Source organism: Streptomyces sp. NPDC006733, assembly GCF_040636125.1.
In the GTDB taxonomy this organism is placed as follows: domain Bacteria; phylum Actinomycetota; class Actinomycetes; order Streptomycetales; family Streptomycetaceae; genus Actinacidiphila.
The window spans coordinates 1-57,671 of record NZ_JBEYJD010000043.1; the positions used below are offsets into that span (position 1 = coordinate 1).

At 68.5% G+C, this 57,671-nt stretch carries 44 protein-coding genes, 1 tRNA gene and 8 pseudogenes (1 of these 53 running past the window's edge); 21 read left to right on the plus strand and 32 right to left on the minus strand.

The genetic code is table 11. The features are described 5' to 3' along the window. Positions 1-277: 277 nt before the first annotated feature. Positions 278-1,231 (minus strand): annotated as a pseudogene (locus tag ABZ721_RS31265) (chitinase); the annotation flags it as partial. Positions 1,232-1,414: 183 nt separating this feature from the next. Beyond that, positions 1,415-2,059: pseudogene (locus tag ABZ721_RS31270) on the minus strand (carbohydrate binding domain-containing protein); the annotation flags it as partial. Positions 2,060-2,573: 514 nt separating this feature from the next. Here ABZ721_RS31270 and ABZ721_RS31275 point away from each other — a divergent pair. Together ABZ721_RS31275 and ABZ721_RS31280 are read left to right on the plus strand one after the other, a co-directional pair. Then, entirely contained in the window at positions 2,574-3,356 is a 783-nt protein-coding gene (locus tag ABZ721_RS31275) for a hypothetical protein (protein ID WP_358792133.1), read from the plus strand. A gap of 12 nt (positions 3,357-3,368) precedes the next feature. Beyond that, a tRNA-Ala gene (locus ABZ721_RS31280) sits at positions 3,369-3,442 on the plus strand. A gap of 394 nt (positions 3,443-3,836) precedes the next feature. Here ABZ721_RS31280 and ABZ721_RS31285 read toward each other — a convergent pair. The 3 genes from ABZ721_RS31285 to ABZ721_RS31295 form a co-directional block, all read right to left on the minus strand. Then, positions 3,837-4,145, minus strand: a complete 309-nt coding sequence (locus ABZ721_RS31285) for a hypothetical protein (protein ID WP_358792134.1) — start codon at positions 4,143-4,145, stop codon at positions 3,837-3,839. 209 nt (positions 4,146-4,354) lie between these two features. Continuing rightward, entirely contained in the window at positions 4,355-4,813 is a 459-nt protein-coding gene (locus ABZ721_RS31290) for a hypothetical protein (protein WP_358792135.1), read from the minus strand. 335 nt (positions 4,814-5,148) lie between these two features. Next, the gene (locus ABZ721_RS31295) at positions 5,149-5,601 is read right to left on the minus strand and encodes a helix-turn-helix domain-containing protein (protein ID WP_358792136.1); all 453 of its coding nucleotides are present in this window, start codon (positions 5,599-5,601) and stop codon (positions 5,149-5,151) included. A gap of 179 nt (positions 5,602-5,780) precedes the next feature. Between ABZ721_RS31295 and ABZ721_RS31300 the strand changes: the two genes are divergently transcribed. Both ABZ721_RS31300 and ABZ721_RS31305 read left to right on the plus strand, forming a co-directional pair. Further along, on the plus strand, positions 5,781-6,950 hold the full coding sequence (locus ABZ721_RS31300) for an MFS transporter (protein ID WP_358792189.1): 1,170 nt from the start codon (positions 5,781-5,783) through the stop codon (positions 6,948-6,950). Positions 6,951-7,265: 315 nt separating this feature from the next. Next, complete coding sequence (locus ABZ721_RS31305; protein ID WP_358792137.1) at positions 7,266-7,976, plus strand: SDR family oxidoreductase; 711 nt, start codon at positions 7,266-7,268, stop codon at positions 7,974-7,976. 378 nt (positions 7,977-8,354) lie between these two features. Here the strand turns inward: ABZ721_RS31305 and ABZ721_RS31310 are convergent, their stop codons facing one another. Further along, the gene (locus tag ABZ721_RS31310; protein ID WP_358792138.1) at positions 8,355-8,555 is read right to left on the minus strand and encodes a hypothetical protein; all 201 of its coding nucleotides are present in this window, start codon (positions 8,553-8,555) and stop codon (positions 8,355-8,357) included. Positions 8,556-9,179: 624 nt separating this feature from the next. Here ABZ721_RS31310 and ABZ721_RS31315 point away from each other — a divergent pair. Beyond that, entirely contained in the window at positions 9,180-10,952 is a 1,773-nt protein-coding gene (locus ABZ721_RS31315; protein WP_358792190.1) for a S8 family serine peptidase, read from the plus strand. A 979-nt stretch (positions 10,953-11,931) separates the two neighbouring features. Here the strand turns inward: ABZ721_RS31315 and ABZ721_RS31320 are convergent. Both ABZ721_RS31320 and ABZ721_RS31325 read right to left on the minus strand, forming a co-directional pair. Next, the gene (locus ABZ721_RS31320) at positions 11,932-12,366 is read right to left on the minus strand and encodes a hypothetical protein (RefSeq protein ID WP_358792139.1); all 435 of its coding nucleotides are present in this window, start codon (positions 12,364-12,366) and stop codon (positions 11,932-11,934) included. A 763-nt stretch (positions 12,367-13,129) separates the two neighbouring features. Next, positions 13,130-13,546 carry a YdeI/OmpD-associated family protein gene (locus ABZ721_RS31325; protein WP_358792140.1) on the minus strand — a complete coding sequence of 139 codons (417 nt, stop codon included), beginning with the start codon at positions 13,544-13,546 and terminating at the stop codon, positions 13,130-13,132. A gap of 1,042 nt (positions 13,547-14,588) precedes the next feature. Here ABZ721_RS31325 and ABZ721_RS31330 point away from each other — a divergent pair. Further along, positions 14,589-15,032, plus strand: a complete 444-nt coding sequence (locus ABZ721_RS31330) for a hypothetical protein (RefSeq protein WP_358792141.1) — start codon at positions 14,589-14,591, stop codon at positions 15,030-15,032. A 264-nt stretch (positions 15,033-15,296) separates the two neighbouring features. Then, positions 15,297-15,566, plus strand: coding sequence for a hypothetical protein (locus ABZ721_RS31335; RefSeq protein WP_358792142.1), 270 nt, complete (start codon positions 15,297-15,299; stop codon positions 15,564-15,566). A 507-nt stretch (positions 15,567-16,073) separates the two neighbouring features. Here the strand turns inward: ABZ721_RS31335 and ABZ721_RS31340 are convergent. Further along, positions 16,074-17,045 (minus strand): alpha/beta hydrolase, encoded by a 972-nt coding sequence (locus ABZ721_RS31340; RefSeq protein ID WP_358792143.1) that lies wholly within the window; start codon positions 17,043-17,045, stop codon positions 16,074-16,076. Between the two features lie 63 nt (positions 17,046-17,108). Between ABZ721_RS31340 and ABZ721_RS31345 the strand changes: the two genes are divergently transcribed. From ABZ721_RS31345 to ABZ721_RS31355, 3 genes are all read left to right on the plus strand, one after another. Continuing rightward, the gene (locus tag ABZ721_RS31345) at positions 17,109-18,056 is read left to right on the plus strand and encodes a WYL domain-containing protein (RefSeq protein WP_358792144.1); all 948 of its coding nucleotides are present in this window, start codon (positions 17,109-17,111) and stop codon (positions 18,054-18,056) included. Positions 18,057-18,250: 194 nt separating this feature from the next. Continuing rightward, positions 18,251-18,745, plus strand: coding sequence for a GNAT family N-acetyltransferase (locus ABZ721_RS31350; protein WP_358792145.1), 495 nt, complete (start codon positions 18,251-18,253; stop codon positions 18,743-18,745). A 692-nt stretch (positions 18,746-19,437) separates the two neighbouring features. After that, on the plus strand, positions 19,438-19,830 hold the full coding sequence (locus ABZ721_RS31355; protein WP_358792146.1) for a nuclear transport factor 2 family protein: 393 nt from the start codon (positions 19,438-19,440) through the stop codon (positions 19,828-19,830). Positions 19,831-19,989: 159 nt separating this feature from the next. Here ABZ721_RS31355 and ABZ721_RS31360 read toward each other — a convergent pair. From ABZ721_RS31360 to ABZ721_RS31370, 3 genes and pseudogenes are all read right to left on the minus strand, one after another. Next, positions 19,990-20,358: pseudogene (locus tag ABZ721_RS31360) on the minus strand (glycosyltransferase); the annotation flags it as partial. Between the two features lie 119 nt (positions 20,359-20,477). Then, positions 20,478-20,612 (minus strand): annotated as a pseudogene (locus ABZ721_RS31365) (hypothetical protein); the annotation flags it as partial. Positions 20,613-20,803: 191 nt separating this feature from the next. Next, a complete protein-coding gene (locus ABZ721_RS31370) occupies positions 20,804-20,977 on the minus strand; it encodes a hypothetical protein (protein WP_358792147.1) in 174 nt (57 codons plus the stop codon). A 545-nt stretch (positions 20,978-21,522) separates the two neighbouring features. Here ABZ721_RS31370 and ABZ721_RS31375 point away from each other — a divergent pair. The 3 genes from ABZ721_RS31375 to ABZ721_RS31385 all read left to right on the plus strand — a co-directional run bounded on the left by ABZ721_RS31375 (position 21,523) and on the right by ABZ721_RS31385 (position 24,645). Further along, positions 21,523-21,768 carry a helicase associated domain-containing protein gene (locus tag ABZ721_RS31375; protein ID WP_358792191.1) on the plus strand — a complete coding sequence of 82 codons (246 nt, stop codon included), beginning with the start codon at positions 21,523-21,525 and terminating at the stop codon, positions 21,766-21,768. Between the two features lie 79 nt (positions 21,769-21,847). Then, positions 21,848-22,981: a hypothetical protein gene (locus tag ABZ721_RS31380; protein WP_358792148.1), complete on the plus strand. Its 1,134-nt coding sequence runs from the start codon at positions 21,848-21,850 to the stop codon at positions 22,979-22,981. 530 nt (positions 22,982-23,511) lie between these two features. After that, on the plus strand, positions 23,512-24,645 hold the full coding sequence (locus ABZ721_RS31385; RefSeq protein ID WP_358792149.1) for a transcriptional regulator: 1,134 nt from the start codon (positions 23,512-23,514) through the stop codon (positions 24,643-24,645). 521 nt (positions 24,646-25,166) lie between these two features. Here the strand turns inward: ABZ721_RS31385 and ABZ721_RS31390 are convergent. The 6 genes and pseudogenes from ABZ721_RS31390 to ABZ721_RS31415 form a co-directional block, all read right to left on the minus strand. Then, positions 25,167-25,562, minus strand: a complete 396-nt coding sequence (locus ABZ721_RS31390; RefSeq protein WP_358792150.1) for a hypothetical protein — start codon at positions 25,560-25,562, stop codon at positions 25,167-25,169. Then, positions 25,486-26,133 (minus strand): ISAs1 family transposase, encoded by a 648-nt coding sequence (locus tag ABZ721_RS31395; protein ID WP_358792151.1) that lies wholly within the window; start codon positions 26,131-26,133, stop codon positions 25,486-25,488. Before ABZ721_RS31395 ends, ABZ721_RS31390 begins: the two co-directional genes overlap by 77 nt. Further along, positions 26,076-26,330: pseudogene (locus tag ABZ721_RS31400) on the minus strand (transposase family protein); the annotation flags it as partial. The gene ABZ721_RS31395 and the pseudogene ABZ721_RS31400, both read right to left, overlap by 58 nt. 390 nt (positions 26,331-26,720) lie before the next feature. Then, positions 26,721-27,161 (minus strand): hypothetical protein, encoded by a 441-nt coding sequence (locus ABZ721_RS31405; RefSeq protein ID WP_358792152.1) that lies wholly within the window; start codon positions 27,159-27,161, stop codon positions 26,721-26,723. Positions 27,162-27,177: 16 nt separating this feature from the next. Further along, positions 27,178-34,140, minus strand: coding sequence for a polymorphic toxin-type HINT domain-containing protein (locus ABZ721_RS31410; protein ID WP_358792153.1), 6,963 nt, complete (start codon positions 34,138-34,140; stop codon positions 27,178-27,180). A 215-nt stretch (positions 34,141-34,355) separates the two neighbouring features. Then, entirely contained in the window at positions 34,356-38,843 is a 4,488-nt protein-coding gene (locus tag ABZ721_RS31415; protein ID WP_358792154.1) for a LamG domain-containing protein, read from the minus strand. Between the two features lie 347 nt (positions 38,844-39,190). On the opposite strand from ABZ721_RS31415, the gene ABZ721_RS31420 reads away from it, so the two are divergent. Continuing rightward, positions 39,191-40,273 carry an acyltransferase family protein gene (locus ABZ721_RS31420; protein ID WP_358792155.1) on the plus strand — a complete coding sequence of 361 codons (1,083 nt, stop codon included), beginning with the start codon at positions 39,191-39,193 and terminating at the stop codon, positions 40,271-40,273. 1,220 nt (positions 40,274-41,493) lie between these two features. On the opposite strand, the gene ABZ721_RS31425 is transcribed toward ABZ721_RS31420, so the two are convergent. From ABZ721_RS31425 to ABZ721_RS31435, 3 genes and pseudogenes are all read right to left on the minus strand, one after another. After that, positions 41,494-41,778 carry a hypothetical protein gene (locus ABZ721_RS31425; protein WP_358792156.1) on the minus strand — a complete coding sequence of 95 codons (285 nt, stop codon included), beginning with the start codon at positions 41,776-41,778 and terminating at the stop codon, positions 41,494-41,496. 161 nt (positions 41,779-41,939) lie between these two features. Next, entirely contained in the window at positions 41,940-42,284 is a 345-nt protein-coding gene (locus tag ABZ721_RS31430) for a DUF6183 family protein (protein ID WP_358792157.1), read from the minus strand. Continuing rightward, positions 42,208-43,209: pseudogene (locus ABZ721_RS31435) on the minus strand (DUF6183 family protein); the annotation flags it as partial. The pseudogene ABZ721_RS31435 and the gene ABZ721_RS31430, both read right to left, overlap by 77 nt. Before the next feature lie 159 nt (positions 43,210-43,368). Between ABZ721_RS31435 and ABZ721_RS31440 the strand changes: the two are divergent. The 3 genes from ABZ721_RS31440 (at position 43,369) to ABZ721_RS31450 (ending at position 45,731) form a co-directional block, all read left to right on the plus strand. Then, positions 43,369-44,376 (plus strand): hypothetical protein, encoded by a 1,008-nt coding sequence (locus ABZ721_RS31440; RefSeq protein WP_358792158.1) that lies wholly within the window; start codon positions 43,369-43,371, stop codon positions 44,374-44,376. A 663-nt stretch (positions 44,377-45,039) separates the two neighbouring features. After that, the gene (locus ABZ721_RS31445) at positions 45,040-45,339 is read left to right on the plus strand and encodes a DUF1778 domain-containing protein (protein ID WP_358792159.1); all 300 of its coding nucleotides are present in this window, start codon (positions 45,040-45,042) and stop codon (positions 45,337-45,339) included. Further along, positions 45,336-45,731 (plus strand): fic family toxin-antitoxin system, toxin component, encoded by a 396-nt coding sequence (locus tag ABZ721_RS31450; protein WP_358792160.1) that lies wholly within the window; start codon positions 45,336-45,338, stop codon positions 45,729-45,731. Before ABZ721_RS31445 ends, ABZ721_RS31450 begins: the two co-directional genes overlap by 4 nt. Before the next feature lie 321 nt (positions 45,732-46,052). Here ABZ721_RS31450 and ABZ721_RS31455 read toward each other — a convergent pair whose 3' ends face one another. From ABZ721_RS31455 to ABZ721_RS31465, 3 genes are all read right to left on the minus strand, one after another. After that, positions 46,053-46,337, minus strand: a complete 285-nt coding sequence (locus ABZ721_RS31455; protein WP_358792161.1) for a hypothetical protein — start codon at positions 46,335-46,337, stop codon at positions 46,053-46,055. Positions 46,338-46,917: 580 nt separating this feature from the next. Next, the gene (locus tag ABZ721_RS31460) at positions 46,918-47,235 is read right to left on the minus strand and encodes a hypothetical protein (RefSeq protein ID WP_358792162.1); all 318 of its coding nucleotides are present in this window, start codon (positions 47,233-47,235) and stop codon (positions 46,918-46,920) included. A 129-nt stretch (positions 47,236-47,364) separates the two neighbouring features. Beyond that, positions 47,365-47,592 (minus strand): hypothetical protein, encoded by a 228-nt coding sequence (locus ABZ721_RS31465; protein ID WP_358792163.1) that lies wholly within the window; start codon positions 47,590-47,592, stop codon positions 47,365-47,367. 667 nt (positions 47,593-48,259) lie between these two features. On the opposite strand from ABZ721_RS31465, the gene ABZ721_RS31470 reads away from it, so the two are divergent. Beyond that, positions 48,260-48,691: a hypothetical protein gene (locus ABZ721_RS31470; protein WP_358792164.1), complete on the plus strand. Its 432-nt coding sequence runs from the start codon at positions 48,260-48,262 to the stop codon at positions 48,689-48,691. A 324-nt stretch (positions 48,692-49,015) separates the two neighbouring features. Here the strand turns inward: ABZ721_RS31470 and ABZ721_RS31475 are convergent, their stop codons facing one another. Next, on the minus strand, positions 49,016-49,531 hold the full coding sequence (locus ABZ721_RS31475) for a hypothetical protein (protein ID WP_358792165.1): 516 nt from the start codon (positions 49,529-49,531) through the stop codon (positions 49,016-49,018). A gap of 804 nt (positions 49,532-50,335) precedes the next feature. On the opposite strand from ABZ721_RS31475, the gene ABZ721_RS31480 reads away from it, so the two are divergent. Then, positions 50,336-51,052 (plus strand): hypothetical protein, encoded by a 717-nt coding sequence (locus ABZ721_RS31480; protein ID WP_358792166.1) that lies wholly within the window; start codon positions 50,336-50,338, stop codon positions 51,050-51,052. A gap of 1,012 nt (positions 51,053-52,064) precedes the next feature. Further along, a complete protein-coding gene (locus ABZ721_RS31485) occupies positions 52,065-52,280 on the plus strand; it encodes a hypothetical protein (protein ID WP_358792167.1) in 216 nt (71 codons plus the stop codon). Positions 52,281-52,708: 428 nt separating this feature from the next. On the opposite strand, the gene ABZ721_RS31490 is transcribed toward ABZ721_RS31485, so the two are convergent. The 5 genes and pseudogenes from ABZ721_RS31490 to ABZ721_RS31510 all read right to left on the minus strand — a co-directional run bounded on the left by ABZ721_RS31490 (position 52,709) and on the right by ABZ721_RS31510 (position 55,551). After that, positions 52,709-53,311 carry a DUF4190 domain-containing protein gene (locus tag ABZ721_RS31490; RefSeq protein WP_358792168.1) on the minus strand — a complete coding sequence of 201 codons (603 nt, stop codon included), beginning with the start codon at positions 53,309-53,311 and terminating at the stop codon, positions 52,709-52,711. Between the two features lie 143 nt (positions 53,312-53,454). Then, positions 53,455-53,991 carry a YcxB family protein gene (locus tag ABZ721_RS31495; RefSeq protein ID WP_358792169.1) on the minus strand — a complete coding sequence of 179 codons (537 nt, stop codon included), beginning with the start codon at positions 53,989-53,991 and terminating at the stop codon, positions 53,455-53,457. A 204-nt stretch (positions 53,992-54,195) separates the two neighbouring features. Continuing rightward, positions 54,196-54,615, minus strand: a pseudogene (locus ABZ721_RS31500) (DUF6461 domain-containing protein); the annotation flags it as partial. 57 nt (positions 54,616-54,672) lie between these two features. Then, positions 54,673-55,077 (minus strand): hypothetical protein, encoded by a 405-nt coding sequence (locus ABZ721_RS31505; protein WP_358792170.1) that lies wholly within the window; start codon positions 55,075-55,077, stop codon positions 54,673-54,675. Positions 55,078-55,122: 45 nt separating this feature from the next. Continuing rightward, positions 55,123-55,551 (minus strand): annotated as a pseudogene (locus ABZ721_RS31510) (DUF4259 domain-containing protein). Positions 55,552-55,868: 317 nt separating this feature from the next. Here ABZ721_RS31510 and ABZ721_RS31515 point away from each other — a divergent pair. Next, entirely contained in the window at positions 55,869-56,390 is a 522-nt protein-coding gene (locus ABZ721_RS31515; protein ID WP_358792171.1) for a hypothetical protein, read from the plus strand. Between the two features lie 383 nt (positions 56,391-56,773). Here ABZ721_RS31515 and ABZ721_RS31520 read toward each other — a convergent pair whose 3' ends face one another. Both ABZ721_RS31520 and ABZ721_RS31525 read right to left on the minus strand, forming a co-directional pair. Continuing rightward, on the minus strand, positions 56,774-57,316 hold the full coding sequence (locus tag ABZ721_RS31520; protein ID WP_358792172.1) for a nucleoside monophosphate kinase: 543 nt from the start codon (positions 57,314-57,316) through the stop codon (positions 56,774-56,776). A gap of 4 nt (positions 57,317-57,320) precedes the next feature. After that, positions 57,321-57,671: the 3' portion of a fic family toxin-antitoxin system, toxin component gene (locus tag ABZ721_RS31525; RefSeq protein WP_358792173.1), read on the minus strand. The gene runs 12 nt beyond the window's last position; 351 of the gene's 363 nt are visible here — the last part of the coding sequence; the start codon falls outside the window, past its right edge; its stop codon occupies positions 57,321-57,323.

Here is a 57,671-nt window from a genome sequence, read left to right on the forward strand (position 1 = left end):
CAGGCCGAGCCCGCAATAATGTCGGCACCATCCACCCCCAGCGCACTCCTCAACCCGCCATTTATACCCATAAGTTGAGGAATGCAGCACTAGGGTCATGCTCACGACACTGTGTGTGAGGTTCGCTCGTACCGTCGCACCGTTGGCCAATCGGCGCAAGGGTCTGGACCAATATGGTCTGGACCTTTTCCTTGACACGATTCGCGCCACGAGTTCGCCTCACCGCCCGGGAGCCCCGGCCCGCCACGTGACGCGCGGCGGGCCGGGACGCGGGGTGTCAACGCCCCTGGAGGGACCTGACGTTGTCACCGAAGGTCCAGCCCCTGGAGCCGTCCCAGTTGACCGACCACGTCATGAGCCCCTTCAGCGATCCGCCGAAGGCGTTCCAGGCCTGACTGACTTGATTGGTTGACATGTAGCCGCCACCCGCACCCGGTTGGGCCGGCAGGCCGGGCACCTGCTTGTCGTACGGCACCTTGATCGTGGTGCCCTGGATGACCAGCCCGTTGTTCAGGCACGTGGTCTGCGCGGTGAACCCCGCCACGGTACCGGCCTCGTACGAGTCGCCCGAGCAGCCGTACATGCTGCCGTTGTAGTACTGCATGTTCAGCCACCACAGGCGGCCGTTGTCGGCGTACTTCTTCACGATCGGGAGGTACGCGCCCCAGATCGACCCGTAGACGACGCTGCCGCCGGTGACATACGCGGTCTCGGGAGCCATCGTCAGGCCGAAGCCCGGGGGCATCTGCGCCAGAACGCCGTCGATGATGCGCTCCAGGTTGGCCTGGGAGGCGGACAGGGTGTTGATGTTGCCGCTTCCGGCCAGGCCGGTCTCGATGTCGATGTCGATGCCGTCGAAGTTGTACTTCTTGAGGATCGGCACGACTGTGGCCACGAAGCGGTCGGCGACAGCGCTGGAGCTGAGGTCGATGCCCGCGGCCGCGCCGCCGATGGACATCAGGATCGTGGCCCCGGCTGCCTTGGCCTGGCACATCTCGGCCGGGGTGGAGACCTTCACCCCCGCGTCCATGCCGTCCTGCCACTGGACGGTGCCGTCCGAGAGGATCACAGGGAAGGCGGCGTTGATGACGTTGTAACCGTGCTGGGCGATCCGGCTGTCAGTGATGGGAACCCAGCCGAGACCGGGGTGTACGCCGTTCGCGGCGCCGTCCCAGTTCTCCCAGTAGCCCTGCAGGACCTTGCCCGCCGGCTTGGGCTTGGTGGCACAGGTGCTGCCCGGCGGGGTCGTGGGGGGCGTCGTCGGTGGGGTGGTGGGCGGCGTGGTGGGAGGGGTCGTCGGAGGGGTGGTGGGGGGCGTGGTGGGAGGGGTCGTGGTGGGCGGCGTCGTGCCGCCGGGGCCGGTGAGCGACACGTCGTCCGCGTAGTACGCGGGCTGCCCATACCAGCCATGCAGGTAGACGGTCACCGAGGTGGTGTTCGCGCCGGTGGTGAAGTTGAGGCTGAGCTGGGTGTATGACGAGGCGCTCGGGGTCCATGTCGACGGGTCGCTAGCGGCCCCGGTGCCGGTGGCGCCCAGGTAGGCGTAGCTTCCCTGAACGTAGGCGCTGAGGGTGTACTGGGAGTTGGGCTGCACGCTGACGGTCTGCGTGCACTGGGCGTTGTTCTGGCCGGTCGGCGTGACCTTGAGCGCGGAGGTACCGGAGCGCACCGGGCTGCTGACGGCCGTGCCGGAACCGCCGGAGCAGGCCCAGCTGGAGAGTCCGTTCTCAAAACCGGAGTTGGCCACCAGGTTGGCGGCGGCGGCACCGGCGGCACCGGAACTGACCAGGGTGACGCCGGCGCCGATGACGGCGGCCGCGCTCATCCCTGCGAGCATACGCATCAGAACGGTTGATCTGTGCTGGGCACGGCTCGTGTGTCTCACGTGCGATGCACCTTCCACGGCTGCCTCCTGGGGGCAAGGAGCTCGAAGTGGCGTGCTCCCGTATGGTCGCCGCCGCAGCGGCCGGGATCTGGACGAGGGCGGGCAGAGCCGAACGGGCGGAGAGCACGCGGTCTTCGATGAAGCCTGCGATGCTCCCCGCTCGCCGAGTGTCATGGGCACGAACGAGTGCCATGGGGGCGACGCCCGGCTGTGGGTGAAGTGGAGATAGGCGCGCTGTGATCGACCGGATCGTATGAGGGGCGGCACGGCGCGTCAATAGGTCTGGACCAAAGATGGGTGAGCGATGTCGGGGCATCCGGGCAGACGAGGTGACCGGTGCCCGCGCGGCCTTCTTCCACCGGATCGTCGGAGAAAAGTACCCTGCACCGGCAGGTTCGTCCCTCGTCAGGCTGCCATCATCTGCGTAGAATTCCCGCAGATCAACGGGCACGGATGACGTGGCCGGCGCAGGAGACGTCGGGATGTCACGGCCCCGGGGGCTGGATCTGACGATCGTCTGTCACGACGGTGACGCACCGATCCGCCACACCGTCGGGCCGTACGCCACGCACCCCTAGGGCGTGGCGGAAGGCGACCAGTTGCGCAACGATCACCCGACGGTCTTCCCCAGCCGCTCCAGACCAGACAGCGGATCCGCGACCCCGGGCAGTGTCCCGCCGCGGTACGGGTGCCGTGGCCGGCGCTTGAGAGCGTCACCCCGCATGATCCCGATGTCCGCTACGGCCAGAAGGTCACCTCTGCCGACCAGCGCGAAGGGATCGGATATCGCGATCACCAGACCGAGAGGTGTGCCGGGACGAACCCCGACGCCTTCGTTCAGGTGATCATCCGCTCGGCGCCGCAGGAGGACATCGATGCCCTCGACGACATCCACCAACCGCTGACCCGTCAGGGTGTCCGGCCCGTCGAACCCGTCCCCGACAGTGGTTGTGCCAGCCTGCACAGCATCCACCACGAAGCCTTCACGCGGGAGATCCCGTTACTCGGTCCGGGCCACGCCGACCCACACGCCGCCAAGCGGCCGGACTTCACGACCGTGGACTTCCGCATCGAACGGGGAGCCCGCACTCGCACCGGTCCGAACGGCATCACCAGTCCACCCTGGGCGACGGACACCTGCAGCTGTCCGTCCTCTGCAGCCGGCGGTGCGTGTCTCGTCCACCGCGGGGACCGGGTGCGGTATTTCGTGGTGCCGGTGCTGGTGTGGGATGGGGCGGGGCCGGGAGCGTTCACGGTCACCTCCGCTTCGGCGGGAGTGAGCGGCCCGGTCACCGTGAAGGTTCCGACGTCCGCTTTCCACAGCCCGCTTGTGGCCGGCACGCTGGTGGTGGCGGTGGGTGAGTTCCTGGCGGCGTATCTGGTCGGGTCGGTGAGGTCGCGGGAAGGGCCCTGCGGAGAGATCACCGCCTGGGGAAGACCCGAGGCGCCACCGGGCGGACAGCTCCTATGATCGGGACGGGATGGGGCTCGTAGCGCAGTGGCTGTCGCGCCTTCACCGCATGTGGGAGGACGCCGGTTCGAATCCGGCCGGCCCCATCCCACCTCCCGGGTGAGCGCCCACCCCGCGTTCGGGCGGCTCCTGCGCGGCCGGCACCCCCAGCTCTCACCAAGCGTCGCCGCCCCACAGAAGGTGGACCAGAGCCCACGACGAGCCAGCACTCCGCCACCGGCTCGCGAGACGGTCAGCGGCCGTGGGAGCGGCCGGACGCTCACGCGGTCCGACAACACCCGAGACCTGCTGGCGGAGCCCGGCGACCACACCACCACGCGGAACACAGCACCGCACATGCCGCGATCACAGCCGGCCGGCGATGCCGGCTGCCTGCTCGTTCACCGACAACGCCGTGCGGAACGGTTCGGCATTCCCCCCAGACCCCAGACACCCCCGGTGACCACACCACCGTGCGGAACCCAGCACCGGGCGCGCCGGTCACGGTCGGTCGGCGGGGCCGGCTGCCGGCCCGTTCACCCCGGGCCCCTGCGGCACAAGTTCGTTGCCATCGTCCGGGGCAGAATCGACCGGGCGGTAGCCGCCCATGCTCCAGCGGATCACCACAGCCCCCACCGGCACCGTTCCGTAGAGCAAGGGAAAGTCCTTGCCGAATCGGGTGATGACCAACGCCAGCCCCACCAGGGTAAGGATCAACACCGGACGCCGGATCACATGACCGCACATGATCCCCAACCGGCGCCGCAGACCACGCGTTTGACTCAGGCGGGACCAATCCGACGGTGCCATCACACCAGCCTAGCCCCCACCATGCCCGGACCAGGCGCCCGCTCCCCACCCCGGCACACGCCGTCAGCATCCCGCCCCCTGCCGGCGGTCCCACCCAGCCGACCGCACAACCACCGACCACCCCGCACACGAACCACCCCCCACGGGGGACGACGCCGTGGCCGGCTCCTCACCGACCCCGGCCGTGCGCCAGGGGCGGCACCGGGTTGCTACCCGCAGTTGTCCGGCCGCAGCGAGTGGACCTTCGCCTGCGTGAGCGTGGTACGCCGGAGCACCTGGGCCCGGATGAGCCGGACCGTGGGCGGGATCGACACCGTGACGGGGGTACGGCTCCACCGGAGCCACAACGCCAAGTGGCCCAGCTCGGCGGCCTGGACGAGCTTGTCCAGGGACCACTGCTTCGTCCCCCGATCCACCTCGACACTGATCAGCCGACCCCTGCCCGACCGGTGCCGCAGTTGCAGGTCCAAACGCCCGGTCCGGTGCTGCCGCGCGATGGTGGGCAACGAGACCTCCCGCTGCACCTCATAGCCTTGGTCGGACGCCCAGTCGGCCACCGCGTCGGTGAAAAATGCGGTCACCTCCGCAGTGGACAAGTCACTGAACTGCTGAAGGTTGAGCCAGGCCCGCAGGGAGCGGGCCGCGGCATCGAGCCCGGCCTGTGTCATGCACAACAGTCTGCCCCGCAGGCCCGACAACCCACACCTGCCGCCATTCCCCGCCCAGGCCGTCGCGCGGCCCGGTACACCAGGCGCCTGTCAATCTCGCGAACACCCACCACAGCCCGGACGGTGCGCCTGCCACGACGGTGACCATCTACGGCCCGAACGCATGCACCACAGGCCCGTGACCTCGGACGCCTTTGTGCGGACGACGGTGCCACCCTGCGCGGCGTTGCTCCCGCCGGATGGCGGGAGTCGGCGCAGCGGGGCTGCCGCGTTCCCTCACCCGGTCTCGGCATGGTCGGCGAAGCGGTGGCCCGGCAGCGTGGCTCCGGCTCGGATCACTGGGGGGAGATCTTGTGGACGGTGGTGTCGTCGGGGTTCAGCAGGCGCCCGTCCGCGGACCGGACTTCCAGGGGGCGCAAGGGGCGTCCGTGCCGGGTGTCGACCAGCTGCGAGTGCGGTTCGCCGGGGGCGAAGGCGTTCTGCTCGCCCCACTGCCGCAGCGCCACGATGACGGGGAAGAGGGCTGTGCCCTTGGGGGTCAGGACGTATTCGCTGTAGGCGCTGCCGTCGGAGGCGGGGACGGATGCGAGGACGCCGCCGGCGACCAGGGCGCGCAGGCGCGCGGTGAGGATGTTCTTCGCCACGCCGAGGCTGCGCTGGAACTCCCCGAACCGGCGGCTTCCGTCGAAGGCATCTCGCACGATCAACAGAGACCACCAGTCGCCGATCGTGTCCACTGACCGTGCGACGGGACAGTCGCTGTCGTCGAACCGCGTCCTGCTCACCATGGCGTCCTCCACCCTCATGCTAGTTGCAAGATGATACCAAAAAACGCTACGCTCCCCACCGGTAGCAAGATGAAACCATGTGGGTGGAGGGGTGCTGGATGCGCAGCAACGGTGAGGCGACGACACCACGGGCCGCAGCCCGAACCGTTGCAGGTTCCGCCGTCGTCCTGTCGCGCGGCATGGTCCTGCTGTTCGCCGTCGCCGGTGGGACCGCGGTGGCGAACGTCTACTTCGCCCAACCGCTCCTGGCCACGATCGGCCACGACCTCAAGATCAACCCGGCCCTGGTCGGCAGCGTCGTCACCTTCACGCAGGTCGGCTACGGGGTGGGACTGTTCTTCCTCGTGCCGCTAGGCGACGTGACCGACCGCAGAAGGCTCATCGTGGCCCAACTGCTCCTGCTGGTGGCGGCGCTGACAGCGGTCGCCACCGCCCCCACCGCAGCGATCCTGCTCGCAGGCATGGCCGCGGTGGGGCTCCTCGCGGTCGTCACGCAGACGCTGGTGGCCTTCGCCGCGTCCCTGGCGCCTGCTGCCCGGCGCGGGCGCGTCGTCGGCCAGGTGACCAGCGGCGTGGTCCTCGGGATCCTGCTCGCCCGCACCGCATCCGGCCTCCTGACCGACCTCGCCGGCTGGCGCTCGGTCTACCTCGCCTCCGCCGCGCTCACCGTCCTGCTCGCCCTGGCCCTGCACCGCGTGCTGCCGCGCCACCCCGACCTCCCGCCGACCCCCCTGCGCTACGGACAGCTCCTGCGCTCCACGATCACCTTGTTCGCCCGCGAACCCCTGCTGCGGCTGCGGGCCCTGCTCGGCCTGCTGATCTTCGCCGCCTTCAGCACCCTGTGGAGCAGCATCGCGCTGCCGCTCAGCGAACCCCCGCGGTCCCTGTCCCCCACCGCGATCGGGGCCTTGGGGCTGGTCGGAGCCGTAGGCGCCCTGGCGGCGAGCCTGGCAGGCCGCCTGAACGACCGCGGACTGTCCCGGCGGACCACCGGCACCGCCCTGGCGCTACTCGCCGCCTCGTGGCTGCCCCTGGCCTTCACCCGCAGCTCGCTGTGGGCCCTGCTCGTCGGCGTGATCCTCCTCGACCTCGCCGTGCAGGCGGTCCATGTCACCAACCAGACCCTGATCCATGCCCTGCACCCGGACGCGGGCAGCCGGTTGATCGGCGGATACATGGTCTTCTACTCGATCGGCAGCGCCACCGGCGCCCTCGCGGCGACCTGGCTCTACACCGCGGCCGGGTGGGGCGCGGTCTGTGCACTCGGCGCCGCCATCAGCTGCCTCGCCCTCGCGCTGTGGGCGCTCACCCGCCACACCATCGCCGACCCCACCCAGGCCACCGACTGAGGCTGGTGCGTCGTGGTTGAGGCACCGACCGATCGATGAGCACGATGGGTACGTGGCGGTGCGCAGCCGGGTCGACGCCGGAGCGTGCCCGCGCAACGGTGTCAGCAAGCCCAATACGCTCCGGTGGACCGCCGTGGCGCCTGGCGTCGGCGCACCGAACGTGCTCGGGTGGTGGGACGGGCCTGCGCAGCGAGCAGTCGCACCGATCCCTGTGGTCGGGCAGACGGTCGTCGCATCCACCGGCGGCGGGGGTGCGGAACTGACGGTGAACGGGCCCCCACGCCGACCCCTGCCCCTTGCGATCGGGAGTACGACATGAACCTCAACGGCGCGCGCGTGCTGGTGGCCGGGGCCACTGGCGTCCTCGGCGGGGCCCTCACCGCTGAGCTGACCGCCCGTGGAGCGCTCCCCGCGCTCGCCGGCCGCGACCCGGACCGTCTCGCCCGGGCCGCGCGGGCGCACCCCGGCGCCCCGACCGTGCTGTTCGACGCCTACGACCCCGCCTCCTGTGCCCGCGCCGTGCACAGCGCGGCAGCCGGCCTGGGCGGGCTGGACGGCGTCGTAGTCGCCTTCGGGGCGGTTGCCTTCGGCCCCGCGGCAGCCACCGGTGACGAGGTCGCGGAGTACCTGATGGCCGTCAACGCCCTGGCGCCCGCCGCGTTCTTCCGCGCCGCGCTTAACGTGCTGGGCCCCGGCGGGATCATCGCGGCCCTCACCGGCGTCGTCGCGGAACATCCGCAGGCCGGCATGGCCGACTACAGCGCCAGCAAAGCCGCCCTGAGCGCCTGGCTCACCGCCGCACGCCGAGAAGCCCGACCCGCCGGCATCACCGTCCTGGACCTGCGGCCCGGTCACCTGGACACCGGTTTCGCCGACCGTGCGGTTGGGGGAACAGCCCCGCCGCTGCCCGCGGGCGGCGACCCGCGCCGGTTCGCCGCCGCGGCCGCCGACGCCCTGGAGAGCGATGCCCAGGTGTTGCGTACCCGCCCGGACGGTACCCCCGTCGCCGAGCAGCAGGCACGGTGAGCTGGTGTTCGGGCGCTGACGACCCACCGGGCGCCGCAGTCGCGGCCGGGCGGTCACAGCGCAGCCCGCCGTCCGGCGTGCCGCCCAGCCGCCGGCCTCCTCCGATGCACACCCCGGCAGCCTCGGCCGCGTCCAGTCCGACCAGGGCGGGCCCCGGCCTCCGCGACAACCCCCCGGCTCACCGCCGCCCGGAGGGGCCAGGGGTGGGCGGGATCGTTGAGGGCGTCGGCGTGGAGAGCGCGGCCGTCGCAGCGCACCGCTTCGGCACCGTGCGGGACCCGGCGCCGGCGTTCCGGGTCCGCGGCCCGGGCCGCTGCGTGGGTCGGGATCGGTCCGTGTCGTCGTCGGACGCGTCGGTCGCCGCGCCCGGGCCGCTTGTCATGGGCGGGCTGCGCGGCCCGCACCTGCCGGGGCTCCCTCGGGCCTGCCCGTCCGCGTCCGCTCGCCCGGGGTGGATGCGGCAATGCGGGCGGGAAGGTCGATGCACGCTGCGATGACGGCGTCGGAGCCCACCGCGACGCGCAGGACGACGTCGTGGCCCAGCACGCTCAAGGGCAGGACGGCGGGGTGGATCGCCATGCAAGCGCCTCCGGGCAGCGGGACCCGGCCGACCGCAGCGGACACCATCGGGATCGTGCCCTGGGCGGTCATCGCGGTGACCGGCAGGTCCTGGACTGCTGCATCGTTGCCCGCCGGTGCGCTCCCAGCCCACGTACCGGCGTCGCCCGGTGGGCGGCTCGGCTCGTGGGCGCCCGCTCCGTCGGCACGCTGCACAGGGCCGGGTCGGTGAGCGTGCTGGTCAGCCGTGCGAGGACGACGGCGCGTGGCACCCCGTACGCCGCGGGCAATCCCGTCCGGATCCGTCCGGCCCCCAGCAGGGCGACGCGGTCCACCAACGCGCCGTCAGCGCGCACCCGGGCCGACCCGCCGCCGGGGCGGCCCGCTCCCCCCACCGGCAGTGATCACCCGGCCCCTCGGCGCGGTGGCGGCCCCTTCGTCCTGCGCCGGCACCCCGGTAGGGCTTTTCAGCCATGCCCCGACAACATCGGCGCACAAAAAGGTACTTCCGCACCGGAGAACCCTCTGACATCGTGCATCCACCACTCGTTTCGTACGGCCCGGCCGGAGCTCACCGCACCGGTCGGGCCGTCTGCGGAGGACGCCTTGATACCCCACCTCTCCAGCCGCCCCCGACGCACCCTGATATGGGCCGCCACGCTCGGCGCGGCCCTCGCGTTCGGCGCCCCGGGCACCCTCGCCGACGCCGCCTCCACCGCGCCGGGCACCCCCACCCACGCCTCCACCGCATCGGCCACCCACGCCCGCGCCGCCGTGTCCGCCTCCCCCAGGGCGACCTGGGTAGCCGGCACCCGCGCCTACCTCGTGCTCACCACCCCCGGTGACAGCACGGCGGTCCGCTCCGCGATCGCGGCAAGCGGCGGCACCGTCTTCTCGACCTTCGACCCCATCGGCGTGATCGTCGCCCACTCGGCATCCAGCACCTTCGCCACCACCGTGCGCGGCGTCGCCGGCGTGCAACAGGTCGGCGCCACCCGCACCTCCGACGTCCCGGCCGACGCCTACAACCCGGCGCTCCCCGCCACTCCCGCGCAGGCCACGACGCCGGCGGGCGAGCCGGTGCGGGCCGACATGAGCCAGATCAAGGCCGACCAGGCCTGGGCGGTGAACCCGGGCTCCGCGACCGTCAAGGTCGGCATCCTGGACACCGGTGTGGACGGACAGCACCAGGACCTGGCGCCGAATTTCGACGCGGCCGACTCGGTCTCCTGCGCCTACGGCAAGCCCGACTCCCGTGCGGGCGCCTGGCGGGACGTCGACACGCACGGCACCCACGTAGCGGGCACCATCGCCGCCGCCAAGAACGGCAAGGGCGTCATCGGCGTCGCCCCCGCGGTGAGGATCGCCGCGGTCCGGGTCGCGGAGCCGGGCAACTCCTTCTTCTTCGCCGAGAACACCATCTGCGGCTTCGTCTGGGCCGGTGACCACGGCTTCCAGGTCACCAACAACAGCTACTACACCGACCCGTGGCAGTTCAACTGCCCGGACAACATCGACCAGGCCGCCATCATCGAGGGCGTCAAGCGCGCCCAGCAGTACGCCGAGACCAAGGGCTCCCTGCAGATCGCCGCCGCGGGCAACGAAAATTACGACCTCGCCCACAAGACCACCGACTCCGCGAGCCCGAACGACTCCACGCCCATCACCCGCACCATCACCAACGCCTGCCTCGACATCCCGACCGAGCTGCCCGGCGTGGTCACCGTCGCGGCCAACGGCACCGGCGTCACCAAGGCCTCGTTCTCCAACTACGGGCAGAACGTCATCGACGTCGCGGCACCGGGCAGCAGCGTGTACTCCACCGTCCCCGGCGGCGGCTACGGCACCAAGAGCGGCACCTCCATGGCCACCCCGCACGTCGTCGGCGTCGCAGCCCTGATCGCCAGCGCCAACCCGGGCATCACCCCGGCACAGATCCGCGCCCAGCTGGCTGCCCAGGCCAACGACATCGCCTGCCCCTCGGACGCTCGCTGCACGGGTACGACGGCCAACAACGCGTTCTTCGGCGAAGGGCAGGTCGACGCCCTCAAGGCCGTCGGGACCACCCCGCCGGCCGGCAAATACTTCGAGAACCTCACGGACTACGCCATCAACGACAACGCGACCGTGGACAGCCCCATCACCGTCACCGGCGTAAGCGGCAACGCCCCCGCCACCCTCAAGGTAGGGGTCGACATCAAGCACACCTACATCGGTGACCTGAAGGTCGACCTGGTGGCGCCGGACGGCACCGTCTACCCGCTGCACAACCACACCGGCGGCAGTGCCGACAACCTCGCCCAGACCTACACCGTCAACGCCTCCTCGGAAGTTGCGAACGGCACCTGGAAACTGCGCGTCAACGACAACGCCGCCTCCGACACCGGCACCATCAACGCCTGGAACCTCACCTTCTAACACCGGACCCGCCACCACCCGCGCACACCACCCACCGCACCCGCCGCAGCTCCCCGGCCGCCGACACCACGCGCTACGCCTGGTTCGGCCCCAGCCCCAGACACCGCCGGCTGCGCTCTGTTCAGCCCCGACTGCGAACCACCGCACAGCAGAAATCATCGGGCAAGGAGCCCCGGCAGCGGTCCACACCACCGCCGGGGCCACCATCCAGCCCCAGCCGCGAACCGCGGGGCGGCGCAGGACGCTGGGGGCCCGACGGCGGTTCACACCGCCGTCGGAGCCACCATCCCGGAAGCATTGAGGAAACCCGCGCACGGCTCCGGGCCGGCATCCAACCCACCGTCCCCCTGCCTGCCTGCAAGGCTGCCGGGCCGAAGTCCGCGCCAACCGTACGGACACCGCCCCGCACGCCACGACCACGCCCGTCGTACCCGCGCCCTTCACCACCCCGGCGAGACCCACAGCGCCGCACCGTCCCGCCGTACGCGACAGCCCCGCCCCCCCCCCCCGCCGCGAGGATGGCAGGCAACACCACACGGCAGGACGGCCCACAGCAGCCACCGATGCCAACGGGACGGCGGACCGGCGGCGCCCCACGGCGCCGGCCACCGGGCGTCCGGCACGCGAGCGGACCGGGCGGGGCGTGCGGCGGCAGCGACGAGTCAGCGCGACCGACAAGCCAGCAGGCCCAGGCCAAGCCGGAGCGCGGATGGCACAACACGGCATCGGCGGCCTCTTCGTAGCGGCCGAGATGGGCGCACGCCTCGGCGAGCGCGGCGGACGGCGCGTCAGGACCGGACGCCAACGGCGCGCGGCACCTCAGCCGCAAGCCGCCGAGCGCTCCCCCGGGCCCGCTACCGACCCGGTCTCAGCGGGTCCGCCGGCACGTTTCGCCCATGGCTACGCCACACGCCGTGATGGCACGGGTGGTGGCTTGTGCCGCCTGCGCGCCAGGGACTGCGGCGTCGGACGTGTGTCATCAAGCCGGGGGCTCCAGCAGCGCTGGATCGACCGGCACGCTGTAGTGACGCACGATCAGGACAAGTTCATGGCGGGTCACGGGGCCGGCCCACACCAGCGCCCGCTCGACGTACAGCATTTTCTTACAGAGCGCGTCGACGACCCAGGTCACGGTGTTGCGTTGAATGTGGGCCGAGGAGCTGGTTACCAGTTCCTCGATAAAGTCGAAACACGCCCGCAGCGCCGTCGGGTCCACGACCGGGGCCTCCAGTCGCGGCTCGACCACCGGGGCGTTGAACGCGAGGACCAAAAACATGCCAAGCTCGGTGTCCAGTTCGAGGTCGTCCCAGGTCGGTGTCATCACCGATGGATTTCCTGACCTCCTGGCGACCTCCTCTGCTGCCTCCGGGAACTCCTCCAGCAGCCGCTTGAGCAGATTACCCTCGTCGAGCATGGCGCTCGCCTTTCTCATCCTGGTGAACCACCGGCGGCCCCGCCCGGCCCAGAGCGACCAGACCGGGCCATCGGTCGACTGCGTGCTCTCACGTCATCACGATCATGCCGTGCAGTCACACCATTGGGCACACCCCGCCAGGGCAATTGGAGCCCGTCGTGCAGTCGTAGGAGTCGACGATCCCGGACAGGGTGGACTTGACGCCCCCCAGAGCCCCTCCCGGTCGATGGTGATCCCCAAGGACGCGACAGAGACTGCGACTCCGAGCGGGGCGTCAGGGACGGTGGAGCTGGTCTCCCGGCGGCTGGGGCGTGAGGGCGTGGCGCAGCCGGCCGAGGACGGCCCGCCAGGGATCGCCCTCCGGCCCGGCCCACCGTTCCAGGAGTTCAGACGGCGCGGTCGTGACGCGCTCGAATGCCTCGAGGACCAGGGCGCGCAGCGGGGTGAGACGGGGAAGGGACTCCTCCGGTCCGTGCCCCGATGGGCTCCTCGCAGCGTCGCGCGGGGCGGCACCTGCACGATATCGGTCCAGTGCCGGTGGGGCGTCAGCGTCCCGGCAGCCTGTCAGGACCAGCCCGGTCAGGGCGCTCGCCGGCCATCGCCGACCGTTGCGGCAGGTGGCTGCCCGGGGGTGGGCGGCGGCGTGACGAAAACCGTGACCAGCCCCCGCCCCTGCCCGCGGGCGGGCGGTGAGGAATCCGGTGCGGCGGCGGGGATCGTGCCCGACCCATCGTGCTCGGCCTGCTGGTGTTGCAGCAGGCCCTCAGGTTCCGGGCCGCCGGAACGGTGTGAGCCGCACCTCCTGCAGGCTGTCGGCGATCAGCTGGTCCAACCTGCGCTCGCGCGTCGCGGCCCGCTGGGCGCTGTTGACCTGGTGGACGGCCAGCTTGCGGTAGGACGGCGCCTGCCCGCTGAACCATGGCCACGCCTGTGGTGCGGCCTGGAAGCGGGCCAGCTGCGCCGTCTCGAACTGCGCGTCCGCGCTCTCCTCGCGGTCCCGGTCACGGGCCTGGAACACCGCGATACCGGCCGGCCGCATCAGCCCCTGCGCGGTCAGCTCCTCGACCTTGCGGAGGTTGACCAGGCTCCAGTTGCTGCGCGGGCGGCGCGCGGTGAACCGGATCGCCCAGGAGAAGTCGTCGATCGGGTCCTGCCGGCCGTCGATCCTGCCGAAGCACAACGCCTGATCGACCGCCTGCGACCAGCTCCGTGTGGGCTGGCCCGTCGCTTTCCTCCACCAGCCCACCCGGCACTGCGCGGCGGTGGCGTGGTGCACCTCCAGCTAGGTGCGGAACTCCTCAGCTTGTCCTTTGACAGCTGACCCGTGTGGTCGCGGTGACGGGGGACGTTCTTGTGCTTGCTCGTCGGTGGCTTCGGCTCGTGTGAGTGCCCAGCGCATGGATTGTGCATGCTCGCGAGTCATCTCGCGGAGTGCTGGTGAGGAGTCGGCGGTTCGCTGGGCTGCGGCTTCGGCTGCCTCACTCCACCTCCGCTGCGCTGCCAGGTGCCGGGGGCGATCGTACGGGCGCGGCCGAGGTCCATCGACGTGCATGATCACGGAATTGGCATCGGCGGCCTTCGCCCGATGGCGGGTTTTTCCAATACTCCGAGCCCGTACTGATGCGATTGTCGGTCCCGACCCAATGATCGTTTGGCCGCCTCCCACACACCCGTTGCAGTCTTATCGAAGCAGCTCAAGCGAAAGGTCTCCACCATGCGGGACAACGTTGCCGCCGCGGTACTGGTGATTGCTTTCACCAGTGCCGCTCACGCTGCGGGCGGGAACTACGCAGGGGACACCACCAGCGCACCAGCTAAGTCGACGGTAGCCACGCGCACGGACACCCACGCTCGAACCGGCCCACTCCTGTGAAGCCGACCAGTGCACCGATCTGGGCAACGGGGTCGCGATCAAGATTAGGTGGCAGATGACCGTCGGCTCCGCCGACGCCAACGTGCTCGCCCAGACGCCCGTCACCTGACCAAGCACACTCATCCTCAAGGCCACCCTCGCTCGACGCCTTCAGTGCCGCTCGATCGGACCGCGGGGTTGCAGCGCGGCGGAATCTCCACTGGTACGGGAATGCAGCACTCGGCGTCGGCGCCGCGGTGGGAAAGCGGCTGCCATCACAGGCCCGCATCACTGGAACGAATCCCTGTTCGGGTGCCCGGCGCACTGCTTTCCTGTTCCACCACCCCCCGTTCGGAAGGAAACGCATCTCGTGCGTATCTCCAAAAGATCAATGGCTCTGTTCGGCCTACCCATCGTGGCGGCCGCCGCGATGGTGACGGGTTCGGCGAACCCCGCAACCGCGGACGTGCAGGTAGGCAAGGACTATGTGGCCTTCTGCTTCCCTGACTTCTGCCCGCCCAACTACCCCTATTCCTGCAATGGGTGGATGGAAAAGCGCGCCGACGGCTACGTGCGCGGCGTCTGGCAGTCTGCCGATGACTACGCGATCTCGTGCCGCGGCTGGCTGGAGCGCAAGGCCTACAACCCTGACGGCACCGTGAAGTACAACTGGACCAAGGTCACCGACTACTACTACGTCAATAGCGTCCAGGAGCGTTCGGGGTACCACTGGAACGGCACCAACGTTGGCACCCGCCTGTGCCTGGAGAACCTGGGCACAGGGGAGAAGGAATGCTCGACGGGCGTCTGGTAGACGACCCCGGAGCTGCTCCGGCGGCGATCGCACCACACGGCAGCTACCCGACCCACCACCGAGCATCTTCCTGAAAGGACACGTGCAATGCACAACATGAACAAGAGGATGGCCCGAGCACTTGCGATGGTCCCGGTGACCTTGGCCTGCGTACTGGCCACCACGGCGACCCCCGCATCCGCCGACATCGGCAAAGGCGATGACTACGTCGACCTTTGGACTAGCTATGACAGCGCCTTCCAGGATCTCCTGTGCGGGGGAACGATGGACAAGCGAGCCTCGGACGGCTACGTCAGGGGTGGATTCAGGTCCTACGCCCCCTACTCCATCTCCTGTACTGGCTGGCTGGAACGCAAGGCCTACAACCCTGACGGCACCGTGAAGTACAACTGGACCAAGGTCACCGACTACTACTTCGTCAACAACAGCATCGACTATTCGGGTTACCACTGGAACGGCGCCAACGTCGGCACCCGCATCTGTATGCAGATCATTGCCACCGGAGAGAAGGCCTGCTCCTACGGCGTCTGGTAGGCCTCAGGAGGCGGCGAGCTCGGCGAGGACGGTCTGGAAGCGGCGGATCGCATCCTCGGCTTCTGCGTCCTGCTCGGGGCCGGCCTCGACGGTGCCGAAGTGCCTGTTTCTGAACCTCGTGAGCTCAGGTCAAGGGCCGCGAGTCCGCATTGCGAGGTCTACGCAAACGTTCGGGGAACGGTCGCGGTGACCGTTCCCCGAACGGGGTCTCTGCGGCTGGTGTGGCGTGAGGGGAGGGGGCGGCGAATGTCGTGCGTTGGTCGCGGCCACCGCCATCCGAAGCGCTCCGAAGGGTCCGGCAGCTTGATCAATCTGGCGCTGACGGTCAGCAGGTTCACCCTCGGTCCACCGGATATCAGGCTACGCGTCGGATCTCGCCGGGGGCTCAGAAACAGGCACTTGCGGTGCTCCCCTCTGCCCTCTGGCCGGCTCCCTCGAACGGCCGGTGGTCTCAATATCGTGGCCGGCACCACCGCCACAGACCACCCCGCGGTCCCCGGGGGCCGGTTACCGCCCCGGTCTCCGCTGGTCCGCCGGCACGGCCTGGTCCTGCTGTTGCAGCCATGTCGTGATCGCCCGGTTGGTGTCCTCGGGCTTCTCCTGCTGGATCCAGTGGCCGCAGTCCAGGCTGACCACATCCGCATGGGGCACGAAATCGGTCAGGCTCGCGGATCGGGCGATCGAGTCCCGCTCGCCGTAGATCATGAGGGTGGGCTGGTGGATGATCGGGTCCGCGTCCGCCAGCAGGTGCCAGTTCCGGTCGAGGTTGCGGTACCAGTTGATGCCGCCGGTGAATCCCGATGCGGTGAAAGCGGAGACGAAGACGGCCAGTTCGCTGTCGCTCATGACAGCGTCGCCGCGGGGTGTGGGCGCCGTGGCCAGATCGATCAGCGCCATGCCCGGCTGCGGCTGCATGGGGGGCTGGTTCTTGCGGTACAGGTTGCGGAGGAACGAGAGGGTGTTCGCGTCGAAGACGGCGTCGGCGACGCCCGGCTGCCGGTTGAAGTGGACGAAGTAGAAGTCGCCGCCGAGCGCCTCTTCCATCACCTCGATCCACGGCCGCGTCCCGCGCTCCGGGTACGGCAGGCTCAGGTTGATCACCTTGTTGACGCGGTCGGGGTGCAGCAGGGCCAGCCCCCACACCACGAAGGCACCCCAGTCATGGCCGACGAAGGTGGCGTCGGGGTATCCGTAGTGGTCCAGCAGGGCGACCAGGTCGCCCGTCAGGTGGGCGATGTCGTAGGCCGTCACGTCGGCCGGGCGGGAGGAGTTGCCGTAGCCCCGCTGGTTCGGGGCGATGACGTGGTAGCCCGCCGCGGCCAGGGCAGGCAACTGGTGGCGCCAGGAGAACGCGTGCTCCGGCCAGCCGTGGCAGAGCACGATCGGCCTTCCCGCGTTCTCCCGGCCCGCTTCGAACACTTCGAGCTCCACACCGTTCAGGGCAATGCGAGTGGGCTCGGGGAAACCGGTTGAGGTCATGCCGCCACCCTGTCACCCGAAACCGGTCACCTCATGACCGGTTTGCTGTGAGAGTTTTACGGTGTGCGTACCGACCGGCTGGTGGCCGTCCTCCTGATGCTGCAGCGGCGCGAGCAGGTGACGGCGGCGGAGGTCGCCCGGGAGCTGGAAATCTCCGAACGCACCGCCCGCCGCGACCTCGATGCCCTGGCCATGGCCGGGGTGCCCGTGTACGCCACGCAGGGCCGCGGCGGCGGCTGGCGGCTGGTCGGCGGCGCCCGCACCGACCTGTCGGGGCTCACCGCGAGCGAGGCCCGCGCCCTGTTCCTACTCGCCGGCCCGGCCTCGGCCGGAACACCGGCCGTGAAAGCGGCCCTGCGCAAGCTCGTCCACGCTCTGCCCGAGCCCTTCCGGGCGCAGGCAGAGGCAGCGGCGGCATCCCGGGTCACGGACCCGCGACCCTGGGGGGCGAGCCGGGTCGCGCCCTCACCGCCCCGCTTCCTCGACCCGCTCCAGGACGCGGTGATCCGCGGCGTCCAGGTGCAGCTGGGCTACGCCGACCGCCACGGCGCAGCAACGAGACGAACCGTCCACCCGCTGGGTATCGTCGCCAAAGGCCCGTCCTGGTACCTCGTCGCCCACACCCAGGCCGGCCGACGGACCTTCCGGATCGACCGGGTCTCGTCCGCCGACCCGACCGACGACCCGGTCGACCGGCCCGAGGACTTCGACCTCGCCACCAGCTGGCGCGAGATCGCCGACGAGATCGACCGCACCCGCACCCCCCTGCAGGCGCAGGCGCTCTGCACCCTCCCCGGCATCAACATCCTGCGGATCGGACTGGGCGACCGGCTCGACGTCGGCGGCGCCACGACCGACGGCCGCATCCAAGTCGTGATCCGCGGCCGCGACGCCTACACCCTCGCCGGCGAACTCGCCGGGCTTGTCGCATGGCTCGACGTGACCGGCCCTGCGCCCGTGCGAGCCCACCTGGCCTCCATCGGCCAGGCGCTCATCGAACGCTACCGCTGACGCTGCCGTCCTGCCGTCCTGCCGTCCTGGAATCTCACGTCCGTCCCGCTGCGCGGCGAACGCAGCGTCATAGACCGGGTGAGCGCGGGGCCGGGCCTTTGTCACCGCGGTTGCTTTGCCGGTGAAGAGGTGTCCAGTCGGGGGTACGGTACCCCGATCCTGGTGATGTCCGGTCACCGGCGACACTGGATCCCATGACCTCCTCCCGGAAATCCGTCGTGCTGGTCGCGGTGTCCCCCCGGTCCGTAGAGGCGCGCGACCTGATGAGGGCCTACTTCGACGACATTCTCTGCCGGGCGTACGGGCGGCCGGCGACCGACGAGGAGATCGACAGCGCGGTGGGGAACGCCCCCAGCGACGATCTGGCTCCACCGCACGGCCTGTTCCTTGTGGCCCGTCAGGACGACGCCGCCGTCGCCTGCGCGGCTCTGCTCCTGCTGCCACCCGCCACCGCCGAGGTCCGCCGTGTCTTCACCGCGCCGGCCGCGCGTGGGCAGGGCATCGCCGCCCTCCTCCTGCGCGAGCTGGAGACGCGGGCCCGCGACCTGGGGGTGACGCGAATGCGGCTCGACACCCGCGATGACCTCGTCGAGGCGCGCCGGATGTACTCCCGGCTCGGCTACGTGGACGTCCCCGCGTTCAACGACGACCCCTACGTCGACCACTGGCTCGCCAAGACCCTGCCCTGAGCCCGTGCGGGACCGCGGGTCGTGCCGGATCCCGGCCGAGCCGGTACGCCTCCAGCCGTTCGGTCAGGTCTTCCGGGCGGGCGAGGCTCGGTAGGTGACCACCGTCCAGCTCGTCCGGGGTGAACCCCAGCCGTTCGCGCACGACACGGCGCTGGAGCGCGGCCGGGAGGATTCCGGCAGAGCAGGAACCGGGCCGACACCTGCGGTCGGCCCCGCAGCGACCAGAGCTTGAGCGGCGGGAAAGCCACCAGATCCCACCGGTGGCGAGCGGGCGACGGCTGCCCGACGCGGCGGCGAATGACCGCCTGGCAGGGGTGTAGTTCGGGTGGGATCTGCCCCTTCGCGGGCGCCCGAAGAGCGTACCGGTCACTGCTGCACCCCAACTCAGGGCGGTGACGCATCCCGGCGTAGCCCGTCCCGCGAGGCGGACAGCGTGCCGGGGGCCACCCCTGACGCGTTCGCCTCCCATCTCCGCCACAGGACTGACCGGTCACGGCGCGAGTCCGGCCACGATCAGGCCCAGGCAGGTCTCGGGCTGGGCGGCTGTTGTGGGCTGCGGTGGGTCAGCGGTGGGCGAGGGACATTTCAGCGCTCTCCGCCCCCGCCGGTGCGCTGCCCTCGGGATCCGGCCCGGCGTGTACCGTCGCCGTCGTCCGAAGATTTCGCAGACCGGCTCAGCAAGGAGGATCAGGATGGAGAGGGACCAGGTGGCCTTTGAAGCCGCTCTCCACGATGCCGAGCAGAGGCTGCAGGCCGCTGTTCGGTCGGGTGATGCGCAGGCATTGGACCTGCTCCTGGACGACCGTGTCGTCTACACAGGACCTGACGGCAGCACCATGACCAAGGAGCAGGACCTGGCAGCGCACAGGTCCCGGACCCTGGCCGTCGAGGTCTTCGACCAGCAGGACCTGCACGTTGCTGTGGTGGACTCGACCGGGATCACCCGCGTACTGGCCAGACTTGAGGGCACCGCTGGAGGACAACCTTTCACCGCGCGTCTTCGGTACACCCGCACCTGGATCCACGCTGACGGCACCTGGCGCGTCCTGGCCGCCCACGCCAGCGCCGTTGCCGATCTCGGGTAAGGACGGACGGATCAGCCGGGCACGCGGGCGCAGCGCGCTCGGCGATGCGGGCGCGGCTGCCCGGAGCCGGTGCTTCCTCGGTGTTGGCCAGGAAGGCGGTCCGCGGAGGAGCGCGTACAGGGTCAGCATCGAGTCGTCGGAGAACATGACCTGTCGGCCGAGGAACATCTCGTTGAGGTAGCTGGTCAGGTTGTCGCGGATAACCGCGGCCCGGTAGGCGGCCAGCGGCCCGGAGTTGACGAGGACGGATCCCATCGCGGACAGGGCGGAGCGGTCGACGAGCTGCCCGGTCACGAACCACAGGTCGGTGATGCGGCCCAGGAGCGACGCCCGGTGGTTTGTGGCGATGACGATTCCGGCGACGGACTGCACGCTGGGGCGGGCGAAGGGGATGAGAACTTCATCGATGGCGTTGGGTGCCAGGCAGCTGTCGCTGTCGACGGTGATATAGATGTCCGCCTGGGGGCTCTGCCGTACTCCATGGGCCTGAGCGTGGCGTTTCCCGCCGTTTTGGGGACGCGCAACCATGTTGGGGTGATCCCGGCGCTGCGTGCGGCGTCCATCCACCAGGTGCGGACGGTGTCGTACTCGGTGCTGGTCGATCCGTCGTCGACGACGTGCACGGAGTCTGGCAGCCGGGTCTGACGTAAGAGTGATTCCAGGCCGAGCCGCAGGTACCCCTCGTCCTCGTTGAACGTCGGCATGAGGACGGCGACGTGGAGAGCGTCGAGCTGACGTTTGATGCGAGGAGTGAGACGGCGGGGCCGCTCACAGTGGTACATGACGGTCTGGGTGAGGAGCAGCAGGAACGTCACAGCCCAGACGGCGGCAAGGCGGCCCCCGTTCTTGTCCCCGTATCCGGCGGCGTTGATGGCGTGTTGCACGGACCAGGCGGTGGCGAGGATGAGGGTGATGGCTCCGCCGAGTATGAGGCGGGAGCGGGTGGGATGTGCGGTGAGCACACCCGGGTCGGTCACAGATCACCTACTGTGCGCCCGCGGCGGAATCCGAAGCGGATGCCGAGCGCGCCGATGGCGATGAGCGCTATGGCGGCGGCGAGGAGCCACCAGCCGGTGATGACGGTGGTGCCGACGACGATGACGCCGGCGGCGGTTCCGGTCTTGGCGAGCTGCGCGTGATCCGACATGGAGTCCCCCAGGTAGTTGAATTTTGAAATGATTGGACAGGCGCGGTGTCGGGTTGGTTGTGCAAACTGGAACGGCTCCCGCAGCGGTCGCACCCACAATCGGCGCTACTGGACTAGGCACAGCCCCCCTGCTGGTTCAAAGGAAATTAATCGCCGCCATGAAAATAATGACCACCGACGTCACACCGGTTCTTCCCCTACCGCAACTGTGACGTAGTGGCCGCACTTGTCGGATGGGCCGACTGGGCCCCCCTTGTGACCGAATGGCCGTGCGATTCATCTGCAATAGAACTGAATTCCGTGAACACGGCAGATTGCAGTGGGCGTAGCGCCCGGGGGGTGACCGAGCTGGTGACACGGTCACCCTGTCAAGACGATGCGGCCGGGGTGCGGGACTGGACGAGGGGATCCTGCTGCCAGAACATCCGCAATATGTCGGTTGCCTGGCCCGACAGATGTGCGAACAGGTCCTCGGGATCACCCCCGCAACCGAGGACGAAATGCCCAAGCAGCCCCGTACACAGGCCGACAAGTGGGCCGACCACATGGTGGCCGCCCGGCAGTACTACGAACGCGAGGGACACCTCCAGGTGCCTCGCAAGCATGTCGAGACCGTGCACTCCAAGGACGGCTCGGAGGTCCAGTTCCGTCTGGGGGCATGGGTCAGCAACCAGCGGAGCAGGGCCGCTACGCTGACGCCGGACCGGATGGAGCGCTGTCCCAGAGCGGCGTGCGCTGGACATGACCGGCATCATCACCATGGCCATTCGCCGTTACGGATTGGTTCGTGAGGGGAGTCTGGGCCTGCGGGAGTGGGGAGGGATGACGTCGGGCCCCTGACTGGTCGTTGACCAGCCGACGGAAGAAGGCATGATGCGCAGGATATGGCTGGGCAACTGCAACAGCGAGTACAGGGTGGACCGTCTGGAGGAGTTGGACCCCCGGGAGCGGGAGGGAACTCCGGTCGTCGCGGCGCGGATGGTGTGGCTGCTGCGTGAGGGTGACGCGCTGGTGCTCCCGCAGCCAGTGGATCCGGCGTTCGTCGCCCATGTCGGCGCCCTGATGGGTTTCGATCCGCGGCGTGTGGACCTGCTGACACCCCAGGACCGTTCAGGGTGGGTCCTGGGCCGGGAAGTACTGCACCGCCCGGAGCTGCTGGACCGCTTGAGGAAGCTGGTGGCCGGTACCGGGCCGTGGGAGATCTGCTCCTATTTGTCCGACCGGTCGATCGCCTCTCTGGCCCGGGAGCTGGACCTGACCGACGGTTCGGTGTCGGGGTTCGATGCCGCGGGTAGTGCGGAACTGTTCAACAGCAAGGCGGTCTTTCGGGCTCTGGCCGCCGGACTGGATGTCCCCGCTCCTGCCGGGGCGGTGTGCGGTACCAGCGGTGACCTGCACAGTGCCTTGGACCGGCTGGCCACCGAGACGGGGGCGGTGATCGTCAAAGGGGACCGTGCCGGCGGCGGCGCAGGCAACCTGCTGTGCCGCACCAACTCCGGCATCATCCCGGCCGGCGCCGCCCACATCCTGCCCCGGACCGGTGCACAGGACCGTGCCGCGATCGTGGCCCGCACCGGCCTGGTCGCCACCCACGCACCGCGCGGGCAGGTCGTCGCCGAGACCTACCACCCCGGCTGCCGCTCCCTGTGCCTCGAAGTGCTGTGCCCAGAACCGGCATCAGGTCCGCCGCAGGTGGTGCAGCAGCGGTGGGCGGACGCGGTGATGGCGGTGGCGTTCGAGGACCTGCCGCCAGTCGCGGGGTTCCCCGTGGTGCCGGGGCGCTTCCGGCCATCACCTGCCCAGCTCAGTCGCAAGCGCCGAGAATTCTACGGACCAGACTTGCGAAGCCCGTGTCAGTTTTGCCGTCTTCAAGGTCACCCAGAAGCTCCGTCACCGCGGCGGCCTGGATCGCTGGCGCCCACTGGGCCTGCAGGTTCATCAGTGCTGGCGCGCTCTCCGCGTAGACCACCTCGTACGAATTGTAGTTGCAGATCACTACCATGAACTGCGGCGGGTTTGAGTCGACGCTGGCACCACGGCTGTATACCTCCAGCCACAAAGGGGTGAGGTTCGCACGTGACAGCGTGCCCCATTCCAAGTAGCCGGCCGCCTTCGCGCAGTCCTCGTGGACCTCGATGCTCTCGAAGGGAGCGAGCGGGTCCGATTCCAACTCGATCCACTGCCCGGCAGTGGTCAGCATGAACGGGTTCTTGTTCCTCATGCCCCTACAGTGCCGGACTCACGAGACCGAGTACCCGTTTTCGGTAGATCACGCCGGAAGCAGAAGGCCTGGCGGCAGGGGCGTAACTCCGCCATGATCAGTCTTCTCCGTTCCGCGCGGCGTGCGCCCCAAGTGCTGGCATACCTACCCACAGGCTGGAACAATGACGAAATGCCAAGCCTTGCGGGGGCGTATGAGTGGGAACGAGATCTTGCAAGCCATCGGCGTGTTAGCGGGGGTCGCGGGCGGCTATTACGCCTGGCGGGCCTTGGATGATCCAACTGTCAAAGCATCGCAGGCTCGATTCCGGGCCGTGCGCATCGAGCTGCGGGAAAGCGTGGGCCGCCTGGCTCACATCGCAGCCGACCTGCACACCGACGCGGCCCCTGCACTGGAGCGGATCGGAAGCAGCGCTCTGCTGGCTGACGCGACGATGCGACCAGCTTCTCCTCTACCCATCAGCCGTATCCGCCTTATCTGGGCGGACAGCGAACCCCCGGAAGACCGCGCCCTGACCGCAGCAGCACGAAGAGTCCTGCCCAATCGCACCCGGTGGAGCAGGTACACAGGCTACGCAGAAGCCCTTGAGAGCCTCATGCGCCCCACGCTGTTCGACAACCGGCCTGCGTTCCGCCTGCTCGAAGCGGACTGGCACCACGCAGACGGCCCGCTGCTGACGTTCGGCCGGGGCAGGTACTTCGACCTCGTAGACCAAGGCGAGGCCATGACCCACGAGTTGGCCCAGGCCGCCAGCCGCACGGCGGCAGCGCCGACTTGGCGCAGAATGCCTCTGCACGCGTTGCTGAAGTCCGATCCCCTGTCCCTGTCACGCCGCGTCGTGATCCCCTCGATCGGCACTCTCACCATCAGACGGACGGCCGCAGGACAGGGCACGTTCTTCCTCATCTACCGCAGCCGCGGCCAAAGCGCGCACGGCGAGGGCACCTATAGCGTCATCCCCGGCGGCATCTTCCAGCCCGCATCGCTATCGCCCGTGGGCCATCTACGGGACCTGAACCTGTGGCGCAACATCATGCGCGAGTACAACGAGGAGATGCTCGGCGCAGCGGAGGCGACCGGCGAAGGCGGAGTGGAAGTCGATTACAGTCGCTCCCCGTACTCCGACTTCGAGTATGCGCTATCCCACGGCCACCTGCGCGTGTGGAGCTTCGGCATGGGCGTGGAAGCCCAAAACCTGGTGCCCTGCCTGCTGACCGTCGCAGTCTTCGACGCCGACATCTTCGACACGCTCTTCACAACGATCGTCGACAAAACCGATGAAGGCATCCTCATCAGCGGCCCGCGTAGCACCGCCGTCACCGGTCTTCCCCTGGAAGAAGACGAAGTCCGCCACCTGCTCGCCTCACCCCAAATCGCTCCTATCGCCGCCGCGCTCCTGCACCTCGCTCTACAACACCGAACGCTCCTGCTCGGTGCCAACAACTGATCCCCGAAACCCCCTTTGGACAATAACGACACCGCCCGGACAGACCGGGAACCTGAATCCGGCTTCGACGGCCTCCTTCGCCCGACGCACTGCGAAGGGCGGGGCATGAACAACTGCGGATCGCGTGATCAATGCTGAGGCAATCGAGGCAGCCGACAAAGATCCTCTGTTGCCGTAACTGTCTGCCGCTGGTGAAATGTGCATCCGGCCGTGCCCTGGGGCCGCCCCGGCTACGGTGTCTGTCATGAAGTCACAGATCGTGCAGATTGTGCGGTGGGACGTCCCACGGTCGCAGTGTGCTGAGAGCAGGTGCAGCGCACACGGGGCAGGGACCTGCACCCGGGACCTCGTCGCCGATGTCTTCCTTTGTGACGCGGGCAGCCCGCGCATTCGCTGGACTGTTTGTCAGCAATGGCTCGATCATGAGCCTGACGTGGCCGTCTATGACGCATGCCCCACTCATAAATAACAGAGACCCCGCGGCCAGGGTCCTTCGCAAGATCGTGATCGGTCCGGTTTTGTCAGGTGAGGCCGAGGGTCTGGACGGGGCAGCGGTAGTCGCGGGCGGTGTGTCGTAGGGCGGCGGCGATGTTGGTGTGGCCGTCCTGGCGGTGGATGCCGATGGCGAGGTTCCGCAGGGAGGCCATCGCGCGGGGCAGATGGCCGGTGCGGATCTTGGAGTCGTCTTCGCGGAAGGTCCGGTCGCGGACGTGGTGGAGGAGATTCTCGATGCGCCAGTGGCCTCTGATCCAGGCGGCGAGCTGTGCGCCGGTGGCGGTTCCGGGCGGCAGGCTGGTGATGAGGTGGACACGCTCGATGGTCAGCTTCCCGGTGTGCAGGTCACGGCGCCAGCGCACGATCTGGAGGGCCTGGGCCGCGTCGGGGTAGTTGATGTGGGCGAAGGCGACGGTCTTCAACCGGCGTATCTCCAGGCGGTGATGGGCTCGGTCGCGGGTTTTGTGGTCGAGCGTGATGTCCCGCCAGGGAAGCTTCCTGACCTGGTCGGAACAGTCCGGGGTGGTTGGCTTTGACGACGGCGAGGTAGTGGGCGCCGTGCCGGCGGAGGTAGCGGCCGCGGTCGTGCTGGGTGTGAAGAGCGTCGGCGGTGATCACCGTGTAGTTCAGGTCGAGGGTGTCCAGCAGCGGAGCGAAGGCGGGAATCTCGTTGCTCTTGTCTGCGACCTGGCGCTGGGCCAGGACGCTTCCGTTGTGGTCCATCGCGGCCAGCAGGGTGACGGCGCTCTTGCCGCCGGCCCGGGATCCGCGCAGGACCTTGCCGTCCACGGCGATCGCCCGCAACCGGCCCTCGGTGCCGCTGTCTTCGGCGGCGCGGGCGGTGAGGAAGGCACCGATCGCGGTGTCGAGTGCGTCCCGTCGAGTTGGGACAGCAAGCGCCGCACGGTGTGCGGGGCCGGGACCATGCCGGAGAATGGATCGGGCGCGAAGCCCAGGGCCCGCAGGGCCCAGCCGGGCGCGTCCGTGATCCACTCGGATATCGCGCTGAGCGACTGCGCTCCGGCCAGGACGCTCGCCGCCGCAGCGGCGATCAGCGCCAGCAGGGGGTAGCGGCGTCCGCGGCGGTCACGCGGATCGGGCAGCGCTGCGAGGAACGGCAGCACGGCCACGGCGCCCGGCAGTGGCGCCAGGCCGACGGACCGGGCCAGTTGGCCCAGCCCGGAGGGCATGGGAGAAGATATGGAGGCAGGCACGGACTCGCTCAGCGTTCATGGGACTTCGACACTCACATGATCACTGCGACCGTGCCTGCACTGCTTCCCGACCCCACCCCGCAGACACGAAACCCGGCATCACGTCGACACCCGACGAAACCGGACCGATCACGATCTTGCGAAGGACCCTGCCACCATGCCTACGTCTACATCGCCGGCACCCTGGGCGGACCGGCTCTTCTCGACAGCCACCTCCCCATGCTCGATCTGATCGGACAACTGGCGAACGACTATCAAACCATGGAGGTCTCGGACCCCCGCACGGCCGGCCTGACACACGCGCTGCCACACGCGCTGCGCGTCAGGGCCCCCGCGTACAAGAATCCCGGCAGGCCCCCGGCTTGATCAACCTGATAGTTCCCGCTGCGCCTCGGCATAGGAATTATCCGGGACTAGCTCCGACATCTCACTAAAAAAGACCACCCCAGCCGCTTTTATCGCATCCACGAACTCCACGGACGAAGTGCTCGCCACCTTTATTTCTTCGCCACTCTTGGCGGTCACCAAGACGCGAGACCCAGCAGCCTGGAGAGACAACTTGATCGGCTGATCCGGGAAATATGTCTCCGCATAGCCCGACGACTGCATTTTCGTCACCATTTCGGCGATATAACACCAAAGCTGGTCCACATAATCCCACTCCTCGATGCCAATTACCTCCAGCCCATTAATGACAAGTCGAATCGCTCCTTCAATGTAGTCATTATCCAATGGGGGTATTCGGGATTCTTCCACGCGCACGAACTCACCGTCCGCACTCCTCAGGAACGTCTCAACCTCAACCATTTGCCAGACCCTTCGATTATCCTGGGAAGAACTGACCCACTCGACCTCTATTCATGCCGAGTGTGTAATTGGTACCATTGAAACTTCCGTGAATCTGATACATGCCCCTATGTCCTCTCTGGATTAGCTCGCCACGGTTCTGTCGCATGACTTCGCCGATGGCGTCCTGGACGTCGCTAACGCTCATGCTCGGATCAAAGAAGGTTTGATTTTTCTTCACCGATCCATCCCAATATTTCGGGTGATGGCGAACGAGTATATGCTCCAGCCCCTTCTTATCGAGCAAGAAATTTTCATGCCCGAACTGGAAACGCTGACTGTTCCAATTGCGGAGTGCAGGAAGGCACCCTCCCTTGTTATGAACCAGCACCGGCGCGGTTCCGGCGAGTACATAGTACGTGTGGAGATCGCGGACCGTGAGGTTATACGCCGACTGGAGCTTCTGGACGTGCACGACCGAAGTGATCCGTAGTGGGCTACCAGCAGCGGAGAGCAGAGTCATGCCCGCTTTGAGTTCACCAGCGTCGATCCAAGCCTGGGAACTGGGGGACCACATTGGATGATGATCTGTGACCGTTAGAGTACCCGAACCCCCTGCTCCGCCAACAGTGACTGTGGAGAAGTCAGTATCGTCGGGGGTGGCGATGGTTGCATCAATCTCTTTGGGACCGGAGATCTCCATCTCCGGGTCCGCAGAAGCAACTTTGTCGCCGATTGCAATCTTTTCGATGGGCTTAGTCGTGCCATCGGCTAGGAGAACCAAAGTGCCGGCGGGGAAGCTATTGCACAACCCCTCCCTCTTAGGCTTGATTCCCGTGAGGCCCTTCTCGATGTTTGCTTCATATTCAGCCCAGTAAGCTGCGGTTTCCAGCAACGTTTGCTTGAGGCTTTTCCTGGCCGAGCAGGTAATCCCTTCCTGGCCACAGATATCTCTGTACATCACCGTTTCAACGGAGCCATCCCAGGGAATCTTGTTGCAGTCCTCATCTATCGCCATCATGCAGTTTTCGGTGGGGTTCCACGTATGCGAACTGTAGTTCTTGTTAAATACCTCGGCATGCTTGCTATATGCCTTATCGATCGCCTTCGCGACGGCCTCCGCAGTGCCGCTTACCGTGAATGTTCCAACGGAAACAGTCGTAGGAGTCTTGGGTGACTGGTCGACTTCGCCCGGGTCGTGACCTTCATCCGTGCGATCGAGAGATTCACTACCCTTGTCGCCATTAGTAGGCATACAGGGACCGCTGTCCGTTTCGTATACGCACAGTCCAGTCGGGTCGCTCAGCGTGACAGGATTATTGTTGCTGTAGACGTATCCATTAAGAGACTGGGGATCTCCGGCGGTTAGGAGAGGATCGACGCTGACGAAGCGGCCGGTCGAGGGGTCGTATTCGCGGGCGCCGAGGTGGGTGAGTCCGGTGTCGGTGTCCTTGGTTCCGCCGAGGAAGCCCTTAGTGCCAGCCCAAGCCGTTGGTGCGGTGCCGCGTTCGGCGCCGAACGGGGTGGAGTGGCGCTGCGTGGCGGTGCCGGTGGTGGAGTCGATGTTGACTTCGGCGGTGCCGTGGTGATCGGCGACCTGGAACGCAACCTTGTTGTCGTCGGTGCGTACCGCGGTTGCGGTGCCAAGCGAGTAGTAGCGGGTGGCTTTTGCTTTGGTGGCGCCCTTGACGAAGTTGAGTTCGGTCGCCCCGAGGTAGAGGGTGGTGTTCTCGCCAGACGGGTTGGCACTGTCAATGGTGCGCGCGGTCAAACGACTGCCGTCCGGCCCGTACACGTAGGCGGTGGTCTTCGTAGTGGTGACGGTGGTGGAACCGGTCTTAGTCTTGACAGTGTTCAGGACCTGGGCCAGATCGTTTTCGGTGTTCCAGGTCAGGGCCTGGTCGTTGGTGAGGGTTGGGCTGGGGTTGAGGTGGCGTTCGCTGGTGTTGCCGGCGGAGTCGTAGGCGTAGGACTCGGTGACCGGGGTTCCGGTGCCGCCGGTGAGGGTTCCGGTGCTGCTCAGGGAGTGGGGGTGAGCTGCGCCGGTGGCAGGGTAGGTGTACGTGCGTGTCTGGTCCTTGGCAGTAGCTCCCGCCGGATCGTGCTGGGTCTCCGTCTTGCGGGTGCCGTCGGGGTTGTAGGTGTAGCTGCTCCAGTAGGGAGCGGGGCCGCCCAGTGCGGTGCCGTTCGGGGTGGCCGGGCAGTCGGTGCTGTTCGGGGTGAAGGACTCCGTCAGACGGGCGAGATAGTCGTACTGGAAGCACTGCCGGTCGGTGCCGGAGCGGGATACATCGGCCAGGGAAGTGACGTTGCCGGCCTCGTCGTAGCTGTAGGTAGCTGCCCGTGCGGCGACCGGGTCTCCCTCGAGGTCGGTGCGGCTGTCGTGCAAACGCTGGGTGCCGAACTCGTATCCGTTGGTGACGTAGGTGGTTTTGCCGCCTGCGTTGTAGGTGGACTGCAGGGGCTTGTTGGTAAGGGAGTAGCTCTGCGCGCCGAGGTAGCCCGACAGATTGCTGCTGATAGTGGTTGGGCGGTGCAGCTTGTCGTAGGTGGTGACGATGGTCTCGGCAGGCAGGCTGCCTACGGGAGGAAGGGAGGTGCCGGCGATGGTGCCGTCGAGGTTGTAGGAGGTGCCGAATATGTAGTCCCCGCTGAGCCGTTCCTGGCCGGGGATGGACGGCACGGTCAGCATGGTGGTCTTGGGGCGGCCCAGCGGGTCGTACGAGGTGACCTTGTTCTTGTACGGGTAGGTCGTGCTGTCGACGGTGGTGTAGCGGGTGGTGGTGTCGCTTAGGCCCTTGTTGCCGGCGGGGTCCCACGTTTGGGAGGTCAGCAGCGGTCCTGTTGCCGATCCGTCGTGGGTCTCCAAGGGGCGGGAGAAGTTGTCGTAGACGTTGGCGATGACCTTGCCCCGGCCGTCGATGCTGGTGACGAGTTCGCCGCGATCGTTGTAAGTCTTGGTGCTGGTGCCGCTGTCAGGGTCGACTGCCTTGACCGGGCGGCCGAGCTGATCGTAGATCCAAGTCCACGTGGTGTTGGACGGATCGGTGAGCTGGGTGAGGTGGCCTGCTCGGTCGTAGCCGTAGGTGGTGGCGTCGTAGGCGCCGGTGGGAGTGGTGCTCTTGTACTGGCGTAGTTCGGTGACGTTCCCGGTGGCATCCGAGATCGTGGTGGTGGGTGTCGCGCCCTTGGGTGGCGTTACGGTCACCCGGTCGCCGCCGTAGGACATGGTGGTCGTGGCCAGCGGGGTACCGACGCCGTTACCCTTCAGCAGGTCGGTCTTGACCGGACGTCCCAGACCGTCGAAGGCCACGGCGGTCTGGGTCTCCACGCCGGTGGCGTCCTCGACCTTGAACAATGTGCCTGAGGGTGCGCCGGTGGCGTAGTACGCGGCGTAGGTGAGGGCGGCCTGGCCGCGTTCGTCGTAGAACGTGTCGGTCAGGATCTTGCCGCCGTTCGCGGCTGGTGTCTGGCTCTGGCGTTCGCGGCCCAGGCCGTCGTACAAGGTGTAGGCGGTGTCCTGTGTGCTGTCGTTGTTGAGTGAAAGCGTGGCGACCGAGCGGATCGCGCCGTCGAGGGTGGTGTACCGGAACTCGCTGTTGGGCGTCTCCTTGTTGCTCGTGGACCGGTTGGGTAGCCAGACCTTCGTGGTCCGGCCGAGGCCGTCGTACTGCACTTCGGTGCGGCGGGAGTTGGTGTCGACGGTAAGGATGGGCAGGCCGCGGACCAAGTCGGTGTAGACGGTCGTGGTCTGGGTGCTTGCCGCGTTGCCGATGGTGGCGGGTGGGGTGGTGATGGTGGTCTTGGTCGGGCGGCCTGTGGCCGGGGTGTAGGTGGTGGTACTGGTGCGCGGGTTGACGACAGCTGTCGTCACGGGCGGTGCAGCATCGTTCGCCGGATTGAAGACGCTGGTGGAGGCCAGGGTGGTGACGGTGAGCGGACGGCCGTAACCATCGTAGGTGGCGGCGTTGTCGAGGTAGCTGGCCGTGGCGCCGTTGCGGGTTTTGAGGGTTTCGGTCAGCGTCGGCAATCCCTTGGTGGGGGCTGCGCCGTAGGCCTGGCCGTCGAAGCGGACCCGGGTATCGGACAGGACGGCGGATGTGCCGTCGGCCTGGGTGTCGCGGTTGATGGTCGCGGTGCAGGTACCGGCCACGGTCTCGGTGTGGATGACTCCGGTGAGGATCCAGTCGGTGGTGTTGTCTGCGTAGGTGCTGCGGGTGCACCGGTCGTCGGTGGGGGCTGTCGTGTCACCGAGCGTCTCGACCTGGGTGGTGCGCCCGTACGTGTCGCGTGTGGTGTTGCTGCGCACTTCGCGCCATGAGGCGCCGGCCCCCCCGTCGAGTGAGGTGAAGGCTCGGGTAGTGGCAATCCCGACGAGGTTGGCGGTGGTGGTGCCCCAGTCACGGACCCGCTTGGCGGTCTCTTTCTTCCACGGAGTGTTGGCGGACTTGGACAAGAGCGCACCGCCAGGGGCGGCGTAGGCCTCGCTGCGGTATTCGAATCCGGCCCAGGCCGCATCGTCGGTGAGGGTCGTGCCTTCCCCGTCGGGCACGGTGACCGTGCGGGTTTGGGTCTTGTCAGTGGGGTCGGTGCGGTCGCCGTCCATGCCGCGCAGGAAGTAGTGGTCGGCTTGCGTGGACATACCGGAGGTGCCGCCGGTCTGCACGCGGACGTGGCCGTGACCGCGCCACTGGGACCAGGTTTTGAGTTTGTCCTTGGTCAGGCCCTCGTCGTCGGCGAAGTGCCAGGCGGCGGCGTCGAGGTAGGTGTAGTGCGTGACTGCGTCCGGGGCGCCGCCGGTGCGGTCTGTGGCGATCACGGCGTCGACGACGTACTTGTTGAACCACTCGGTGGTCGCCGGCGTGGTGTTGTCGGGCTGGTACATCTGCGGGAAGCAGTGGGTGGTGTTGGTTTGCGGGGCGGGTAGTGCATTCCAGTTGCAGGCGGCGGCGGAGTAGTTGATGTCGAGCTGGCCGCCGGCCTCATCGGCGATGCTGCCGAGTCGGTCCTTGACGAACGGGGCGCGGCCGTCGCCTGTTTTGTCGAGCCGGTTGGCCCGCTGGTCGTATCCGAAGGTGATGGGCGGCAGCGGGATGGGGGTGGCGCCGGTTAGCCCAGTGTGCTTGATGGAGTCGAGCAGCAGTTGGTAGTCCGCATCGGCGGTACCCCAGTGGTGATGCAGGTCCCATCTGTCGATGTCCTTGTAGCCGCCGTCAGCTTGCAGGGTCTGGGTGGTGACGCTGCTCAGGCGCGTGCGAGTGAAGAAGGTCGGCGCGAAACGACCGGCGTCGCAGTCGGTTCCGGTGGCGCAGTTGCGGTCCCAGGGGGTGTCGTACCAGTACTGCGGTTCTGTATCGATCTTCGCTGGGGCGCAGGTGGCACCGGGAGAGCTGTCGGGCAGGCAGCGCTCGGCGGGGGTGAAGTTGACCATGGCCATAGGCTTGACGGTGGCGGAGTAGATGTCGGCCTGCTGCTGGCCGTACTCGATGTGATGCAGGCTGCCGCCGCGTACATAGGGCGTGCGGTCGCTGGCCTTGAGGTTGCGACCGTAGTTGTTGGTCTCGGGGGTGTACCAGTAGGTGATGTCGTTGCCCTTGGTGTCGATCACCTGATCGAGGTTCCACCGCCACCCTTGCTGGCACCACGAATCGGCAAACGTTGCCGCGTGGCAGGGCTCACCGGTGTCGTCGCCGAAGACGGGCACGGTGAAGACGGATTTGGTCTCCGGTTTTCCCGTGGTCCAGTTAGTCAGGCGGTTGTAGCCGAAGAGGTAGCGGGTGCCGTTGGTGGTGATGGCCTGGAAGTACTCGCCGTCTTTGGCGCCGTTGCCGCGGGCCGCGTCCCGGATCCGCGTGACCTTGGTGCCATCGTCGCCCTTGATCCGCCATGCGTTGGTGCCGGCTGGGATCAGTTCGCCGGAGTGGCCGTCAAAGCTGATGGTCGCGTTGTCGTAGGCCCAGCACAGGTCGCCTGGCTCGGCACCGTTTGTCTTCACGCCGTCGTCGCCGCACGGTTTGTAGCTGCGCTCGACGAATCCTGCCGACAGGTCGAAGCCGTCGCCAGCCCACGAGGCCTGGTTGTTGCCGTTCGACGTGCGACCGTCCACGGCGCCCGAGGAGTACGACAGGTCGACCTTCGGGGTCAGGCCGGTCGGCACTGACGGGACGGGCATGTCGTAGTTCCAGGAAAAGGCTCCGCTGTTGAGCGCGGTGCTCCAGGTCGAGGACACCGATAGGGGGGACGCCGTGTAGTCGCCCGTGGACCCGGACGCTGAGGACGTAACGGCGAGGACGGTCAAACCGGTGGTCGCGGAGCGGAATTGGGCGGTCGGCGCTGTTGCCGCCGCGGGCACGGTAATGGTATCGGCGCTGACCGTCTGGGTCTCGGTGTCGTTGCGACCGACCAAGGCGCTGACCTTGCGGCATTCTGGGAGGTCGGGGGTGGTTACGGCGCAAGCCGGCAGCTGGACCAGGCGGAGGCGGGAACCGTAGTTCGCTCCTGCGGCGTGGGCGAATCCGCTGTAGTCCACCGTGACCTTCGCCTGCCCCGGCATTTTGGTCGTGCCCGCGCCGGTCACGGTCAACAGCAGGCCGTCGACACCCGCCCTACGGGCAGCCGCACGATCCAGCACCTGAATCGTCGCCTGGCGAGTTGCGGACGCGGCGCTCGGGGCGGTTGGCGCCTTCGATTTGGCGGTGGGAGCGGTCGCGGACGACAGCGTCACCGGCAAGCCACCCGGCTTGCCGGCTGCCGCCAGGGGCCCCTTCTTGGCATCAGGTACGGCAGCCGGCAGCGTGAAGGTGGCGCTACCCGTGCTGGGCCATATGGTCTTGGGTGTGGCCGGGTGCGGGCTGGTATCGGTCTTCCGGGGTCTGACCTTTCCGTCGCTGCCCTTGACCGGCTTCTCCAGCGAGGGCGCGTTGGGTCGGGTGGAAGCCGTGGCCGTGGTGACCGTTGCTGGGATCGTCTGCAAAAGGGAGCCGACCAGCAAACTCGCCACGAGAGCAGCGATCCTCGCCGACGACCGGCGCCGTATGACCTGTGACCTGCGCATGCGATGCCCCCTGCCACACCCCCTCTGCGGAGGTTGCGGCGGATCTGGACCCACCCGGGCTACCGGGGAAGGTTCGAAGAAGCTGGTGGAGTGAAGCGGGCGAGCGGCCCGGCGAAGTGGGGTGCGGCAGAGTCGTTGCCGCACCCTGCCTCCGCCCTGGATCAGGGACCTGTTGCCGTATCGAGTTCGTTGCCCGGCGTTGCAAGGATGTAGATCTGAGTGGGGCTGAGGACCCCTTGGTAGGCCCATACGTCGTCGATCTCGCCGGAGAACGGTTCCGTCCACGCGGCGCCGGCCCGATTGCGGCCGATCTGCAGGCCGCCGGAGGCGATGAAGGGCTGGGCTGCCGTGCTCCACGAGACGTTGTTGCTGCAGGTCCCCGCGCCAGCGTCGTCGGGGCAGATGAAGTTTTGCGTCTGCCCGTTGACGTACAGGGTCAGCTGATCGGCGAAGGCGTCGTAGACGACTGCCAGATGCGTCCAGCTGCTGCCGGCCGCACCGCCGTCGAAGGTGAAGGCCGCCGTGGTGCGGGTCGTGCTGCCGTCAGCGCCGGCTACATCCGCCACCCATCGCCCCACGTAGATCGGGTCTTCGGTGAGGGGGTCGGTATCGGTGCGCACGTAGTCCCAACGCACGGTCAGTGCGCTGCTGCTGCTTCCCGCCACCGACCAGACCGTCATGTCGCGGCTCGGTGTTCCTGCCGTCTGTGCCCAGCCGGTCAGTGAGAAGCTCTCACCGGTCCGCACGTTAGTCCCGGCTGTGCTGGCGTAGGCAGTTGCTGTCCCGTCCAGTTGCAGCGCGCCGGTCGGATTCAGCACCCCCTCCGCGGGGTCGATCAGCGCACTGCTGCCCAGGACGGCCGGATCAGCGGTGCGCTGCCCGCCCAGCGCGGTGATGTCGTCCGGGGAAGATTGCGGAGTGCCGGTGGCGGTGTTCAGCTTCCACCGGCCGGCCAGCTGCGGGCGCTGCTGGACCATGTCCCGGGCCTCGGGGTCGGTGACGACCCGGTCGAACAGGCGTACGTCGTCGATGTCGCCGCCGAAGAACTCGCCCGCTACGCCCTCGCGGGATCCGGCGCCGATCTGCAAGGAGCCGGGGGTCGACCACGGTTTGGTCTGGGTGTAGGCGCTCTCGCCGACCAGGTAGCCGTTGATGTAGAGGCGGATCTTGCCGGCGGTGGCGTCCGAGACGCCCAGCAGATGCGTCCACTGCCCGTCGTTCGCGCCGAAGCAGGGGATGCCGCCTGTGGTAGTGGTGCAGGTGGGTTGCAGGGCGCGCACCAGGGTGTCGGCGGTGATGTCGTCCTTGTACCGGCCGAAGACCCACTTTTTGGTGTCCGGGGCGTAGTACAGGGCGAACTCGCTGTTGTGCAGGCCGCCTTGGGTCAGGGCCATGCGTGTGGCGTAGTCGCCCGGCTTGATGGTGGGCAGTTTCACCCAGGCGGACACGGAGAAGCTGCGGGTGCCTTCAATCTGCGGGCGGGTGGTGCGGGCGTAGTCGTTCACCCCGTCGAAGTGCACTGCCTTGCCCGCGACACCTGCAGCGCCCGGCGTCGCGCCGCCGAACAGGGCCGCGTCGGTGGTCTCCGACCGGCCGATCGCGGGGGTGGCGGTGTCGTCCAGCGGCCAGACGGCCTTGGCCGGCGTTCCGGTGGTCAGTGCCTGGTCCGCTGCCACTTTGGTGGCTTCGGAGGCGGTCAGAGCGCGGTCGAACAGGTGGACCTCGTCCAGGGAGCCGGGCCAGGCATCGGTGTAGACGCCGCGCCCGAAAAGCCGCCCGAACTGCAGGGAGCCACGGGCCGCCCAGGCGGCGGGGGCCGCTGCCGGAGCAGAGGCGACGCCGTTGACGTAGACCGTGTTGGTCTTGGCGACGGCGTCGTAGACGCCCACCAGGTGGGTCCACTGCCCCGTCACCACGGGCGCGGTGGACGCGGCGGTCTGCCAGTCGTAGCCCTCCGCGTCCTTGGTGGTGGTCTTGAACGCCCACTTGCCGTCGCTCAGGCCCAAGGTGAACGCGCCGATGTAGGTGCCGTCCTGGCTGACTGCGCCCCGATTCACCGCGGCATTGGCATCCGCCAGGTTCACCCATGCGGAGACCGAGTAGCCGCGGGCGGTGTCGAGGACCGCCCCGGGGGTGGCGGCGTAGCCGTTGGCCGTTCCGTCCAGTGCCAGGGCCGTGCCGGTGTGGCCGGCGGCACCCAAGGTGGCGCCGGATGCGGGGGTGGCCTCGAAGGTGCCGCCCGTGCCGGTCAGCTGCGTGCCGCTGGTTTCATCCATCGCCCAGCCGGACCGCTGGGGGTGTCCTGCGGCCACGTTGAAGTAGTACGTCTGCGGTTGGGAGGCGTTCCCGGCCCCGTCCAGGGCTCTGACCGACAGCAAGTGCGGGCCTACGGTCGTCGGCAGCACGTTGACTGTCTGGGGGGCGCCGGCGGTGGTGCTCACCTGGTTGGCTGCGGAGGCGGTGGTGTCCAGGCCCCACTGGTACTTCACCACGTCCGTGGCAACTGAGTCGACGGTGAAGGCCCCGTAGCGGCCCACGCCGTCCGTCCAGGGAAGGACGGCCTGTGCGTCGCTGGAGCCGGGGTAGGAGCTGGAGGTGATGACCGGGCCTGCCGGTGTGGTGGTGTCGACCATGACGTAGCAGTCCGTCGGGTCGCCCGTCGAGCTCCATGGGCCCCATTCTGCGCCGTCCCACGCCCGGACTTCCCACCCCAGCCACTTGTTGAGCGGGAGGGAGGTGGGCAAGGACACGGAGAACAGGGACCCCGACGCTTTGAAGGTGTTGGCAGCGGGGGCCGTTGCCTCGGCGCCGGTGGACCACCAGCGGCGGATCGTGCCCTTGCCGTCCCCGGTGTCCCAGGCGACGCCAAACTGGATGCCGATCTTTTCACCGTCCGGGTCGGAGACCTTCGCGGTGATCTGCGGCATCTTGTTGATCTGCACGCCGGTGGACAGGCACAGCGAGCCCGGCGACATCGACAGATCCTTCATCGGTGCCTGTCGGGGCGGAAGGTTGTACAGCACCCGCAGACTCGCTTCGGCGGTGAAGCGCTTCCAGGCGTAGGTGTCGTTCTCGTTCTCCGCCCGCAGGCCGAAGGTAATGGATGTCCAACCGCCGTTCGCTGCGGCCTGGACCTGGTTGCGGACCGCACCCGAGGCACCGCCGAATTCCAGGTTTCCCGCCGCGCAGCCGGTGTAGCCCTTGGCAGCGGCCAGTGTCTGCAGGCGGGAGTTCCAAAATGCGCCCTGTGAGGTGTCCCAGGTGGTTTTGGAGCTGATGCGATTGGTCAGCCACAGCTGTACGTTTTTATCGGTGCAGCTGTAGGAGTGCGACTCGTACACGCTGAACGTTGCGGATAGTACGTGCTTGCCGGCGAACTGCGCCGAGGGGATCTCGTACATCACCCTTTTGCGGTCCTGCGGCGCGCACAGCGAGGTGTCACCGCAGTAGCCGACACCGAAGTCGTAGTTGTCCGTCGCCCCGAAGTGCCAGTACGGATGGGTGTTCCAGTACTGGGACACGCCCGTCCACGCGGTCTTCACCGGGGTGTTCCACACCGGGTCGATCATCACCGGGAACACTGTCGTCGGGGCGTCCAGCAGGCCTTGGTCCGGGGTGAGTACCAGGGACTTGTGGTCAGCTGGGAGATCGACGTCCACCGGTGCGGTGTGTGCCGCTCCGTCGATACCGGTCGTCGAGCGGGGGGTGGCCGGCGAGCTATCGGTCGTCGGAGCACTGGTGGGCGAGGTGCTGGTGGGCGTCGCGGACGGGGTGGTGACGGGCGCAGCCGACTGGGTAGGGGCGGGCGCCACTGCGGAGGCGTTGGGGGCTGTCGTCGTCGCGGTGCGGTTGCCCACGCGCGGCGATGTGGCCGCCGAGGCGGCAGGAGCAGCTGCCACGGGGCCCGGGGCGCCGCTTTGGGCGAGCGCGGAAGAGTCGTACATCACGGGTCGCGGTGCTTCGAAGACCGTCCCGCCACCGCCGGCATCCACTGCCGCCAGGGAGCCGTCGGTGTGCTCGTTGACTGTCAGGCCCTGGCCGGCGAGACCGAGCTTGAGCTGGTTCAGCTCCGGGTTCTTCGCCGCCTGGGCGGTCTTGACGACCAGCAGCTGGGTGAAGCCGGTTGCCGTGGCGGTCAGGCGCAGGTCCACATCCGGCAGTACCGACCGGTACTCCACCGTGCTCTCGCTGACGAGCGGTTTGGGCAGCGCCTTGGGCCAGGTCAGGGCCAGTTCCTTGCCGGCTCGCGACATCCGCACCAGCGGCTGGGTGCCGCCGCCGGAGAACACCAGGTCCGCCAGTGCGGCCTTCGGCGCCACGGTGCCGTCCGATCGCACGCGCAGCGCCGTGTCGATCGGCGCCCATGTGCCGCTCTGGCGGGTGCGCACGGGCACTACGTGGGTGGTGGAAACGAGTGTGCCGTCCGGTTGCGCTTGAACATCGCTGATCTCGGTGGTCAGCGTCGCTACGTCGACTGGCGTGTTCGTGCGCTTCGCCGCCGCGATGGCCAGGCTCTCGGGCGTGTCGTGCGGCGCGCTGCCGCCCGCACCCGTACCGGGCTGGGTCGGCGGGGCGGTGTCTGCGGCCGCGGCCTGGGGCACGCCCCTTGCGACGTCCGGCAGGCCTATCAGCACGCCGACGGCAGCCACAGCTGTCAGCCACCCGCGCGCCGGGCCCCGACATATACCCGCGTTCCCCACGACTACTCCCCTGCCCCACAAGAAACACACAGAACGTGAAGGGGTGAGTGAACGGCGCGTGGCGGCTTCTGTCAATCGTCTTCTACGGAACACAAGGGCTTTGACCTGCAGTTTCTTCCCTTAAAGGGCCCTTAGAACGGGGTGAAGCGGACATGGTTGTAGTGAGGGAAGTGAAATAGGCCACACTCCACTGCACGGTCCGATGATCGTAGAATTGGAGCTGTCCGGACGCCTGACACTGGCGCAACCTCTGTCGCAGCGCGCTCCAATCCGCTGCGAGTCAAGAGGGTCCTGCCGTGCTCCCCGCCCAGCTCACCACGCCACTGCCCGCAGAGCGCACCCCCGGGCCGCCGCCGACGCAGCCTGCTGCCACGCGAGACCCCTTCCTGGACAACGCCAAACTGCTCGCCCTGGTCCTGGTCGTCTGCGGCCACCTGTGGGAGCCCCTTGTGGGCCACGCGGGCGAGCGTGGACTGCGCGCGCTGTACCTGCTCGTCTACGCCTTCCACATGCCGGCCTTCATCCTGATCTCCGGCTATCTCTCCCGCAGCTACACGGGCCGCCCGCCCCAGTTGCGACGCCTGCTCAGCGGAGTGCTCGTCCCTTATCTGATGTGGAGCACCCTGCTGGCTCTGTTCACCAACTACGTCGCCGACAAGCACGCGGCGCTGCAACCACTCACGCCGGTCTGGATCACCTGGTTCCTGATCTCCCTGTTCTTGTGGCGGCTGACCGCACCGTTCTGGTCCACTTTGCGGGCCCCGGTCGCCATCGCCGTCGTGATCTTCCTCGCCAGCGGCGCGTTCCCCGTGGGCGCCCAGTTGTCGATCACCCGGACGCTGCAGTTCCTGCCGTTCTTCGTCATCGGCCTGGTCCTGCGACCCGAGCACCTACAACGCCTGCGGCAAGCCACCTGGTTGCGCATCGCCGCTCTCCCGCTGTTCACTGTGGCGGGAGGGCTGGCTTACTGGCTCGTGCCCCGTCTGCCGTTGCAGTGGGTCTACCGCAGCGGCAGCGCTCGCGAGCTCCACGCGTCCTACACCCACTGGCTCGCCCAGTCCGCTGCGATCTTCCTGGTCGGGGTGGTCCTCACCGCGGCCTTCCTGGCGCTGGTGCCGCGGCGTCGCACCTGGTGGACCCACCTGGGGGCGGGCACTATGTATGCCTTCCTCCTGCACGCGTTCATCCGCCAGGCCCTGGCCTACAACGGCCTGTACGACAACGCCTTTTGGCACCGCTCCCTGGGCCAAGCCGTCCTGACCGCCGGCTCCATCGCCCTGGCTCTGGCCCTGTGCACCACGCCCGTCCGCCGGGTGTTCCGCCCCCTGGTCGAACCCCGTATGAAGTGGCTGTTCCGGCCTTCGCCGTCCGCCTCCTGACCCACTGCAAGGTCATTCGCCTCAAGAAGTGCATCGGGCCGCCGGGACGCGACACCACCCCAACCACTGACTGGCATCTACAGGGCCATCGGGCCTGCGGTCCGCTACGAGGCGGAAGCGACCGCGAGCCCGGTGCCGCCGGGAGGTCACCCCATCGGCGGGGGGACTGGGCAGACGGACGCCGCCGGCTCACCTAGCTGTGGGTCGGGGCAACTCCCGTGCGGGGGTGCCCGTGCCGCCGCCGAAGCTCTCGAACGGGGGCTGCGGGGCGCCGCCGATGGCCCCGGAGCGTGGCCGCCGCGATGGGCTGGCGAGTCCCCCTCCTCGTCTGCAGTGGCCTATGGACTTCTCCCCCTCAACGTGCTGACCACGACGCATCCACCCAACGCCCGGAAGCGTGCCGTGTCCGAGCCGCTGATTGAGCGCTGTGGATGATCGACACCTGCGGTAGTGACGTGGCCGACTCCGGCGGCCAGTGCTCGCGGGATACGACGGCACGGTACCCGCTGGCCTGAGTGGTCTATGTCGCTGAGAAGTCCGCGAGCTTCTTCGTCGTGCTGCAGTGGGCGTCCCTCGAATGGGAGCGGCTGCGTATTACCACCAGCTGCAACATTCAGTCCCCGGGACCGCGAGCGAGATCGCCACTCTGACCGCCTTGACCACCGAAGGTGGCAGGCGTGCGAAGGCGGCCAGCTACACCCTTCTGCGCTGGCAACCCACCTCACTCGATCTCGCCCACCGCCTGCAGCCCGCGACCTTCGACGAGGACGACCACCGCTTCTTCGAGCTACCGCCGAGGACGCGCCGGTGCGCTGCCAGCCCCGAGCGCCGGAGGGTCAACGCCGTGCTGTTGCCGGTCCTGTGGCGGGGTAGAGCAGGCTCTGGCGGGGCGCTCATAGGGCTCAGGGTGGTTGCTGCGGTGGGGGCACCCCCGCGATGGCCGGGGACTTCGGCGACACCACCAGAAGCGGGGCAGGCCCTGCCCCGCCACCTCAAAGCAGGCTCCTCATGGCCGTTTTGCATCATCGGCTTGAACCCGGTGACCCGCGCGGACGGTGTCGGAGCCGGGCATCAGACATATCCTGCGGCGGTCAGGCGGTCGGCCAACGGGAGAGCGCAGCCGAAGCCGTCTGGGCTCCTGGTGCTGACGGCGCGACCGGGCACGAGCCGTGGGATGGACGGTCGCGCCCACACTTGCCAGGCGCTGCGGAGCAGGCAGGCTACAGACCGCGCAGCGCCTGGTCCAGGTTTGGGTAGGTGCTCCAGCAGGTGATGCTGCCGTCGGTCTGCAGGCTGCCCATGTGCCAGTCGTCGCTCGCGCGGTCCTGCACGAGGCACAGGTCGCTGAACCCCAGGACGCACACGGGGTGCAGGATCTCGTAGATGGTGTCGCGTGCGGTGTACATGGCTGCTCGCTCCGGGCTGAGCACCTGCGCTCGCGCATCGTGGGAGATGTTGCGGATCTGCCGGAGGGTCCATCCGTACAGCGGCTGGTGCTCTGACATGGCCTGATCGACGCACGGGCAATCGCGCGGTGGGAGGCGCGAGGGTGAGGAGGGTGTCTGCTGCATCGGCCGCTGTCATGCGGTGGACGGGTGATGGCGTCGTCTCGTGCAACCCGTTCACCGTGTCTACGTCTTGGCTTACCTGGCCCGAGGCAGATCGATCAGTCGGTGTCGGTGGCGGCCAACACGGCGATCTCCTGGCCTCCGGGACGCAGGGCCGCGACGGCAAGATCCCAGAGGATTCCATGGAACCACCCGGGCGCGCTGTCCATGTGGAACCAGGTTGTCCGGCGCACCCGTTCAGCGACCTGCGCCAGGGGGGCGTCTGCGGGGCAGCCGGTCAGACCGCCGAGTGAGCGCCAAGCGGCGAGGCGTCCGTAGGCGCGGTGGGGGGTTGCGCCGTAGGCCGCTCCAACGCGTCGCGGCGGTGAGCAGGGTCCGCAGCACGAGGTCCGGACTCGACGGGTAGAGCTGTGCCGGGCCCTCGTCCGCGGGCCCGGGGGCAAGGGGCAGGCGTTCGACGACGGCTGGGAGGTCCTGCGCGGCCACGGGCTCCAGCAGCCAGAACTCCTGCGCGGTGACCGTACCGTTGGACTGGTTGAACCAGTGTCGGACGGCCTCGCTCATGGTGTGGGCCGACTCTGCGATGCTGATCTCGGTGATGTCGACGGCGGCGGCGCGCCGGCTCATCGACGGCGTGATCTGCAGCACGTGCGGGCCGGTCGAGTTCGCCCGTACGGGGGGAACCATCCAGGTCCAGTTGTTCGCTGCCCCCGGCGGGCGTCGAAACCCTTGTTCTGCGGGAAGAGGGCGCAGGGGCAGCGCGGCGAGCGGGTGGCCCTCGGCGAGGAGGGTGTCCGCGAAGGGGCGCAGGGCGGGGTGCCCTTCCACGTTGTCCGCCACGAGCACCAGCTCGTGGAGCAGACACGCCGCGAACTCGTGGGCGGACGCGGACTGGGGCTGCGCACCGGGCATCACTGCCACGATCTCCTCGATGCGCTGGCCGCTGGCCGCGACCGCGGCCAGAGAGCGCGGGGAGACGGCCTGCTCGAGGCTGTCCTGGTGCGGTGAGGCGAGCACGCGCAAGAGAGCGCTCAGGCTTCCCGGAGCCGGCTGCGCGGCCAGGGCGTGCAGGGCCTGGTTGAGCGCCGCGGCACAGTTCCTTCGTGGTCCTCTCCCGCGCCGATCCGGGCGGAGAGTTCCAGAGCGACGTCCCCGGCCCGCACGAACCCGCGGTCGGCGACCTGTGCTGTGGCCCCGGCACGCACGGCGGTCGCATCCCCGGCTCCGGTCGCGCGCGGGGCTACCACGATGCAGGTGATGCCCTGGTCCATACGGTGATTGTTTCCCACCGTCGAAGTCGCCTCCGCCACCGGGCCTGGCCCGATGAGCGTCGGACCGCCCGCCGGGCGGAGTACGCGGCGCCGACACCCGACGCGTCCCTTCCTCCGCACAGGCCGGCCGCCGCAGCCCGAGGGCGGCCCACTCGCGGGCAACGGTCCACCTGTGATGACGCTGCGCAATACCTGGGCCTAAGGTGTGCCGGTGATCTTCAAAAGGAAACCGCGGACTGCGGACCTCACCAGCGCTGTGTCCGAGTTGGAAGACGCGGTGGGCGCCCGCGATGGCGGCCGCACCGGCCGCGCCTTCACCGCCGTGATGAACGCGGTGCAGTCGGCGCCCGACGCCGCCCTGGTGCTGGCTGGCCCCCGGTTGGCGGCGCTGCTGCCCGCTTTCCCGCCCACCGGCCCGCGACCGATGCTGGCGATGGCGGCCGGCTTCTGCGTCGAGCGCGGGGCCGATCCGGTGGCCTGCGCCGCGCCGCTCCTCGACGGCGTCCACCGGGACCTGCGCGACGCCCTGGAGTTCGCCCGCCGCTGGCGCGCCACCGGCGGGGGCGACCTTCCGGAACCCGACGAGAAGATCATCGACGAGGCGCTGCGCGCCCGGATCGGCGGGGACGAGCAGGCGGCCATGCGGCTGGCGCTGGCCTGGGCAACGGTTCAGGAATGGCAGCCACCCGCGCTGGCGGTGCTCTGCCGCAGCGCGGAGGTGCGCCGCCGGCACGCGCCCGCGCTCTTGCCCACCTGCCACGAGCTGGCCGCCTTGGAGCGCCATGACCTCAAGTGCTTGGCTTACGCGCTGGCGGTCCTTGAGGAATCCCTGATCGTGCTGCACCGACCGACCGGAACCGGGTTCGAGGTGCGCATCGGCGGCATCGGAGACAACTTCCAGTTGCACACGCTGCTGGCCCACGTCCTCATCGGCGGCGGGCATGTGCCCGGGACGGCACCCTCCGCGGAGAGCGTCCGGTTGGCCACCGACCCCGAGCCCGCCCAGGGCCGCACCGAGATCATCGCGACCGGAGCCTTCGACCTCCTCACCACGGACGGCGCACCGATCTGGAACGAAGGGCTGCCCGACGACATCCCGGTGGTGGAAGGACGTCGCGTCCTCGTTCTGGATACCCCGGCCTACCAGCGCAGTTGGAACGGCGACCGGTTCTTTCCGCATCTGCCGGGGTCGGCCGAGCTGATCCGCACCCTGGCAGCGGATGAAACCCGGGCCTGGTACGCCCGCACATCGCCGAGCCGGTGAATCCACCCGCCTGGTTCGAGACATCCGCGTGCAGGGTGCGGGAGGCCGCCGCGGGTGTGGCGGAGCACGGGACGATGTCGAGGCCGGTGAGGGCGGGGCACTGGTCGACGCGGACCGGGCTCGGGCGGTAGGCGCTGAGGAACGCGGCCGGCTCGCCGATGTCCCGGTCGTGCCTGCCGCGTCCGAAGAGACAGAGCCCTCTGGCGTGCGATGTCGTGGTGGCGTAGTCCCCGGCCCGGGGCGGGCAGGCGATCATGGTGCCGGGCGCGCGGCGGTGACCATTCCGGTGCTTGGCGCGACTGCAGGCAGATGGCGCAGCCGGGCTTCGCCCTTGTCGCGGTGTGCGCTGCTGCTGAGCCGGACCCGTGGACGGCAGCCCTCGGCGCGGGGTGGGCCGCGCTACCCGCCTAGGGCGGGCCGTGCCCGCAGCTGCTGCAGGAGGTCCGGTGGCGTGCGCCGGACGGACCTGCGCACGGTACATAGCTCGGCCGGCCCGCATCTCACCAGGATCGGCACCTGACAATCCGGGGTTCCCCGGCAGCGTCCGTCCCGTCGAGGGCACCGCTCGCCCGCGCCAGTCCGGCGGCGGCCGTACGCCCGTGACTGTGCCTTCGGCTGGGGGATCCTGGCCCCTTGAGTGGTACCGGGGGTACCATCGGTACCATGCCAGCTGCGAAAGCGTTGAACCTGCGATTTCCCGATCCGGACCAGCACGCAGCGATCGAGGCTGCGGCGAAGCAGGAGGGGGTCAGCCTGCAGGAGTACATCCTGTCTGCAGCCTACGCTCGCGCCACTGCCGTGGAAGATCGCTTCCTCGATGCGTTCCGGGAGTCGATCTCTCGTGTCGGCAGCACGTTCGCCGACGACGCAGGCACCGCCGATCCCAGCCCGGAGCAGCGCGCTGCGGAGCGTGAGGCGAGGCGCGGTCTTGAGGGGTCGCAGGAGCGGGGCCACGCCGCGTGACGCAAGGTGAGCCGAGCGCACCGCTCCATCCGCTGGAGGTGCCGTTCCTGCTGCACGCGGCGCAGCTGTTGCCTGGCGATCCGCAGGTTGACGACTACGGCCCGTTGTACGCGGTGGTCGCCCGGGTCAACGCTCGGGCCATGGACCGTGACATCTACGGCTCGGTGCACTTGCGGGCGGCCGCGCTGCTCCAGACGCTGGCCAAGTTGCCGTGCTTGGAGCACTCCAACGAGGCTTTCGCCTGGCATTCCACGGAGGCGTACCTGGCTCTGAACGGATGCCGGCTCGAGTACACCCCGAAGCAGGCGCTTTCCCTGGTGCGGGATGCCGCTTCCGGCGCGGCGGGCGTTGCACTGGTCGGTCGCCAACTGCGGGCGTGGAGCCTTTCCTGACACCGTGTCGCTGCGGGCCTGCATGCCGGGCCGTGGCCAGCTGTTGGCCGCCGGCGATCTCCCCGACGCGCGCTTCCGCGCCCCGCGCGGACCCTTGGGAGTCACCTTTCGGCGAGGAGGCCGGGCAGGGAATCACAGACACCTGCGTTGCAATGGAGCGGTCACGTTCCGGGTCCTGAGATGGCCTCGGGGGCCCGCGGCCCGGCGGGATGGGCGCCGATCAGCGGGTTGGGAAGGAATCCAGAGCCACCTGGGGTTGCTGAAGCAGGATCATCGCGCGCAGCACGTCGCATCGGGCTCGGGGGAGGCAGGCGGCCGCGATCAGGGCCGGGAACGCGGTGGTCGACTCGACTGGGGGCCATGCTGCCGGTCTCGGTGGATCAGCCAGACCATGACAGGCACCCCGACGATGAAGATGGCGAAGGACTCGAAGGGTGGCGGCAGCAGAACCATTCCGATGATGGTGAAGGTGGCTGCGACCGCCAGCACCGCGATGAGCAATCCCGGCTTGCGCAGCGTTCGCCGGCTCACCGCGCCGACGTTCTCACCGTCCGCCTGTGTCTTGTGCCCCTGACCGCTGGAGTCTGAAGGATCTCCCTGTTCCATGGGGCGATCGTCCCACGCAGTGACCTCGCTGTCATGGCTGCACCATGAGCAGCGGGGGCGGCAACGACGCTCCAACAGGCCACACGAGTTCCGGTCTTCGACCTCCTGCAGCAGACGGGTTCCTCGGTGCGTCAGCCTCGGCGATGTCGAGCCGTGCCTGCGGACGCTCGTCGACGTCGGCGACCTCGTGCCGGTCGCTGGGAGGCTGCCCGCTGTCAGCGCGGCCATCGCCCGCATCCGTGCGGACCTCCCACACGGATGCGAGGGCCGCTTGACAGCCTCCCTGGCGTTCATGGCCGCCCTGCGACGCGAACCTCGCCTCCGCACCAGCCTCGGCTGGCCGCCCTCGGAGGCCCCTGGCCCCTCTGGGAGCACTACCGCGTGACCGGCCGCGGTGGCCGCCGGGCGATCCACATCAGGTGACTGCCCAGGGGTTCCACGGAACCTGGCCAAGGCCCTCGCACGGCCTGCGTCGCCGCCCATTGAGGACGACTGCTGTTCCCGACACTGCGAGGCCGGGGCAGCCTTGTCCCGTCGGTTACCGCCGGTCATGCATGAGGGAGCGGATCTATCCTGAGCGTCAACGGGAGGGGACGGCATGAACCACGATGTCCAGCTGGTACAGGATGTGGCAGCGACTGTGTCCGGCAACGAGGATCTGCTGGAAGCGCACGTCTTCCATCAGGACGGGGTCCTGCCACACCTGTTCTTCTAGGAGGTCGTTCAGGAGACCGTCGCGTCGTTCCTCGGCGGAGACGACTGGGACTGGCGAGCTACGTTGGGGTTCCTGGAGGAGCAGCATCGCCTTGATGTCCTCGAGGTGGTGCAGGTGATCACCACCTCGTTCCTCTGCAGGCTGCCGTGGCCGGACCAGCCCAGGTACGGCCTTGTCGACCACCTTGGTCCCACCATGAGGGTCCGGTTCGCTGCAATTCGTCCGTCCGGCTGATGGTCCAGCGGCAGAGGGTGAGCAGGTTGCTGAAAGTGACCTGTTCCCGTCTTGCCGGTGTGTACTGCACTGGCCGATCTACTCGGATCCGTTGTCACATCGGGTGATCGTGATGTCGACGGCGGTAGCGTTGGCCCCGGGCGCGTCCACGGCCACGCGCACGTGGAACTCTCCGCGGTCGCCGACCCTGTGGACGAAGCGGATCAGTTGCTCAACGTCGCCGACGGCACCGCGGCCGTCGGGCAGGAGGAGCAAGCCGTCGAAGGCGGTCCTATGCCGCGTCGGGCCCTTCGACTTCCTGCGCATGCGGATGTGTGAAGAGACGGACTTTGACGAGTCCCCTCTGAGCTCGAACCCTTACTGCCACGTGGGTGTCGCAGCTGGCTGCGGGGGCCGTCCCCAGGGCGAGAGAGATCGGGACCCAGTCGGTCGCCCCCAGGTGCATGGTTCGTGTAGATGTCGACCCCGGCGATCTGCACTATGGCATCCCCTCCCTTCACGACGCGGGCGGCCACTGTTGGCCACCGCCTTCGGGTGGCACGCGATCATGCGACGGGCGCCGGACACATCGTAGGCTCTGCCCGCTCGCCGGCATCGGTCCGCGTCAGGGCCTGGCCAGGAGCGCGCGACGCCGGTCAGTCACGTCGCGACGTTGGTGCCCGGATCGGATGGTCGCCGTCGCAGGCAGGGGCCGCCCTCGGGGCGGGCACGCTGGATGGTGGTCGGCGCCGGGTCGCGGATGTCGCCGGGTTGTGGTGGCGGCGTAGTCCTGGTCCTCGAGGAGCGTGACCGGTGGCGGCGGGGCGAAGAAGACGAGGCAAGGGGCGCCGGCTCACCCGGCATGAGGTCGGCGGTGCGGTGGCGGCTCGCGAGCCGTGCGCACACGAATCGTTGCGGTGATCTCTGGTCGACATCTTGTGGAGGTCGCGAGCTCGGCCGCAGGTAAGATCCTCAATGTAAAGCAGGGGGTGCGGTGGAGCGCAATGAAGTGCCGGGACCGAATCCCGAGTGGGTCTCGGCGGCGTCGTGCTGGCCGGGAAACCCCAACCCCGCCGTCCAGTTCGGCATGTGGTGGTACGTGTCCGGGCTCTTTCATATCGTTGCTGGACTCGCGCCCTCACTGGAGTCACTCGCAGCACGACTGTGCCTCACCATCGAGCACAGTTGGGAAGATCTGGGGTCCGTCGACGTCGCGATGCTCCGCGTCGGGGGTGTGGACTTCGCCCTCCATCGGCTCGAAGGAAGCCCCTGCCAGGACACTCTTATCTCGGTGAGTCGCTCCACAGCAGACACCGACGCGGCAATCGCGTTGCTCCTGGATGCGCTGGGCATCGGCCGTGAAGCCCTGACGTTCGTCGGCGATGAGGAGACGGGGTACACAGATCTTGGCCAGCCGGGGCACTGAACGTGCCGGCACAGAACCGGGAGAATCCACCAGCCGCTGGGCACTCGACTCGAGCCCCTGAGGTACTCAGCGATCTGGTTCAGATGGTGGCGTTCGACGTGCCAGTCGGTCCTGACATCCGTGCACTCGAAGAACTCATGGTTCGCGGGAAGGACGAGGGCCGGCGGCACTGCGAGTCGACAGCGATACCGCTGTGGTGCGGAGCCCTCCGTGGGCCGCCCGCACGATGAGCGCGCAGGTGAAGCCGAAGCGACGAGCGGCCACCGGCTGAACACAGGCCATAGCGAGACGCCTACCGCTCGATCGACGTCACCGCCCGGCCGGCTACTGCGAGTTGTACGTCTTGATGCTGACCGCGGGACCGTCCGAGTACCGGGCAACCGCGTCGGAGGCGGGACCGGTGACGGGCACCATTGCCTTGCCGTGCGCCGGGATGAGGAGGAGACCGCCGATCGGGACGACGGTCGTGGCCTGCTGGGTCTGGCCTTTGGCCGGCTGGTCGTACACGAGGTAGACGATGCGCACCGAAACGGGGAAGTCGTCGAGGTTCGTCACCGTGATCGACGAGAAGCGGCTGAATTTGCTGACGTTCTTGCCTGTGCTGTCCTGTGCCTGCGCGCTCGCGTAGTGGAGTCCGGAGCGGATCCTGGCTGTGGTAACGCTGCGGACGGCGACTCGCACGTCGGTGACCTGGTGCTCGCCTTGTCCGGAGAAACGCAGGATGTCGATGGCGTAGCCGTACGCAGCCACCAGACTCCCCCGGTCGCTGCCGTAGACAGTGTCGACCTGCACGCGTGGCAGGACGCGGCCGTGGGCGTCCAGAGCGGTGAACTCCAGCACGGGGACAACCGAGTGCTGGTACTTGTTGTGGATCTCCAGCTCTTGATCGATAGTCTCCGACGCGCTCCCATGGCGGTGATACACGAAGGAGAGCAGGTCTGCCGTTGGTCCAGGCTCCACGGAACGGACCCCGCCTGTCGGAGAGAGCGGTGACGCCTGGCCTCGAGCTGGGGGTTGGGCTCCCGTCGCCGTCGGCCCGCATCCCGCCAGGACCGTCACCAGTACCGCCAGCACCGTGCCGGCTGCGGCCTGCCGTCGTGAGCGCCACGTCATGCCCGCTCCCCCATCCCTTGCATCAGAACGCGTGTTCGCGATCGAGCGAGATTAGCGCACGGGCCCGCAAGACCTCGGCCGGGTCACGGTGTACTTCTCCTACGTCCCGCGCGCACCATCGATGGCACGTCCATGGTGCGGCGGGCCGGGGCGCGGCACTGGCGGCAGTGCGGGATGCGGCTGCCCGTCACCGTCACCGAGCTGGGCCAGGTCCGGGTCGACCGGCTGGCGGCGCAGGTGAAGGTCGGCAACTCGAGCGGCGGCTCGCGGGGCTCGCCGCGATCACCGGCGCGGTCATGTCTGATGCCGTCGCGTTCCGTGGCACGGTGAACAGTGATGAGGTCGTGACCTGCAAGGCAGCGTTGATCACTAGGGTTGGCGGGTGCCGAAAAGAGACAAGATGCCGCCCGGTTCCGACCGGCCGGGTGATGAAGCGTGGAACGCGCTGCTCGACGAGGACTTCGTCTGGGCGGCGAACTTCAAAGTTGGCAGCGGTCTCACGCCACCTGCCCCGAAGCGACCCCGTCCCCGGTGGCCCGCAACATCCTGGCCGTTGTGGCCGCCGTTGTGCTGACCTTTCTGGCGTTCAAGGCGGTCGGACCGTCGGCAGGCCACCAGGAGGGGAACGTCGCTGCTCCGGCATCCTCGAAACCGGCGGCCGTGGCGAGCGTTCCCGCCGCGGCCACGGCACCGAGTGCGGCGTCCGACTCCGGTGCACCCGTCGTACCGTTGCCTGGCCGCCCGATGATCGCGCTTGCCGAGGCGTTCCCCGCCGAGGTCACGGACGCAGTCGGGTCGGCGAACAGCAAGGTGGGGGCCACCACGGTGGAGAACTGCACCGCGCCGGACTCGGTCGGCCCCCGGCTGATATCCCTGATCAACGACAGCAAGGGCTGCGTCGGCCTGCAGGTGGCGCTCTACAAGGACGCTCAGAACAATCAGTTCAACCTGGCAGTGTTCACCATGCAAGATCCGCTCGACACGATCCACCTGATGACCGAGCTGAGCACGGCATTCGATTCCTACCAGGTCGGCGCCCAGGCCCCGCCGCCCGGCTCCGGGCTGGTCACCCTCGCGCCGGACAGCGGCATGGTCCAGGCGTTCACCAGTCAGGGCAGAGCGATGGTGGTCGGCCTCGGCCAATGGTCCGACGGACGCGCCGACAGCTACCAACAACTGGTCGACCGGCTCAAGCCGCTGCTCAAGAACGTTTCCAGCAAGGTCGCGGAGTACGAGAACGAGCGCTGATCACGCCGGTGACCGGGGGCGCCCGCGCAACGGGGCGGGGCGCCCTGTCGGCTCGGCGGTCTACTGCTGATCAGCTTCGGCAGGCGACCGTAGATGGTGCTCGACGCGCGATGGGCTATGCACTCAGTACTCGGGATGGCTCCACGCGCTCGGCGCCATGCTGCGGACTGGGATCGGGGCTGTGAAACCGAGGTCTGCTCCTCCGTCCGGGCTGCTCATGGCCCCGCGCGCATCGTGCCCTGGGCGCACACCGGCCGGTTCCCGGCCGCTGCGGCGACGTGTTCGTTTGCCCGCCGCCGGTGGCCAGTGCGCTGCTGCGGCGTCTGCCCTTGTGGGAGCAGCTGGCCAAGGTGACGATCACCAGCCAACCGCACACGGAAAGTGCTGGTTTGGTCTGGACCGTCGAGCGCCGGATGCGCCAAGGCGCGGCTCCGCACGACGGCGATGTCGCCCTGGTTCTCGCTGATCCGGTGGTCAGCCCAGCACTGAACGCGGACAGCGCTGGCCATCGCTGCGACTCCGACCGGTGCGTCGACTTCTCCCCCGTCGAGTCTGCGGTGGCGTGGCTGCACGGCGGGCTGTCTAGGGCCCCTTCCGCTGACGTCCCCCGGGCCGGACTGGTGCTGCAGTGCGCGCCCGATGAGCGCGGCACCGACTCCTTCGACGCGTTGGTCGACGCCGGGCTCACCCGACACGGGGTCCCGGTGCTGGGCCGGCTGGCAGGGCCCGCATGGCGCATCTGGCGGCGAACGGTGCCAGATGCGCCTACCCCGACGACTGGCGGGCGTTCGTCATGCGCCAGAGCAACCAGGCCCACACGGGCCTCGACCCGGCGCGAGCCGATGGAACGGCCCTCGTCCGCGCCCTTCGCCAGCTGCTGCGGCTGTAGAGCACCCAGCTGTTGAAGATCGCGGTCTCGTCTGGCCTCGCAGCTGCCAGAGCGGATCGAGGTATCCTCGCCTCGCCCCTGCCGGGCCAGCCGGCGGCCTGCAGTAGCACTCGGAGGTTCATCGTGGCCGACGCAGCCTGGTTCGCATGGTGCTTCGACCATGGTCGCCTCCACACCTTCGCGGCTGTCACCGCGCCTTGGTGCACCGCGGCGTGGGTCCGCCTCCACGGCGACACCGAGGCTGAGGCCCTGCAGGACAAGGTTGGCCGTTTCGGCTCGTGCGTGTACTTCGATCAACTGTCCGCTGACCAGGTGGCCGAGGTACTCAAGCCGCAGTAGCCGGGCGCTGGCGGACCCAGTGGTCGTGCGACGACCACACCACCTCAGCGGCTGGGGTTCGCCGGCGAACTCGGTCCCGCCTGGGCGGTGTCGGCTCCGAAGACGGGGGTCCGTCCCGCGCGGGGTACGCCTGTATCCGCGCCGAGAGCGGGGGCTGGCAATCGCGGGCCGGCGGTCCGGCCCGCGGCACCCACGTACTGCTAAACGGGCATCACGGTGACGTCGATCCCCGGTGTGCTCTTTCGTGCACTCTGTGCGCCAGGCGGGAGCGGTCAGCCCGCACGCAGGTCGAGCGGCCGGGCACCAGGCCGGCCCGCTGCCGCCCCTGGCCGACGTGGCACCTGCCCTACCTCGTGTTCCGCAGAAGCGTCGGTCCTGCGAACAGGTGCCTGCCCGCGCACCGGAAACCCCCGCAGCAGAGCCCGGGGTTACGGCGTTGCGCCGATGGACCCGCAGGCGGAGTCGAGTGCCTTGCCGTCGTCGTCGATGCGGCCTCCCGATAGCGGGTCCAGCTCCCGAATACCGCCGACGACGTCGGCCATCTCCTGGTAGTCGCGGGCGTAGTTGCTGATGGCGGTCCGTGTCGTCGCGTCTCGGCTCTTTGCCGCGGCGGCGCGGAACTGTTCTGCCATCGTCGCCATGTCGGCGCGGAACTTGGCCGGGTCACTCTGGTCCGCCCCGAGGACGGCCGGCGAGTACGTCTTGAGCGTCACCTGCACGGCCTTGGACCCGGGGTCCGAGGCTTTCAGGAGATGGGGCAACAGATAGGCCAGGGGTGCGATCCACAGGATCGACAGCCCGATCCCGAACCAGGACATCACCTTGCCGGGCCCACCGTTACGGGCCCTTCGGAGCCCGAGTATCCCGAATATCAGGCTCAGTACGGTTCCGCCGATCAGGCCCAGGACAAGCGAGGCGACGGCGAACCCGTTGCTGGACGGCGGCGGAATCATGTCCGGCCCGTGATCTGGGAACGCCGGCAGATCCGTCGGTCTGTGCTCGGGGTAGGTCGGCGGTGGGTAGGTGCTCACAGATCATGTCTCTGGCTCGGTTCAACCTTCTGACCTGCAACGGCCGGCCAGATTCGAAGACGACAGTCTGAGGCACTCAGCCTCTTCGCGCCAGCGCTCAAGCTCCACGTGAGGGCAAGCCGGCGCCGGACGGGCCGCGCGCCTCAGCGGCGTTCCAAGTGGCTGTCGAGCAGCGCCCGCAGCCGGTCGGTGTCGGCCACGGTGGTCAGCGCGCGCTTGGGGAGGATGCTCAGGCAGGTGCCGTTCCGATCCGGGCTGAGCAGGACGAAAGCGGTCTCGGACTCGACGTACCGTCCGAAGCGCTGCCAGAACACCGTGCCGCTGGCCGCCTGGGTGACCGTCAGCAGACCGGCGTCGTCGACCGTGACCTGCGTCTCCCCGGCGCCCTTCGTCGCCTTCACCATGGCGCGGCCGGTGAGCTCGGGTTGGAAGTGGAGGACAGCGCAGAGCAGGGCGGCCGTGCCGACGGCCTGCAAAGGGAACGCCATGGTGCCCAACGCCCAAAGGAGCAGCAGCAACAAGGACCCCGCCAACATGATGACGGCGCTGATCCGCACGAAGCGACCTTGGGGAGTGATGCGCCGGCGGGTGCGCAGGGCGCCCGCGTAGTCGGCGGCGGTGAGCGTGAAGTCGAGGACCACCGGTGTCGAGCCGGTCTCCGTCGTCGGGGCCGTGTCCATGGGTGCCTTCTGATCGTCCCGGCGACGTGGGATATCTGCCGGATGGGCGGACCGTACCGGCCGGGCGGATAGATCGTCAACAGCGTTTGCCCTGCTAGTCAAGGGTCTCTGCAGCCGCGTGGGGCGGCCGGAACCGTCGTGCGACGCACTGCTGTCAGGACCTGGTTGCCGGGTGCGGTGCCTGCCTGCGGGCGCGGTGTGGCTTCAGGCGACGCAGCACGCCGCGCCGCCGGACGGCACCACGAAACGCGCAACTCCGATGGTGACGGTCTCCCAGCCGTCGGCGGGCTCCTCGGCGACGTCGCCGATCTGATGGACAGCGTCGGTGAGCAGTTGCTCGTTTACCCCTGCGCCGGTGAGGCGCTCGGTCGGTGCGAGGACCGCCGTCGTGCTGTCGACTGCGGGATCGTCGTCCCCGTCAGGGTTGCGCCCGAGCGCGCGCAGCACGGCGTTCAGTTCGTCGGGCGTACGTCCGGTGCGGGTGGATGCTCCCTCGAAGGTGGTCCGTCGCTCTGCGTCCTCGTCCCCGGGGAGGACGTGCGTGGGCTGGCCGCTGTTGCTCGGGTGCGAGGCCGCCCGCGTCCCGGCGGACAGGGCCTCCATGAGGCGAGGCCGTGTGCCCCCATCGCCGCCGAAGGACGCTGACGCACCGGCGGGCGGTCGGGGTTTCCGCGCCGTGCATCAGTGTGAGGGGCCGATCATCCGGTCGCGGAACTCCTGGAAAGCGTTCCAGCCCGAGGGGCCGTGGGGCGTGATCAGGTCTCCTGCGGTGCAGTCGAACACCTGGCATCCAAGGGCTCCCGCGAGACGGAAGACGGGGGTGAGCACGTCGTCGCCCGAGCCGCGGATGTGGAGCATGATCGTGTCCACGGGGTCTTCCTCGCCGATGTTCAGCTCGATGGACCAGGTAGGTCCGACAAGGTCGCCCCAGGTGGGATCAGAGAGGTCGGCGTCAGGGACGGCTTGGCTGACCGGCGCCAGGACTTGTTGCTGCCGGCCCAGCGGGGGCGGGGTGCAGTCGTCGGGGGTGTCCTGCACCGAGGTGATGCCCTCGGGCAGGCGGAGGAGAAGAACGTCCCAGCTCATGAAGACCTTTCAGATCGGCACAGGCAGGTGCGTTACTGCGGGGCGTCAGGGCAGGTGGAGCTGTTCTCCCGGCGGCTGGGGTGTGAGGACCAGGCGCAGCCGGCCGATGGCCGCCCGCCAGGGACCGCCATCCGGCCCGGCCCACAGTTCCAGGAGTTCGGACGGCTCGGTCATGACGCGGTCGAGCGCCTCGAGGGCCAAGGCGCGCAGACCGGTGAGGTCGGGAAGGGACTACTCGTCCGGTCCGTAGTGCGGGTCGGCGGGCTCGCCGCCCGGGCACTGCGCGCTGACCAAGGCGGCTGCGGCGATGGCTTGATCGGCGATGTCCGCGTCGAGGAAGTCGGTGTTGTCGGCTGCTCGGGCCAGGATGTCGCGCACCATGCCGTGGCGCCCCTCCGGTGCGGTCTCGTCGAGGTCGCCGCACCAGTCTGCCGCAGTGTCGTTGTCGAAGGGGCCGACGTCCCAGGTACCCATGGTTCTCTCCTGCTCGTGACGATGTCCATGCAGCGTGCCAGGTGCTACTGACATCAACCGTCGGCGCGCAGCGCGGACTGCCCGGTGCGGTTGAGCGGGAGGGTTGCCGCCTGGGCGCGGAATCTGTCACCAGCCCTGCATGACCCCGTGGCTTCGCCTGAGTCGGGACGCGGCGGTGGGACCCTGGTCTTGATGGTGGGCATCGAACGTGATGGCCCAGGCCGAGGCCGCCGTCCGGTCTCCGTCAACACTCGTGGTCGTCGTCGGAGCCCGTCATCCCCGAGGTCCTGGTCGCGTGAGCCACTAGGTTGGGGTGTGTGGAGACGCGGTGGCAGGGGTATCGGTATGTGGGTCCGGAGGAGCTGAAGGCGCTTGTCCGGACGGGTGGTGCGGGTCGGAGCGTCCGTTCATCGGCGGAGTTCGGTGCGTGGGTCTCTGCGCTGACCTTGGGTGAGTTGGCCGAGCCGTTCACGTTCGTCGTCGACAGCGGCGGGGTGCTGCGACTGGCTCCGCGCCGTAGCGAGCACGTCGTGTGTGCCGGCGGCGCGGAGGTGCTGAGCGCCGGCGAGATGAGTTTCCGTGAGGAGGCCGGACGGTGGGTGGTCGAGGAGGTCAGTAACCAGTCGACTGGCTACTGCCCGGACGTCAGCTCATGGCCGGCTGTGGCCGAGACCCTGGACCGGATCGGGATCCCTCACCCGTCCGGGTTCACGCACGAGGTGGTCTTCCGCCGATGCCGCTCCTGCCGACAGCTCAACATCGTGCGGGAAGACGACTTCGTCTGCGTCTTCTGCGGCGAGGATCTGCCGCGGGAGTGGAATGTCAGGGAGCCAGGGTGACGGGTCAGACCGTGAAGATCGCAGCGCGGTGTGCGTGCGGCAGTGGCGGTGCGACAGATGAACCAGTTCATCGTGCGGGATGAGTTGTGGTGGGGCTCGGAGTTCTCTTGTGGGTCCTGCGGTACCTACGTGTGCGAGCACGCTGGTCCGGGACCAGCGCCTGATCATGTCCGGGAGGCTCTGCTCGCGGCGCACGGACCCGTCAGGTTGCGGTTGGTCGATCCGCTCCCGACGGCCGTCCCCGCGTTGCAGGTGTTTCGGGAGGTCTCAGCGGCCTCGTTGTCGCAGGCTCGTGAGCTGGTCGGGGAACCGAGCCGCGATGGCCTGGCGGGGACGTTGCCGGAGATGGAGTTCTTGCGGGCTCGGCTTCAGCTGCGCGGGGTTTACGTCGACGTTGATCGGTAGCCGAGCGGAGAGGCATCGATCTTGCTGGCGAGAGACGTGCTCGGCGGCACAGCGGTCCCCTGCTGGCTCATCGGGGTGCGCCGGGTCGTTACTACAGACACGACGGGCGCTCCGGCATTGGACCACGCGCTCCAGCTCGTGCTCGGGAAGGTGCAGCTGCACCACAGCGTCGAGGGGCGAGCTGAGTTCGCGCAGCACTTCGTGCAAGGCGCGTGCCTGGGCGACGTTGCGGGGATGCCCAGCGCGCCGCCCAGATCGGGGTGGGTGTAGGGGTCGATCAAAAAGCCTGCGGGGGCATTCTGGCGCAGGTGGTCGCGGACGGTCGCGGTCAGAAGATCGTCCGCGGGCAGCTCGCCGGAGTTCATGCTCTGTATGAACCGGATGCCCAGCTCGGTGCGCCGGCGGAGTTGAGCGCGCATGAGGTCGCCGAAGTGGATATGTGGCACTCCAAGAGCCTGCGCCAGCGCATGGGCGGGCGTCTCCCACAACCACGCCGGCGGTTGAAAGACCACGACACGCATCGGCTCACCCCCAGCTGCGCAGTTGTTGGGCGACCCGGGCTGCGGTCGAGCGTGGGTCGTACAGTTCGTGCGCCAGCGCGGTGAGCTGCTCGCGGGTGGGGTCGACGGGGATGCCGCTGGCGTTCAGATACATCGTGGCGACGGCGCAGGCGACGGTCAGGTTGGAACGCTCCAGCCAACGACACCGGCCGAGGGTATGCACCAGGGCGGCGGCGCGGGCGTAGGGGCCGCCATAGACGGGTTGCTCAAGGAGTTTCGCGCGGTGGCGGGCCACCGCCGCGATCGGGACCCCGAGGTCGTCCGGAGCGGGATCGCGGTGACCGGCGCGTTCAGCAGCTTCCAGGATCCAGGACAG

What these genes read in the sequence shown, in the direction of transcription:
- ABZ721_RS31285 (WP_358792134.1), bottom strand. Translation starts at nt 4,145, where the DNA reads ATGGCACCGTCGGATTGGTCCCGCCTGAGTCAAACGCGTGGTCTGCGG.
- ABZ721_RS31290 (WP_358792135.1), bottom strand. Translation starts at nt 4,813, where the DNA reads ATGACACAGGCCGGGCTCGATGCCGCGGCCCGCTCCCTGCGGGCCTGG.
- ABZ721_RS31295 (WP_358792136.1), bottom strand. Translation starts at nt 5,601, where the DNA reads ATGGTGAGCAGGACGCGGTTCGACGACAGCGACTGTCCCGTCGCACGG.
- ABZ721_RS31300 (WP_358792189.1), top strand. Translation starts at nt 5,781, where the DNA reads ATGGTCCTGCTGTTCGCCGTCGCCGGTGGGACCGCGGTGGCGAACGTC.
- ABZ721_RS31305 (WP_358792137.1), top strand. Translation starts at nt 7,266, where the DNA reads ATGAACCTCAACGGCGCGCGCGTGCTGGTGGCCGGGGCCACTGGCGTC.
- ABZ721_RS31310 (WP_358792138.1), bottom strand. Translation starts at nt 8,555, where the DNA reads ATGGCGATCCACCCCGCCGTCCTGCCCTTGAGCGTGCTGGGCCACGAC.
- ABZ721_RS31320 (WP_358792139.1), bottom strand. Translation starts at nt 12,366, where the DNA reads ATGCTCGACGAGGGTAATCTGCTCAAGCGGCTGCTGGAGGAGTTCCCG.
- ABZ721_RS31335 (WP_358792142.1), top strand. Translation starts at nt 15,297, where the DNA reads ATGGACAAGCGAGCCTCGGACGGCTACGTCAGGGGTGGATTCAGGTCC.
- ABZ721_RS31340 (WP_358792143.1), bottom strand. Translation starts at nt 17,045, where the DNA reads ATGACCTCAACCGGTTTCCCCGAGCCCACTCGCATTGCCCTGAACGGT.
- ABZ721_RS31350 (WP_358792145.1), top strand. Translation starts at nt 18,251, where the DNA reads ATGACCTCCTCCCGGAAATCCGTCGTGCTGGTCGCGGTGTCCCCCCGG.
- ABZ721_RS31355 (WP_358792146.1), top strand. Translation starts at nt 19,438, where the DNA reads ATGGAGAGGGACCAGGTGGCCTTTGAAGCCGCTCTCCACGATGCCGAG.
- ABZ721_RS31370 (WP_358792147.1), bottom strand. Translation starts at nt 20,977, where the DNA reads ATGTCGGATCACGCGCAGCTCGCCAAGACCGGAACCGCCGCCGGCGTC.
- ABZ721_RS31375 (WP_358792191.1), top strand. Translation starts at nt 21,523, where the DNA reads ATGGTGGCCGCCCGGCAGTACTACGAACGCGAGGGACACCTCCAGGTG.
- ABZ721_RS31380 (WP_358792148.1), top strand. Translation starts at nt 21,848, where the DNA reads ATGATGCGCAGGATATGGCTGGGCAACTGCAACAGCGAGTACAGGGTG.
- ABZ721_RS31405 (WP_358792152.1), bottom strand. Translation starts at nt 27,161, where the DNA reads ATGGTTGAGGTTGAGACGTTCCTGAGGAGTGCGGACGGTGAGTTCGTG.
- ABZ721_RS31425 (WP_358792156.1), bottom strand. Translation starts at nt 41,778, where the DNA reads ATGTCAGAGCACCAGCCGCTGTACGGATGGACCCTCCGGCAGATCCGC.
- ABZ721_RS31445 (WP_358792159.1), top strand. Translation starts at nt 45,040, where the DNA reads ATGCCAGCTGCGAAAGCGTTGAACCTGCGATTTCCCGATCCGGACCAG.
- ABZ721_RS31455 (WP_358792161.1), bottom strand. Translation starts at nt 46,337, where the DNA reads ATGGAACAGGGAGATCCTTCAGACTCCAGCGGTCAGGGGCACAAGACA.
- ABZ721_RS31465 (WP_358792163.1), bottom strand. Translation starts at nt 47,592, where the DNA reads ATGCGCAGGAAGTCGAAGGGCCCGACGCGGCATAGGACCGCCTTCGAC.
- ABZ721_RS31495 (WP_358792169.1), bottom strand. Translation starts at nt 53,991, where the DNA reads ATGGACACGGCCCCGACGACGGAGACCGGCTCGACACCGGTGGTCCTC.
- ABZ721_RS31505 (WP_358792170.1), bottom strand. Translation starts at nt 55,077, where the DNA reads ATGAGCTGGGACGTTCTTCTCCTCCGCCTGCCCGAGGGCATCACCTCG.
- ABZ721_RS31520 (WP_358792172.1), bottom strand. Translation starts at nt 57,316, where the DNA reads ATGCGTGTCGTGGTCTTTCAACCGCCGGCGTGGTTGTGGGAGACGCCC.